The sequence below is a fragment of the Flavobacterium sp. CR10 genome (genome assembly GCF_055814415.1).
In genome coordinates this window covers 288076-345746 of record NZ_CP185985.1, presented here as the reverse complement: position 1 = coordinate 345746, position 57671 = coordinate 288076, and the positions used below count along the sequence as shown (strand labels likewise).

Annotated in this window: 55 protein-coding genes (1 of these 55 running past the window's edge); 51 read left to right on the top strand and 4 right to left on the bottom strand. The window is 29.4% G+C overall.

Annotated elements, in window-relative coordinates; translation table 11 throughout:
* From ACNRYB_RS01625 to ACNRYB_RS01385, 49 genes are all read left to right on the top strand, one after another.
* Positions 1–2360, top strand: partial view of an SLBB domain-containing protein gene (locus ACNRYB_RS01625; RefSeq protein WP_473729063.1) — the 3' portion only. The gene continues 64 nt to the left of window position 1, outside the view; the window shows 2360 of its 2424 coding nt (coding positions 65–2424); its start codon lies beyond the left edge, outside the window; the stop codon is at positions 2358–2360.
* 7 nt (positions 2361–2367) lie between these two features.
* On the top strand, positions 2368–3429 hold the full coding sequence (locus tag ACNRYB_RS01620) for a Wzz/FepE/Etk N-terminal domain-containing protein (RefSeq protein WP_129747946.1): 1062 nt from the start codon (positions 2368–2370) through the stop codon (positions 3427–3429).
* A 24-nt stretch (positions 3430–3453) separates the two neighbouring features.
* Positions 3454–4224, top strand: coding sequence for a cytidylyltransferase domain-containing protein (locus ACNRYB_RS01615; protein WP_129747945.1), 771 nt, complete (start codon positions 3454–3456; stop codon positions 4222–4224).
* Positions 4221–5255 carry an N-acetylneuraminate synthase family protein gene (locus ACNRYB_RS01610; RefSeq protein ID WP_129747944.1) on the top strand — a complete coding sequence of 345 codons (1035 nt, stop codon included), beginning with the start codon at positions 4221–4223 and terminating at the stop codon, positions 5253–5255. Before ACNRYB_RS01615 ends, ACNRYB_RS01610 begins: the two co-directional genes overlap by 4 nt.
* Positions 5256–5259: 4 nt before the next feature.
* Positions 5260–5787, top strand: coding sequence for a KdsC family phosphatase (locus ACNRYB_RS01605; protein ID WP_129747943.1), 528 nt, complete (start codon positions 5260–5262; stop codon positions 5785–5787).
* A 284-nt stretch (positions 5788–6071) separates the two neighbouring features.
* Positions 6072–7103 carry a hypothetical protein gene (locus ACNRYB_RS01600; RefSeq protein WP_129747942.1) on the top strand — a complete coding sequence of 344 codons (1032 nt, stop codon included), beginning with the start codon at positions 6072–6074 and terminating at the stop codon, positions 7101–7103.
* Positions 7104–7270: 167 nt separating this feature from the next.
* Complete coding sequence (locus tag ACNRYB_RS01595; protein WP_473729062.1) at positions 7271–8704, top strand: lipopolysaccharide biosynthesis protein; 1434 nt, start codon at positions 7271–7273, stop codon at positions 8702–8704.
* Positions 8705–8779: 75 nt separating this feature from the next.
* A complete protein-coding gene (locus tag ACNRYB_RS01590; protein ID WP_129747940.1) occupies positions 8780–10096 on the top strand; it encodes a hypothetical protein in 1317 nt (438 codons plus the stop codon).
* Positions 10097–10139: 43 nt separating this feature from the next.
* Positions 10140–11129 carry a WaaS/CpsH family glycosyltransferase gene (locus ACNRYB_RS01585; RefSeq protein ID WP_473729061.1) on the top strand — a complete coding sequence of 330 codons (990 nt, stop codon included), beginning with the start codon at positions 10140–10142 and terminating at the stop codon, positions 11127–11129.
* Positions 11119–12303, top strand: coding sequence for a hypothetical protein (locus ACNRYB_RS01580; RefSeq protein WP_129747938.1), 1185 nt, complete (start codon positions 11119–11121; stop codon positions 12301–12303). Before ACNRYB_RS01585 ends, ACNRYB_RS01580 begins: the two co-directional genes overlap by 11 nt.
* Before the next feature lie 80 nt (positions 12304–12383).
* A complete protein-coding gene (locus tag ACNRYB_RS01575; RefSeq protein ID WP_473729060.1) occupies positions 12384–13190 on the top strand; it encodes a glycosyltransferase family 2 protein in 807 nt (268 codons plus the stop codon).
* Positions 13180–13758, top strand: coding sequence for an acyltransferase (locus ACNRYB_RS01570; protein WP_129747936.1), 579 nt, complete (start codon positions 13180–13182; stop codon positions 13756–13758). Before ACNRYB_RS01575 ends, ACNRYB_RS01570 begins: the two co-directional genes overlap by 11 nt.
* Positions 13759–13769: 11 nt before the next feature.
* Positions 13770–14903 (top strand): NAD-dependent epimerase/dehydratase family protein, encoded by a 1134-nt coding sequence (locus ACNRYB_RS01565; protein WP_129747935.1) that lies wholly within the window; start codon positions 13770–13772, stop codon positions 14901–14903.
* Entirely contained in the window at positions 14900–15940 is a 1041-nt protein-coding gene (locus tag ACNRYB_RS01560; protein ID WP_129747934.1) for a WaaS/CpsH family glycosyltransferase, read from the top strand. Before ACNRYB_RS01565 ends, ACNRYB_RS01560 begins: the two co-directional genes overlap by 4 nt.
* A 5-nt stretch (positions 15941–15945) precedes the next feature.
* The gene (locus tag ACNRYB_RS01555) at positions 15946–16911 is read left to right on the top strand and encodes an MraY family glycosyltransferase (RefSeq protein WP_129747933.1); all 966 of its coding nucleotides are present in this window, start codon (positions 15946–15948) and stop codon (positions 16909–16911) included.
* Positions 16908–17333: a cupin domain-containing protein gene (locus ACNRYB_RS01550; protein WP_129747932.1), complete on the top strand. Its 426-nt coding sequence runs from the start codon at positions 16908–16910 to the stop codon at positions 17331–17333. Before ACNRYB_RS01555 ends, ACNRYB_RS01550 begins: the two co-directional genes overlap by 4 nt.
* Positions 17326–18447, top strand: coding sequence for a DegT/DnrJ/EryC1/StrS family aminotransferase (locus tag ACNRYB_RS01545; protein ID WP_129747931.1), 1122 nt, complete (start codon positions 17326–17328; stop codon positions 18445–18447). Before ACNRYB_RS01550 ends, ACNRYB_RS01545 begins: the two co-directional genes overlap by 8 nt.
* Positions 18448–18475: 28 nt before the next feature.
* Positions 18476–19024, top strand: coding sequence for a dTDP-4-dehydrorhamnose 3,5-epimerase (gene rfbC, locus ACNRYB_RS01540; protein WP_129747930.1), 549 nt, complete (start codon positions 18476–18478; stop codon positions 19022–19024).
* A complete protein-coding gene (gene rfbD, locus ACNRYB_RS01535; protein WP_129747929.1) occupies positions 19024–19869 on the top strand; it encodes a dTDP-4-dehydrorhamnose reductase in 846 nt (281 codons plus the stop codon). Before rfbC ends, rfbD begins: the two co-directional genes overlap by 1 nt.
* 61 nt (positions 19870–19930) lie before the next feature.
* Complete coding sequence (rfbA, locus tag ACNRYB_RS01530) at positions 19931–20815, top strand: glucose-1-phosphate thymidylyltransferase RfbA (RefSeq protein ID WP_129747928.1); 885 nt, start codon at positions 19931–19933, stop codon at positions 20813–20815.
* A 107-nt stretch (positions 20816–20922) separates the two neighbouring features.
* On the top strand, positions 20923–22866 hold the full coding sequence (locus tag ACNRYB_RS01525; protein ID WP_410501068.1) for a polysaccharide biosynthesis protein: 1944 nt from the start codon (positions 20923–20925) through the stop codon (positions 22864–22866).
* Between the two features lie 133 nt (positions 22867–22999).
* Positions 23000–23863 carry an ABC transporter permease gene (locus ACNRYB_RS01520; RefSeq protein ID WP_473729059.1) on the top strand — a complete coding sequence of 288 codons (864 nt, stop codon included), beginning with the start codon at positions 23000–23002 and terminating at the stop codon, positions 23861–23863.
* The gene (locus tag ACNRYB_RS01515) at positions 23864–25144 is read left to right on the top strand and encodes an ABC transporter ATP-binding protein (RefSeq protein WP_473729058.1); all 1281 of its coding nucleotides are present in this window, start codon (positions 23864–23866) and stop codon (positions 25142–25144) included.
* Positions 25145–25172: 28 nt separating this feature from the next.
* On the top strand, positions 25173–26039 hold the full coding sequence (locus ACNRYB_RS01510) for a glycosyltransferase family protein (RefSeq protein WP_473729057.1): 867 nt from the start codon (positions 25173–25175) through the stop codon (positions 26037–26039).
* Entirely contained in the window at positions 26036–26875 is an 840-nt protein-coding gene (locus ACNRYB_RS01505; protein WP_473729056.1) for a polysaccharide pyruvyl transferase family protein, read from the top strand. Before ACNRYB_RS01510 ends, ACNRYB_RS01505 begins: the two co-directional genes overlap by 4 nt.
* Positions 26872–27909 carry a glycosyltransferase family protein gene (locus ACNRYB_RS01500; RefSeq protein ID WP_473729055.1) on the top strand — a complete coding sequence of 346 codons (1038 nt, stop codon included), beginning with the start codon at positions 26872–26874 and terminating at the stop codon, positions 27907–27909. Before ACNRYB_RS01505 ends, ACNRYB_RS01500 begins: the two co-directional genes overlap by 4 nt.
* Positions 27910–28026: 117 nt before the next feature.
* A complete protein-coding gene (locus ACNRYB_RS01495; RefSeq protein ID WP_473729054.1) occupies positions 28027–28590 on the top strand; it encodes a beta-1,6-N-acetylglucosaminyltransferase in 564 nt (187 codons plus the stop codon).
* Positions 28535–28891 carry a beta-1,6-N-acetylglucosaminyltransferase gene (locus tag ACNRYB_RS01490; RefSeq protein ID WP_473729053.1) on the top strand — a complete coding sequence of 119 codons (357 nt, stop codon included), beginning with the start codon at positions 28535–28537 and terminating at the stop codon, positions 28889–28891. Before ACNRYB_RS01495 ends, ACNRYB_RS01490 begins: the two co-directional genes overlap by 56 nt.
* A gap of 11 nt (positions 28892–28902) precedes the next feature.
* Positions 28903–29979, top strand: coding sequence for a glycosyltransferase family 2 protein (locus tag ACNRYB_RS01485; protein WP_473729052.1), 1077 nt, complete (start codon positions 28903–28905; stop codon positions 29977–29979).
* Between the two features lie 59 nt (positions 29980–30038).
* Positions 30039–31028: a glycosyltransferase family 2 protein gene (locus ACNRYB_RS01480; protein ID WP_473729051.1), complete on the top strand. Its 990-nt coding sequence runs from the start codon at positions 30039–30041 to the stop codon at positions 31026–31028.
* Positions 31029–31035: 7 nt separating this feature from the next.
* Entirely contained in the window at positions 31036–31851 is an 816-nt protein-coding gene (locus ACNRYB_RS01475) for a glycosyltransferase family 2 protein (RefSeq protein WP_473729050.1), read from the top strand.
* Positions 31848–32633 (top strand): glycosyltransferase family 2 protein, encoded by a 786-nt coding sequence (locus tag ACNRYB_RS01470; RefSeq protein ID WP_473729049.1) that lies wholly within the window; start codon positions 31848–31850, stop codon positions 32631–32633. Before ACNRYB_RS01475 ends, ACNRYB_RS01470 begins: the two co-directional genes overlap by 4 nt.
* The gene (locus ACNRYB_RS01465) at positions 32633–33442 is read left to right on the top strand and encodes a polysaccharide pyruvyl transferase family protein (RefSeq protein WP_473729048.1); all 810 of its coding nucleotides are present in this window, start codon (positions 32633–32635) and stop codon (positions 33440–33442) included. The genes ACNRYB_RS01470 and ACNRYB_RS01465 overlap by 1 nt, the downstream gene beginning before the upstream one ends.
* Positions 33443–34474, top strand: coding sequence for a glycosyltransferase family 2 protein (locus tag ACNRYB_RS01460; RefSeq protein ID WP_473729047.1), 1032 nt, complete (start codon positions 33443–33445; stop codon positions 34472–34474). It begins immediately after the preceding gene.
* Between the two features lie 66 nt (positions 34475–34540).
* A complete protein-coding gene (locus ACNRYB_RS01455) occupies positions 34541–35707 on the top strand; it encodes a cytidylyltransferase domain-containing protein (RefSeq protein ID WP_473729046.1) in 1167 nt (388 codons plus the stop codon).
* On the top strand, positions 35694–36575 hold the full coding sequence (locus ACNRYB_RS01450) for an N-acetylneuraminate synthase family protein (protein ID WP_473729045.1): 882 nt from the start codon (positions 35694–35696) through the stop codon (positions 36573–36575). Before ACNRYB_RS01455 ends, ACNRYB_RS01450 begins: the two co-directional genes overlap by 14 nt.
* A 96-nt stretch (positions 36576–36671) precedes the next feature.
* Complete coding sequence (locus tag ACNRYB_RS01445) at positions 36672–38069, top strand: glycosyltransferase family protein (RefSeq protein ID WP_473729044.1); 1398 nt, start codon at positions 36672–36674, stop codon at positions 38067–38069.
* A gap of 6 nt (positions 38070–38075) precedes the next feature.
* Complete coding sequence (locus ACNRYB_RS01440; RefSeq protein WP_473729043.1) at positions 38076–39509, top strand: MBOAT family O-acyltransferase; 1434 nt, start codon at positions 38076–38078, stop codon at positions 39507–39509.
* Positions 39509–40390, top strand: a complete 882-nt coding sequence (locus ACNRYB_RS01435; RefSeq protein ID WP_473729042.1) for a hypothetical protein — start codon at positions 39509–39511, stop codon at positions 40388–40390. Before ACNRYB_RS01440 ends, ACNRYB_RS01435 begins: the two co-directional genes overlap by 1 nt.
* A gap of 22 nt (positions 40391–40412) precedes the next feature.
* Complete coding sequence (locus ACNRYB_RS01430) at positions 40413–41729, top strand: alpha-1,2-fucosyltransferase (RefSeq protein ID WP_473729041.1); 1317 nt, start codon at positions 40413–40415, stop codon at positions 41727–41729.
* Entirely contained in the window at positions 41726–42892 is a 1167-nt protein-coding gene (locus ACNRYB_RS01425; protein WP_473729040.1) for a glycosyltransferase family 4 protein, read from the top strand. Before ACNRYB_RS01430 ends, ACNRYB_RS01425 begins: the two co-directional genes overlap by 4 nt.
* The gene (locus ACNRYB_RS01420; RefSeq protein ID WP_473729039.1) at positions 42889–44433 is read left to right on the top strand and encodes a glycosyltransferase family 2 protein; all 1545 of its coding nucleotides are present in this window, start codon (positions 42889–42891) and stop codon (positions 44431–44433) included. Before ACNRYB_RS01425 ends, ACNRYB_RS01420 begins: the two co-directional genes overlap by 4 nt.
* On the top strand, positions 44430–45434 hold the full coding sequence (locus tag ACNRYB_RS01415) for a glycosyltransferase family 2 protein (protein WP_473729038.1): 1005 nt from the start codon (positions 44430–44432) through the stop codon (positions 45432–45434). The genes ACNRYB_RS01420 and ACNRYB_RS01415 overlap by 4 nt, the downstream gene beginning before the upstream one ends.
* On the top strand, positions 45431–46519 hold the full coding sequence (locus ACNRYB_RS01410) for a glycosyltransferase family 4 protein (protein ID WP_473729037.1): 1089 nt from the start codon (positions 45431–45433) through the stop codon (positions 46517–46519). The genes ACNRYB_RS01415 and ACNRYB_RS01410 overlap by 4 nt, the downstream gene beginning before the upstream one ends.
* On the top strand, positions 46512–47438 hold the full coding sequence (locus ACNRYB_RS01405; RefSeq protein ID WP_473729036.1) for an FkbM family methyltransferase: 927 nt from the start codon (positions 46512–46514) through the stop codon (positions 47436–47438). The genes ACNRYB_RS01410 and ACNRYB_RS01405 overlap by 8 nt, the downstream gene beginning before the upstream one ends.
* Positions 47438–48553 carry a glycosyltransferase gene (locus ACNRYB_RS01400; RefSeq protein ID WP_473729035.1) on the top strand — a complete coding sequence of 372 codons (1116 nt, stop codon included), beginning with the start codon at positions 47438–47440 and terminating at the stop codon, positions 48551–48553. Before ACNRYB_RS01405 ends, ACNRYB_RS01400 begins: the two co-directional genes overlap by 1 nt.
* A complete protein-coding gene (locus ACNRYB_RS01395; RefSeq protein WP_473729034.1) occupies positions 48550–49635 on the top strand; it encodes a glycosyltransferase in 1086 nt (361 codons plus the stop codon). The genes ACNRYB_RS01400 and ACNRYB_RS01395 overlap by 4 nt, the downstream gene beginning before the upstream one ends.
* Positions 49625–50965, top strand: coding sequence for an O-antigen ligase family protein (locus tag ACNRYB_RS01390; RefSeq protein WP_473729033.1), 1341 nt, complete (start codon positions 49625–49627; stop codon positions 50963–50965). The genes ACNRYB_RS01395 and ACNRYB_RS01390 overlap by 11 nt, the downstream gene beginning before the upstream one ends.
* A gap of 64 nt (positions 50966–51029) precedes the next feature.
* The gene (locus ACNRYB_RS01385) at positions 51030–52424 is read left to right on the top strand and encodes a sugar transferase (RefSeq protein ID WP_473729032.1); all 1395 of its coding nucleotides are present in this window, start codon (positions 51030–51032) and stop codon (positions 52422–52424) included.
* Positions 52425–52427: 3 nt separating this feature from the next.
* Here the strand turns inward: ACNRYB_RS01385 and ACNRYB_RS01380 are convergent, their stop codons facing one another.
* Both ACNRYB_RS01380 and ACNRYB_RS01375 read right to left on the bottom strand, forming a co-directional pair.
* A complete protein-coding gene (locus ACNRYB_RS01380; RefSeq protein WP_473729031.1) occupies positions 52428–53564 on the bottom strand; it encodes a lipoprotein N-acyltransferase Lnb domain-containing protein in 1137 nt (378 codons plus the stop codon).
* A 34-nt stretch (positions 53565–53598) separates the two neighbouring features.
* Entirely contained in the window at positions 53599–54666 is a 1068-nt protein-coding gene (locus ACNRYB_RS01375; protein ID WP_473729030.1) for a putative type IX sorting system protein PorV2, read from the bottom strand.
* Between the two features lie 191 nt (positions 54667–54857).
* Between ACNRYB_RS01375 and ACNRYB_RS01370 the strand changes: the two genes are divergently transcribed.
* Complete coding sequence (locus ACNRYB_RS01370) at positions 54858–55574, top strand: CDP-alcohol phosphatidyltransferase family protein (RefSeq protein WP_473729029.1); 717 nt, start codon at positions 54858–54860, stop codon at positions 55572–55574.
* Between the two features lie 9 nt (positions 55575–55583).
* On the top strand, positions 55584–56438 hold the full coding sequence (locus tag ACNRYB_RS01365; RefSeq protein ID WP_473729028.1) for a glycoside hydrolase family 25 protein: 855 nt from the start codon (positions 55584–55586) through the stop codon (positions 56436–56438).
* Positions 56439–56553: 115 nt separating this feature from the next.
* Here the strand turns inward: ACNRYB_RS01365 and ACNRYB_RS01360 are convergent, their stop codons facing one another.
* Together ACNRYB_RS01360 and lptB are read right to left on the bottom strand one after the other, a co-directional pair.
* Positions 56554–56775: a DUF5808 domain-containing protein gene (locus ACNRYB_RS01360; protein ID WP_129747897.1), complete on the bottom strand. Its 222-nt coding sequence runs from the start codon at positions 56773–56775 to the stop codon at positions 56554–56556.
* A gap of 81 nt (positions 56776–56856) precedes the next feature.
* Positions 56857–57597 carry an LPS export ABC transporter ATP-binding protein gene (gene lptB, locus ACNRYB_RS01355; protein WP_008464443.1) on the bottom strand — a complete coding sequence of 247 codons (741 nt, stop codon included), beginning with the start codon at positions 57595–57597 and terminating at the stop codon, positions 56857–56859.
* Positions 57598–57671 lie beyond the last annotated feature (74 nt).

Sequence of the window (57671 nt, the reverse complement as noted above, 5' to 3'; positions counted from 1 at the left end):
CACAAGATATTCTAAAAGGAAAAGACTTAAGTACTGTCAAGGTAGATTATTTATCTGATGATGACATAGCTAAAATTAGTGCACAACTAAAAAGTAATAATACTACAATTGAACAAGTTGAGCCAATGGCATTATCAAAAGGAATGAGTCAGACGGAATATGATAAATTAAAGACAAGACTTAATGAATATTCAACAAGATTAAATAAAGGCATTGAAGATAAATCCCAAAAACAAGAAGACAAAAGTGGTTTTGGTAGAAAACAAGACAAAATTAAAAATGACAAAGTTAAAGACTCTACTAATGTCTTGATTTTTGGTTCTGAATTGTTTGACAATCCAACTTTAAATTTTGAACCAGATTTAAAGATGGCAACTCCAGTGAATTATGTTTTAGGCCCAGGTGATGAGTTGCAAGTAAGTGTTTATGGTGTTCAAGAGTATAATGCATCAATACCAGTCTCGGTTGAGGGCAAAGTAGCTATTCAATATGTGGGACAAATTTCAGTATCTGGAATGTCTATTGAAGCTGCAACTCAAAAAATAAAAGCTGCTATCGCAAAAGTTTATAGTACTGTTCGTTCGGGACAATCACAGGTAAGCGTTAGTTTAAGCCAAATAAGAACAATAAAAATAACGATTGTAGGTGGTAAACAGCCCGGGAACTATTCAATTTCTTCTTTAGCAACTGTATATAACGCTCTACATTTAGCTGGAGGTCCAGGAAAAAATGGAAGTTATAGAAATATTGAATTAATTAGAAATAATAAAGTCTATAAGAATATTGATATATATAGATTCTTAGTAAAGGGAGATCAATCTGACAATGTTGCTTTAAAAGAAAATGATGTTATAAGAATTCCAGCGTATAGTCAACGTGTTACTGTAGAAGGAGAAGTTAAACGTCCAGGTATTTTTGAAATGAAAAAAGGAGAAACCTTTTCAGACTTATTAAATTTTGCTTCAGGTTTTAATGAATTTGCTTATACAGCTTCAGTAAATGTATTACAGAAAACAGGTAAAGAATTTAAAGTTCATGACATAAATGAAAGTGAATACAATTCTTACCTTCCTCAATCAGGAGATGTTTTTAGAATTACAAAAATATTAAATCGTTTTGAAAATAGAATTAAAATAGAAGGAGCCGTTTTTAGACCTGATTATTACTCATTTACTGAAGGTATGCGCGTATCTGATCTTATAACTAGAGCTGAAGGACTAAAAGAAGATGCATACAGTAAAAGAGCACGAATAATACGTCTAAAAACTGATTTGACAACAGAAATTATGAATGTCGATTTAAATGCTGCATTGTCAGGTGATTTAAATGCTGATATTGAATTAAAAAGAGAAGATATAGTTACGGTTTATTCTATCCTTGATTTTAGAGAAGAATATAAAGTCACTATTGATGGAGAAGTAAAGAATCCTGGGGTATATGATTATTTAGAGAATTTGACTCTTAACGATTTAATTGTTCAAGTTGGAGGTTTGACAGGATCAGCATCTAAAAGAGTTGAAATTGCTAGAATGATAAAATCTGATATTATAGATGATTCCGATCCAAAACGTATCGAATTAGTTCAATTCGAAATTGCTGCAGATAGTAATGAACAAGCCAAGAATTTTATTTTAAAACCTTTTGATGTAGTTAATATTCGAAGAATTGCAGTTTATGAAAAACCACAGATGGTAGTTATAAAAGGTGCTGTTGCCTATCCAGGGAAATATGTTTTAGCAAATAAAAAAGAAACGGTTTATAATGTTGTAATGAGAGCTGGTGGATTGACATCTGTAGCTAATTTGGAAGGGATGAAAATTCTTAGACCCATTAAGGAAGATCAGATTGAAAAGTTAAAAAGTGTAGATTTGAATTTGAAAACGGATACGCTAAATAATAAGTTAATAAATAAGCTAGAAAACGATTTAAAGTTTTCGACGATTCCAATTAATTGGGAAAAAATAGTAAAGGACAAAAACCATTATTCTAATGTGACTTTGTTTCCTGGTGATGAAATAGAAGTCGCGACCTATAATGAAGGTGTAAAAGTAACAGGAAATGTATTATTGACATCTGAAATTCCATATAGATCAGGGAAAGGATTTAAATATTATATTAATGCGGTTGGAGGAGTTGATAGTAAGGGCTGGAAGAAAAAAGCATATATTATTTATCCTAATGGAAAAGCAGATGTAACTAAATCATTTTTATTTTTTAGGTTTTATCCAAACGTTGAACCAGATTCACAGATAGTTGTACCTGAAAAACCTGAGACAAAAAAGATGAGTACGGGAGAATGGGTAAGTATAGGAAGCGTACTGACTAGTTTGGCATTGTTGATTGTAACTGCTTTTAAATAATTTTATAATGAATAATACTATAGACAACGACGAAATTTCACTAAAAGAATTATTGTCTAAAGCATCAGAATGGTATGCATATTTGCTTTCTAAATGGAGGATAATTTTAATCGCTGGAATTATTGGAGCTTCTTTAGGTGTAGTGTACTCTATAATTAAAAAACCTATATATAAAGCGACATTGTCTTTTGCTTTAGAAGATGAAAAGGGAGGGGGAGGATTAGGTGGAGCATTAGGGCTTGCAAGTACATTAGGACTTGATTTAGGCGGTAATGCTGGAGGAATATTTACAGGTGCTAATTTAACTGAGCTTTTTAAATCAAGAGCAATGGTTGAAAAAACATTGTTAAGTCCCGTTATAGTAAATGGTAAAACAATTTCTTTGGCTGAAATGTATATTCAGAACAATGAATGGCGAGAAAGCTGGAATGAAAAACCTAACTTGAAAAATATTAAATTTTTACCTGATGAGAAACGACAAGAATTTACTAGGATCCAAGATAGTATTTTAGGAGAAATCTATAAAAAGCTTTCAAATTCAGGTTTAAACGTCGCTACTAAAGATAAAAAAGCGTCAATTATTACTATGGAAGTCTCTTCAACAGATGAATTGTTTTCTAAATATTTCTGTGAGGCTCTGGCTAAACAAGTAGGTAAATTTTATATTGATACAAAAAGCAAAAAGGCGAGGTTAAACATGGATATTTTGGAGTATCAAACGGATTCAATCCGAAATGAACTTAATGGTGCAATAACAGGGGTTGCTGTAGCTAATGATAATACTTTTAATTTAAATCCCGCCTTAAATGTACGAAGAGCTCCTTCAGTTAGGAGACAAGTAGATGTACAAGCAAACACAGCTATTTTAACTGAATTAGTAAAACAAACTGAACTGGCTAAAGTTACTTTAAGAAGAGAAACTCCTTTAATTCAAGTTATAGACAGACCAATTTTGCCATTAGAAAAAGAAAAATTTGGTAAGTTAAAGGGGCTTATTCTTGGAGGATTCCTTACTAGTTTTTTAACAATTTTATTTTTGATTTTTAAAAGATTTGTAAAAACATTTTAGTATGGTTTTGTAATTATTCTCTGAATGGAAAAGCATAAAGATATTAAGCTTGGTATTGTAATTCAAGCAAGAACAGGCTCAAGTAGGCTTCCTAATAAAGTTCTAATGAGATTTTATGAAAATAAATCTATATTAGATATTTTAATCGAAAAATTAAAATTAAGGTTTTCTATATATCCAATTATTCTCGCTAGTTCAACAAATTTTAATGATGATATTTTGAGTGAATTTGCAGTAAAGCATGATATTGATTTTTATCAAGGCAGTGAAGAAAATGTATTGAGCCGATTTGTTGAGGTAGGGTTAGAAAAAAATCTTACACACTTAGTGCGTATCTGTTCAGATAATCCCTTTCTGAACATGGACTCCATAGCTTATTTAATTAAAGAACTTGAGGAACAACCGAAACTGGATTATATAAGTTATTGTAACTATTTAAAAATTCCTGTTATAAAAACGCATATTGGTTTGTTTGCTGAAATTGTATCATTAAGAGCTTTAATAAAAGTTTCAGAGCTTCAAAATGAATCAGTTTTTCAAGAGCACGTTACAAATTTCATTTATTCAAATTCAGAAATTTTTAATGTTAAATTAGTAAATAGCCCCTCAGAGGTTTACTTAAGGGAAGACATAAGATTGACATTGGATGATAAAGAAGATTTTGATAATTTAGCATCTCTTTATTTGGAAACTAATGAAAATCATAATAGAATTAGTTTCTTAATTGATTTTATAGATTCTAATGAAAAATATAAATATAAAATGATTAATAACATAAAAAAATATTCAAAATGACATATATTATTGGTGAAATCGGTCAGAATCATAATGGTTCAGTTGATATTGCAAAATTAATTATTGATGTAGTATCAAGGCCTGTTGTTGATAAACTTTTTGGCAAAAAGTTAAATGGAATGGATGCAGTTAAGCTAACTAAACGTGATTTGAAACAGGAACTATCTGCTTCTCAAATGGCTAAACCTTATGATACACCCCATTCTTTTGGTAAGACCTATGGGGAACATAGGGAATTTTTAGAATTGGATGACCAAGAGCATTTGGAAATTTATAATTATGCTAAAAGTTATGGACTAGATTTCGTGGAAACACTTTGCGCTGTTGGTTGTTTAAGTTTGTTAAAATTATTTACACCTGATAAGTTAAAAGTTGCTTCGCGAGATTTAACAAATTTGCCACTATTGAATGCAATGGCAGAAACAAAAATCCCAATAATCTTATCTACAGGAATGGGGGGTGTAAAAGAGATAGATAATGCTTTGGAAGTAATAACAAAACATCATAGCAATATTGGTATTCTGCATTGTGTATCAGAATACCCTACAAGATATGAAAATGTAAACTTGAATACAATCAAATATCTTCAGAATAATTATTCTGATTTTGTAATTGGTTACTCAGATCACACAATTGGTATTGCGACACCAATTGCAGCAGTCGCAATGGGATCCAAAATAATTGAAAAGCATATTACACTAGATAGATTAATGAAAGGAACTGATCAGGCAGGATCTTTAGCAGTTGAAGGAATCGAAAGAATGGTAAGAGATATTAGAAATCTAGAACTTTCTATGGGAGTTGAAGATATATTTATTGCGGATTCAGTACAATCAGCGAGAGTTAAATTAGAAAGATCTATTGCAACTCTGAAGGATTTGAAAAAAGGGCATATTATTTCTGAATCTGATTTGCACTTATTGAGTCCAGGAGATGGCCTAAAATGGGATGAAAGAAAGCAACTTATTGGTCAGGTATTAAGTGAAGACGTGGATGCTAATGAGATAATTTACCCTCATTTTATAAATTAATATTATGATTCTAACTCTCCCGAAACTTATCCTTACTGATATTGATGGTGTGTGGACTGATGGTGGAATGTATTATGATAATACAGGAAACGAATTTAAAAAGTATAACACATCAGATAGTGCTGGAATTCTTTTTTGTAGGTTACTAGAAATACCCGTAGGAATTATTACGGGAGAGAAAAATAATATTGTTAAAAATAGAGCAAATAAATTAGGTATAGATATTTTATTTATGGGTGTCAAGAATAAACTTCAAATAGTTGAGGATTTATGTCAACAATATAACATATCTATTTTAGAAGTTGCTTATATAGGAGACGATATTAATGATATTCTAGTTCTAAAAAATGTGGGTATAAGCGCTTGTCCTGCTAATGCCCCGAGTTATGTTAAAAAGCATTGTAATCTTATATTAGATAAAGAGAGTGGAAATGGTGTATTTAGAGAGTTTGTAGAGAGAATACTAGGAGAAGAATATTTAGAAAAGGCATTAAATTTTTACTTACATTCTTTAGAAGGATTTAAACAGTAGATATACTTAATGTAATATGCAGTTTAAAAAAAGAAAGCTATGATTTTTCCGCAAGAATTTAAAATAGTTATATATCGAAATGGCATTAAAAGCTTATAGAAATAATGAGAAATTAAGATATTAATTTTAGTTATAATGACTTTAAAGTTATCCTTCTTTAACTATAAAAATGTGAGGGATATATAATAATTAATGGCTTATTTGTTTATAAGATTACAATGATGTTATAAATCCGGAAAATGGAAATGTATTAAAGTGGAATTATATTGTTAAATAAAAATTATATGAAAATAAAAATACTTAATTTTTTACTTTGTGCAGTGTTTTGTTTTTCCTGTACAGCTCAGGATGAGAATGATTCAGTTAAAATAGTAACCCAAAGAATAACCTTTAATGGGGTAGAGTTGTATAATGCATTTACGGACTTGGTTTTTTTTGAAAACCAATTTTTTTTAGTATATAGAGAGTCAGATAAGCATGCTTATGGGCGTGATGGAATTATTAAGATTTTTAATAGTTTAGATGGCAAAGAATGGAAATTTATAAAAGAGTTTAGTGTTGATGGAACCGATTTGCGCGATCCTAAATTTTCTGTAAATGGTAATAGGTTATCAGTTTATCTTCATGGTTCAGTTTGGCTGAATGGTGGAGTTGTCGAATTTAAAGATTTTGTTTCTGAATGGAATAAGGTGGGATGGAACAATCTACAGCCAGTATTACTCGATAATAAAAAAAAGGAAACAGCAAGAATTAAGGGGAATGAAGCTTGGCCTTGGCGTGTGACATGGTATAAAGATGTTGCTTATTCTTTTGGTTACAATACAAAGGGAATATTTGACCTATATAGTAGTCAAGATGGAATGAATTTTATAAATAAGGGAGGATATTTTGAAAAAATTGGAGCAATACCATCAGAGGCAACCATTCGTGTTGACAAAAACGGAGATTTTTATAGCTTGGTAAGAAGAAACGAAGGACCTTCTGTTTTATTAAAGTCAACAAATAAAGGTGAAAAATGGGAAACAATAGGTGAGATCCCAATTGTTAGTATTGGAGGGCCTAATTTCGTGTTTTTTAAAAATGGTTTAATTTTATCTGGAAGAGATAATGGAAAAGCAATCCTTGGTTATTTTAATTTCAGTGATAATTTATACACTAAATTAGCGACTTTACCAAGTAGCGGTGATTGTGGCTATCCTGGAATGGTTATTAAAGATGGTTATCTATGGATAAGCTATTATTCTGCGCATGAAAATAAGATAAGTACTGCCATTTATCTTTCTAAAATTGATCTAACACATATTAAAGTGCCCTAGTTTTAATAATAAACATTGTATAAATGTCTTTACTATAATATATGTTCCATAATATATAAGCTAACGCAATTTTTGTTATAGTTCATTTTCTGTAACTTTTCAGTCATATTAATTTTAATTTTTTATTTAAATGTTTTAAAAAAAAAAGCAAATCCTTCAAATATTTAATGTCTCAGAAACTCGTAAAAAACACTATATATTATTCAATAGGAGAAATTGTTCCAAGAATTGTTTCATTTCTTTTATTACCCATTTTAACAAAATACCTAACAGCAAATGAATATGGTATTGTAAGCTATACCAATTCAGTAATGACATTTGTATTTGTGATTGCAGCTTTATCTTTAAATACCTTTGTTTTACGTCATTATTACAGTGTAAAAGATGAAAATTCCAAAAAAGAATTAATTGGCAGTATTTTTCTGTTTATTTTTGGATTCAATTGCTTTTTGATAGTTCTTCAAATGGTCTTTTTTCCAATATTAATAGATGTTTTTAGTATTAATATTCCATTTAAACCCTATTTCCAATTAGCAATTTTAAACAATTTTTTTGATGTAATTTCCATTATCCCTTTAGTATTATATCGAGTTAAAGAAAATGCAAAAGGATTTTTAATGTTAAGTTTGTCAAGGACTTTACTTCAATTTTTGATGGTTTATGTTTTTGTGGTTATTTGTAATCAAGGTTTGTTGGGAAGCTATTATGCAAGATTAGTTATTAATGTTCCTTATATGTTTGTTTATTTTTATATGATTTATAAAAATAGTATTTTCAAGATAAATTTTAAATTAATAAAGGAAGCGTTACATTTTACTTTGCCCATTTTGCCAGGAAGTCTGGCTTTTTTATTTGTTTCTTTAAGTGATCGGGTAATTTTAGAAAGATATATTTCACTAGATCAATTAGGTGTTTTTTCTGTTGCAATAACTTTAGCGACTGTTTTAAATATTGTAATTCAAGCCCTGTATAAAACATTTGAGCCTATTTTATTCAAGGAATATTTTAATGAAAATTTTCAGGAAACGAATTTAAGATTATACAAATTCTATTTACTTGCTCTTTTTGCAGGAGCTTTTGGTACTTCTATTTTTAGTAAAGAATTCTTTGCAATCGCAACATCAGGTGCTTTTAAAGAGGGATATAAGTTAGTGCCATTCTTTATCGTTTCTGTAGTTATTGCGGGTATTAATACTTATTTAAATATCTTAATGATAGCAAATAAAAAACAAAAAATGGTTTCTTTCATTTCTATTATTTCAGCTGTCATTTCAGTTGTTCTAAATCTTATTTTAATTCCGCATTATGGTTGCTATGGTGCTATAATTGCCTCTGCGGCTTCTTTTTTATTTTCAAATATTATCTTTCAATGCCATACGATTATTACTAAAAAGTATATCATTACTCAAGGCATATTAATTTTACAAATTGTATTGGTACCACTACTTTATGATGAATTATTTAATTTTAGCATATTAGCAAATTTAATATTCAAGATTATTATTTTTATATCTTTTGTATTTCTATGTTTTAAATTTTTTAATATTGATTTGAACTTCTTCAAAGTGATATTTGCTAAAGACAGAGTTAATTTTAAGTAGTTAAAGAGGAGATTGGTTCGATCGTTGAAGAGACTTTTTTGAGAATGTAGTTATTAAATAATTCAAAAAAAATTAATGAAAAATAATTTGACTTTAATAGTTGAAAATGTTCTAAAATCTATATCCATAGATAAAAAATATAAAGAGTATGCCTTAGAAGAATCTTTGATAACCTTTAAGTATTTAAAAGAGGTAGGTTTACGTAATACGATTTGGTGGAAAAGTCTTGTTAAATTATTTGTAGGGTTATTAAAAAAAATAATATTTTCTAAAAAGATACTTTTAGAGAATAATTTCAAGAAAGATAAGTACAAAATATTAGTTGCAATTAATTTTTCAATTGCTGATACAAGGCATTCTAAAATTTTACTAGATTTTATCAATGAGTATCCTAACAAGTTAGATTTGCTTATTGTTACAAATCATAAATGTGTTGAAGAATACTGTGTAAAAAATAATTTTTCTTACATATTTTTTAAAACCTCTGATTATAATTTTAATTTTGGTGATTTATGTAGTGGTTACACTATTAATGAGAGTTTTATTTTTACAGAATATAGAGAATATATTGATTTTTTAACTGCTCTCTATAGCAAAGTAACGCCGAAAGTGGTAATTACGACACAGGATTTTTTATTGCCTGATTTTTATTTCGCCAAGGTTGCAAATTTTAACAATATCCAAACAATTACTCATCAACACGGTGAAATACCAAATTCGGAAAAATCTCTTTATAGTGTGCTCTTTTCAGATTATTTTATGTGTTGGGGAGAAATCTCAAAAGAAAGATTGAAGTTTAGTTTAGCTGAAGATAGGATCAAAATAGTGGGAACAACTAAATTTAATAAAATTAGAGAGAAAGGCAATTCTACTGAAGGAGCTATTTTAATCACTCCGACTGTTTTTCCATTAAATAAATTCAAATCTATTTTAAAAAGTATTTTAATTGAAATTAAAGAATTTAACGGAATAATAATAAAAATACATCCAACTCAAGATATAAAGAAAATTAAAGATGTGATTAGCGAAATATGTAGATTAAATGAGATCAAAACTGACATAAAAGTTGTTGGAAATGAACAAGGGCTAATAGATTTATTAGATAAAGCTTTTGTTTTAATCAATATTAATTCGGGCGCATATTTGGAAGGAGTCTTATCTGGGACATCTTTAATTGAACTTGATATTGATGGAGTTAGTAGCCCATTATTTGAAAATACGGATGCATTTATGAAAGCCAGTGATTTGAAAAATGAAATACTTAAACGAAAGTTGGATTTAGAATATAATGAAACTATAATTAGAAACCAAAATCTATTACTAAAAAAGAATATTTTTTCATCTAATTTGGAAACTGAATTTGAGTTTGTCAAAAGTTTATTAGGAAGTTAATTCTACTAAATGATTAATTTTATTAAAACAAGCAAAATACGATATGCCTAATAATTTTCAAAATAAAAAAATTTTATTTATTGGTCCAATTTTTCATAATTACCATACTTTAATTAAGGAAAAACTGGAATTGCTAGGTGCTACGGTTGATTTTTACGCTGAAAGAAACTATGGCTGGAAATTTAAAATTATAAATAATTTTTTTAAAAATCATTTGAATAAGTTTCAAAATAAACATTATGATTCGATTTTAGTAAATTCTAAAGATGTCGATTATGATTTTTTATTTGTGATTAGAGGTTATATGCTACCATACGATTTTGTCCATAAGTTCGAGAAATTGAATCCAAAAGCAAAAACAATAATGTATCAGTGGGATTCTAATGAGGCAAATTCATTTTCAAATGTAGCCACTTTATTTCATGAAGTTTATTCATTTGACTTTAAAGATTGCAATGATATGCCCTTTATAAAATATCTTCCGTTATTTTATACAGATGACCTTATTCCTTACAGAGAAGCTAAGCAAAAAAAAGAATATGATTTTTTCTTTATGGGGTGGTGTTTTCCAGAAAGGTACGATGCGGTTATTTCTTTTAGAGAGTTTACAATTGCCAATAATTATAAATTAAAGGCCTTTTTATACATGCCATTTTCATCATATTTAAAAGAAATTTTAAAGGGTAATTTTCTTGATAGGTCTATTGTTTCTTTTGTTCCAATGAATAGGGCTAACTATTTAAATATTTTGTCCAAATCAAAAGTTATGGTAGACGTTAGTAATCCGAGACAAACAGGTTTAGCAATGAGAGTAATTGAAGCTATTGCCATGAATGTTAAAGTTTTAACCAATAATGAGAATCTCAAACATGATCAACTTGTTAAAAATACAGCAATTTTTTCTTTTTTTAATGAAAAGAATGTATTCGTTCAACATGACTTTATAAAAGAATATTTGTCAGTAAATTCAGATAATTCAATGTTGTCTATAGAACTTTGGTTAGAAAACATATTTGGAAATAATGAAAACTAAGTGGTTTACCAATCCTTTTTACTTATATATATTTAGTTTTGTTTTAATTTTCTTTATATATAATTTAAAGTGGTCCAATGCTTATCCAGATTTAACAATTTCTGTTGGTCTTTTTTTAACCTTTACATTTTTGATTTCCTTTTTTTTGGGAAGAATGATCAGAAATACGAATATATTTGTTTTAAAGAAGATTAACTCTGATGCAAAAAATAAGTTTGTCCTTTTATTAGTAACTATATCTTATGCGATAGAATTTATAGACAATAGAGGTATTCCTTTTGTTTTATTGTTTACTCATGGTGGAAGTTATGGCGATTTTGAAGGTATACCTGTTTTTCATGTTTTTCTGGCATCTTTCACAATTTATTATACAATTTATATCTTTCATCAATTTTTATGTAATCGCAATAAAAGACTGTTGTTTTATTTTTTATATTTTTTATTATTTCAATTATGGGTTGTTAGTAGAGGAACCATATTTTTTATTCTATTAGCATGCTTATTTTTGTATTTATTTAATATTAAGATTATTAAATTAAGGGCATTACTTTATTTATTATTATTTATTTTAAGTGTTTTTTATTTATTTGGTGTTCTTGGTAATTTAAGATCAGTAAGTAGTAGAGAAAATGAGGAAATGATTTTGGACATAACAAGTGCTGATGATACGTTTAAAAGTAGTAACATACCAAAAGAATTTTATTGGTCTTATTTATATTTGGCCTCCCCTCTAGGTAATCTGCAAAGCGTTGTTAATAGTGCACATTCACAGAAGGAAGTTGATGTGACATCATTTAATCGTTTTATGGTTAATTGTATTTTTCCCGATTTTTTGGGGAAGAGACTTGCAAAATTACAAACAAATGAAACAGAAAATTTAAGTGATTACTTTGTTTTTGAAATTATTAATGCACCAACAGTCTATTCATTACCATTTATGTACTTAGGTTGGTTAGGACCTATTCTAATGTTCTTTTTTATGACTTTTAATGTTTTTTTATTCATGATTATAAAGAATTCTTCATATTTTCATTCAGGTTTTGCTATTTTACTATCCATGATTTTTTTCCAAGTTTTTAATAATTTTTGGATTTATTCAGGAATAAGTATTGATTTGATTTATCCTTTTATCTTATCTGTTTTACACAATTTATTAATAAAAAAACAATTATAATGAGCTTCTTTAGTATTAGAATTTCTTTAATACAATATAGATTAAGTTAACTTTTTAGCTATTTAAATATATTTAGGTCAATGGATAAAATATCAATAATAATTCCAATGTTTAATTCAGAGAAGACAATACATAAATGTATGACTTCAATATTAGAACAAACTTATGATGGGATTATGGAAGTGATTGTTGTTAATGATGGTTCAACAGATAAATCAAAAGAAATAGTAGAGGATTTTATAATAAATAATAAGAGTAAGATAAGTTTTAATTTAATTAACAAATCTAATGGAGGTGTTTCATCTGCTAGAAATGTTGGATTGATGGCTTCTTCAGGGGGGTGGATTGCATTGTTGGATTCTGATGATAGATGGCTTCCTAATAAAATAGAAAATCAAATAAAAATACTTAAAGAAAATTTAAATATTGATTTTCTTGGGTGTAGCAGGAATAATGAAACACTGAAAATACTAGGTAAAAAAATTAATACTTTGCATAAAGTAAATGTAAAGGAGTTATTGATAAAAATGTATCCGCAGACTTCTACAGTAATTTTTAAGAGAATACTTTTTGAACTTTATGGAGGCTATAATGAAAAAATGACTCATGCTGAAGATGGTGAATTGTGGGTTCGTTATTGTGCCAATTCTAGTTTTTATTACTCTCCACAATCTTTAGTAGTTACGGGTGAGGGTAAGCCTAGTTTTGGGCATAGTGGATTATCTGCAAATTTAAAAAAAATGCATATGGGAAATATGTATATTTTAAAGCAAGCCCTAATTAATAAATTAATAAATGTTTGGAGCTTTTTATTGTTTTGGTTTTATTATCAAATAAAATATTTTAGAAGAATAATATTAACTAAAATTAAGTTTTATGATTTTTAAGATTTTTTGGTTTTTGAGAGGCATTTTGTATATGCCTTTTTTAGGGAAGTATGGATTTCCTTCCTATATTGGAAAACCTATCTATATTGGTAATTTCCATAGAATTTTCCTTGCTAAAAGAGTAAGAATTTTTCCAGGTTCTCGTATAGAAGTTGTTAATAACGAATCATCAATATTTTTTAAAGAAAATATTTCAATTGGTCAGAATTTTCATGTTACATCTGCTGGCCAATTAATTATTGGGAAAGACACTACAATCGCAGAAAACGTTATGATAACAAATATAGATCATGAGTATAAAGAAATTGGGGTACATATTTTAAAGCAACCTCTCATTTTTAAGGAAACAAAGATTGGAGAAAACTGTTTTATAGGGTTTGGTTCAGTAATACAGGCAGGTACTATTTTAGGAAATCATTGTATAGTTGGTTCCAATTCTGTTGTTAGAGGTTCTTTTCCTGATCACTGTGTTATAGTAGGAGTTCCAGCAAGAATAGTTAAAAGATATAATTTAAGTAAAAAAGTTTGGGACAGAACAAATCCTGATGGAACATTTATAGAAAATTAGAAATAATAAATATGAAAAACATTTTAATTACTGGAGGTGCAGGTTTCATAGGAAGCAATTTAGCCCTTAAGCTTATAGAAAAGGGACATATAGTTACTGTTTTGGATAATCTTTCAAAACAAATACACGGAGAAAATCCTCAAGAAACTTCTCCTCTTTATAAAAGTATAAAAGATAAAGTTACTTTTATTGAAGGTACAGTAACTTCAAGAAGTGATTGGGAAAAAGCACTTCAAAATCAGAATGTAGTAGTTCATTTTGCTGCAGAAACAGGAACGGGGCAATCTATGTATTGTATAGAAAAATACACAGAAGTTAATATCCAGGGAACAGCAATAATGCTTGATATATTAGCAAATAATGAGAATTCAGTTGAGAAAATTGTAATTGCCTCTTCTCGTTCAATTTATGGAGAAGGAAAATATAAACATCCAAAGTTGGGAATTGTTTATCCGACACATAGAAATGAAAATGATATGTTAGCAGGAAATTTTGAGCTTACTTTTTCAGATAAAGAAGAGCTTGAATTGTTGGCAACTGATGAGGATTCAAAAATTCATCCTTCTTCTGTTTACGGAATTACAAAACAAAACCAAGAGCAAATGATAATGACCGTTTGCCCAACAATAGGAATCGCTCCGGTAGGATTTAGATACCAAAATGTTTATGGACCAGGGCAATCTTTGTCAAATCCTTATACAGGTATTTTATCTATTTTTTCTACACAGATTAGAAATAATAATCCAATCCAGATTTTTGAAGATGGTAAAGAAACAAGAGATTTTGTTTTTATAGATGATGTTGTTGCTGCAACAATTCTTGGAATTGAAAAAGAAGAAGCAAATGGACATGTTTTTAATGTTGGTACTGGTGTTGCAACAGATGTACTTGAAGTTGCAAATTCATTGATAAAAGCTTATGAAATTGAGGTGCCTGTTACTGTTACGGGAAGATTTAGGTTAGGTGATATTCGTCATAATTTTGCAGATTTAGCGAAAATTAAAGAACGTTTAGGTTTTGAGCCAAAAGTATATTTCAAAGAAGGAATACAAAAATTTTCTGCTTGGGTACTACAGCAAGAAATCCAAGAAGATAAATTAAGTAAGTCTCTTGAGGAAATGAAGAAGAAAGGTCTTTTAAAATGATAATTGACGAAGTTCTTAAAAATAAAAACATTTTGTTTTTCTCTGTTCAGACTTTTAATCTTGAGAAAGAAATTTTAAGTAAATTACAGCAGTTAGGAGCAAATGTTGATTACTATGATGAGAGACCTTCAAACAATAACTTTACAAAGGGAATTATCAGACTTAAGAGAGATTTACTTCAAATAAAAATAAATAAGTACTATAATAAAATTTTACACGATACAGGTGTTAAAAAATATGATTACTTGTTTGTAAATAAAGGAGAAGTTGTTCCTGAATTTTTTTTAAGCGAGTTTCAAAAACAACAACCTCAGTGCCAATGCATTTTTTATACTTGGGATTCTTTTTCAAATAACAAAAATGCACTGGCAATTTTGAAATATTTCCATAAGAAATTTTCATTTGATTCAGATGATGCTGTTAAATTTGGACTTAAATTTAGACCGCTTTTTTATTTAGACTTTTATCAAGATGTAGATATAAGTTCAAAAGCAGAAATACAAAATGATTTACTTTTCTTAGGAACAGCACATTCAGATAGATATCGTATAAGCAACAATATAGTTGATTGGTGCAATAAAAATAGTATTCGAGCGTATTGTTATTATTATATGCAGGGTAGATTGGTTTATTTTTATAAAAAACTTTTTGATAAAACATTTAAAGAGTTTGATTATAAAAAATTGAGTTTTGAAAGTTTAAAAGCGAAAGATTTATTTCATTTATATCAGAGTTCAAAAGTTATTTTGGACATAAATCACCCTGGACAAAAAGGGCTGACAATGCGAACTTTTGAAACAGTGGGAGCAAGAAGGAAAATGATAACGACAAATAGCGAAATTCGAAAATATAAATTCTACGATCCTAATAATATATTTATTATCGATAGAGAAAATATAGTCTTGAATAAGGAGTTTTTTGAGTCTGAATACAAAGATATTGATGTTGCTTTATATGAAAGGATGTCACTAAAAGGATGGCTAACTTGCTTATTTGTTGAAAGTGAACCAAATATTTGGATCGAAGGAATAAATTAGATAATATGGAATATATAATAATAGGATTTATTTTAATGATATTAATGCTTCTTTATTTCAAAGTCGCTGATCGTTTTAATATTATCGACAAACCAAATCAAAGAAGTTCACATACTGAAGTAACTTTACGAGGAGGAGGAATTATTTTTTGGTTTTCTTCTTTGCTATATTTTGTACAAAATATAGAGACTAATTACTTTTTCTTTACAGGAATTACATTGGTAAGTGTAGTAAGCTTTTGGGATGATATTCAAAGTCTTTCCAGTAAAATTAGAATTTCAATTCATTTTCTCGCTATCACATTTATTTTCTTAGATCTTAATTTGTTTACACTTATGCCTATTTGGGGTGTTGTTATATCTTATGTGCTTGCCATTGGATTAATAAACGCTTACAATTTCATGGACGGTATTAATGGTATAACAGGACTTTATACTTTAGCAGTACTTGGGTCTTTATTATATGTCAATACCAAAATTCAACTGTTTACAGATGGCAGTTTCATAAAATATGGAATGATTGCGAGTCTTGTATTTTTATTTTTTAATTATAGAAAAAAGGCTAAATGTTTTGCAGGTGATGTTGGTAGTATTGCAATTGCATTTTGGATTATTTATTTAGTTTTAAAATTAATTTTAAGTACAAACTCAGTTATTTGGCTTTTGTTTTTAGCTGTTTACGGTGTTGATGCAGTTTGTACCATTTTACATAGGCTTTATTTAAAACAAAATATATTCGAAGCGCATCGTTTACATTTGTATCAAATTCTGAGCAATGAATATAAAATACAGCATAGATTAGTTTCGCTGTATTATGCATTGGCACAAATTGGGGTTTCTATTTTAGTAATATCACTTTATCAAAAAATAAACGATTATATATTATTTCCGATTATAATTGTTCCATTGCTTTTAGTGTATTCATTAAAATTTTACTTAATAAATAAAAGCAACTTAAAATTACAAGTATGAGTCCAGAAGTAATTCAGGGAGGAAATTTTTCTGATCACCGAGGAACTATTTCATATGTTAATGATTTTAGTTTTAGTGGTATTGAAAGATTTTATATCATTACTAATTCAGAAGAAAACCCAATCCGTGCTTGGCAGGGACATAAATTAGATTCAAAGAATTTTTATTGTGTAAGTGGATCTTTTAAAATCCATTTTGTCAAAATTGACAATTGGGAAAATCCTTCTAAAGATTTAACTATTGAAACAGTAGAAGTATCTGAATTTGACAGTAAAATTGTTCATATTCCTGCGGGTTATGCAAATGCAGTAGAATCATTAGAAAAAGACTCAAAATTAATATCATTTTCTACTTTGCCATTGTCCAATGTAAAAGAAGATGATGCACGATATCCTTCTGATTATTGGAATTTAAATGGGTAGAATTTATTTATCCTTATCGCAGCAAAGTGGTTTTGAAATAGAATATATTGAGAAAGCATTACAATCTAATTGGATTACTTCTGGTGGGCCAAATGTAAATGATTTTGAAGTTGAACTTCAGAATTATTTCGGAGAAGACTCATTCGTTGCAGCGTTAAACTCTGGAACATCAGCGATTCATTTGTCACTCATTTTATTGGGAGTGAAACAAGGAGATGAGGTTATTTGCCAAAGTTTGACATTTTCAGCATCTGCTAATCCGATATCATATCAAGGTGCAACTCCTATTTTTGTTGATAGTGAACCTGAAACCTGGAATATATGCCCTGAAAATCTTGAAATAGCGATTAAGGATCGGATTAAAAAAGGCAATAAACCAAAGGCAATAATTGCAGTTCATTTGTATGGGATGCCATATAAAATAGATGAAATTCATGCCATCGCTGATCGTTATGGAATTCCAATTATTGAAGATAGTGCCGAAGCACTAGGAAGTTGTTATAAAGGGAAACATTGTGGTACTTTTGGCGAATTTGGAATATTGTCATTTAACGGAAATAAAATAATTACGACCTCAAGTGGCGGTGCATTAATATCAAATTCAAAAGAAGTAAAGGAAAAAGCCATTTTTTATGCCACTCAGTCAAAAGATGATGCTATTCATTATCAGCATAGTGAAATTGGATATAATTATAGAATGAGTAATATTTGTGCTGGTATTGGATTAGGACAAATAAAGACGCTTCAAGAGAAAATAGATTCCAGAAGAAATAATCATTTATTTTATCGAGAACTTTTTTCAACTATAGAAGAAGTCGAACTTTTTGAGGCAAAAAATGAAGATTATTTTTCAAACTATTGGTTGAATACAATTTTGCTAAAATCAAGCAAAGTTAAGAATGATTTGTTGCAAGCTTTTGAAAAAGCAGACATTGAGACACGTCCTATTTGGAAACCAATGCATAGGCAGCCAATTTTTGAAAGCTATCCTTATTATGGTAATAAAATATCAGAAAAGCTATTTGAAAATGGATTATGTCTGCCTTCTGGAACAAATCTTACAAATGAAGATAAAAAAAGAATAGAAAAAGTAATTAACACTTTTTTTAATTAATTAAAATAAAAACACTTACCTAATTTATATGAAAGTTGAAGAAACGTACATTAAAGATTTAGTTATTATTGAGCCAACAGTTTTTGGAGATGAAAGAGGTTATTTTTTTGAATCTTATAGTAAAACGAAATTCGAAGATCTGGGAATTAGTATTGATTTTGTTCAAGACAATCAATCATTTTCCAAATATGGAACTTTAAGAGGATTACATTATCAAAATCCTCCTTTTGCACAAACTAAATTAGTACGTGTTTTAGAAGGTGAAATTATTGATGTTGCTGTAGATTTAAGAAAAGATTCTCCTACTTATGGAAAATCATTTAGTATTTTACTTTCAGCAGAAAATAAAAAGCAATTGTTAGTTCCTCAAGGCTTTGCACACGGATTTTCAGTGATCAGTGAAACAGCATCAGTAATGTATAAGTGTGATCAATTTTATAATAAAGCTTCAGAAGGAGGAATCAAATATGATGATCCATCTTTAAATATTGATTGGGGAATGGATTTGAATGATGCAATTGTTTCTGATAAAGATCAGATTCTGCCTTTTATTGAAAACTGTAATAGTCTATTTTAATGAAAAAAATTCTTGTAACGGGCGCAAATGGTCAATTAGGATCAGAACTTTCAGTTTTATCATCAAAATACCCAGAATATGAATGGATTTTTGCAGATAGAACAAAAATCACATTAGACAATTTAGATCTTTTGCCTATTCAGTTAAATGAAATTAAGGCAGATGTGATTTTGAATTGCGGTGCTTATACTGCGGTTGATAAAGCTGAAACAGAAAAGGAATTGGCTTTTACAGTAAATTCTTCGGCGGTAGAAATAATTGCAAAATATGCTGCGGAAAATAAAATGAAGTTAATCCATATTTCTACAGATTACGTTTTTGATGGCACTTCTTCTGTCGCATTAGATGAAGAAGCATTAACAAATCCTATAAATGTGTATGGCGAAAGTAAATTGGCGGGAGAAACTGCATGCTTGAAACAAAATCCTGATTCGATTATTATAAGAACTTCTTGGGTTTATAGTAAATTTGGAAACAATTTTGTTAAAACAATGCAACGCTTAATGCAAGAAAGACAGGAAATTAGTGTCGTAAATGATCAAGTTGGTTCGCCAACTTATGCAGCTGATCTAGCACAGGCAATGATCGATATTGTTAATTCAACAAATTGGATTTCAGGAATATATAATTTTTCTAATGAAGGGGAAATAAGTTGGTATGAATTTGCTTTGAGTATTAAAGAGTTAGGAAGTTATAATTGTAAGGTAAACGGCATTCCATCTTCTTCTTATCCAACTCCAGCAAAAAGGCCAAATTTTTCATTGTTAGATAAAAAGAAAATAAAGTCAATTTATAATTTGGAAGTTCCATATTATAAAGAAAGTTTAAAAAAAATATTTGTATAATAGAATTTGAGTTTTATCTTCTTGTTAAAATTCTGATTTTTAGAAACTAAAATTAAAATTTATGAAAGGTATTATATTAGCAGGAGGTTCTGGCACAAGATTACATCCATTAACTTTAGCGGTAAGTAAACAGTTAATGCCAGTATATGATAAACCTATGATATACTATCCGCTGTCAACACTTATGATGGCTGGTATTAATGAAATTTTGATTATTTCAACACCTCATGATTTACCTCATTTCAAGAAGCTTTTAGGAGATGGAAGTACAATAGGATGTAAATTTAGTTATGCAGAACAACCAGATCCAAATGGTTTGGCTCAGGCTTTCGTAATTGGAGAAGATTTTATAGGAAAAGATAAAGTAGCCCTAGTATTAGGAGACAATATCTTTTTCGGAACAAATATGCAGCAACTTTTAAAAGATAATGCTAATCCAGATGGAGGAGTTGTATTTGCTTATCACGTTGCAGATCCTGAAAGATATGGAGTTGTAGAATTTGACGAAAACAAAAATGCAATTTCAATAGAAGAAAAACCTGTGGAGCCAAAATCTAATTATGCTGTTCCTGGCCTTTATTTCTATGATAATTCTGTAGTAGAAATTGCTAAAAATATTAAACCAAGTGCTCGTGGTGAATATGAAATAACAGATGTTAATAAAGTTTATCTGGAAAAAGGACAGTTAAAAGTTGGGATATTAAGTAGAGGAACTGCATGGCTAGACACAGGAACATTTAATAGCTTAATGCAAGCCGGACAATTTGTTCAGGTTATTGAAGAAAGGCAAGGTCTAAAGGTTGGCTGTATCGAAGAAATTGCATGGAGACAAGGTTTTATTAATGATGAACAGCTTGAAAAATTGGCCCAGCCATTGTTGAAATCTGGTTACGGATTATATCTGATTGATTTTTTAAAACAAAAGAGAAAAAGTGTTAAAATTTAATTTGTATCTTTAACTAATTGTTTAAAACGTTTAATTTGTATTTTTGTATAAAAGTCAGAATACAGGCATTAAAAAAAGTTCAATTGAATACAGATAAACCAAATAGCATAACCTCATTGTTGTATAATACTTTTTCACCAAGAAATCTTCGGGCTAACATAAATAATCTTAGCTACCTGCCTAGATGGATTATTGTTGGAATAGATGTAATGGTTTTGGTTTTTTCTTTTTGTCTTACCTATTTGCTTTTTGAAGGGACAGCAATAGGATATCTCATAACATCGCATAATTTTTACTTTGTTGCAGGATTAATTATTGTGAATGTGTTCTTTTTCTGGCTTTTCAGAACTTATTCAGGGATTATTAGACACTCTTCCTATATAGATGCAATAAAATTGTTGTTTTCACAGATGTCTGTGCTCGTATTTTTCTTATTTATAAATTTAGTATTTGAATTATACACGGGACATAAAGCCTTTTTGAATACTGCACTTTTTATCAACTTAGTTTTGTCATTCTGCGGACTATTCTTATATCGTGTGGTGGTAAAACAAACTTTTGAAATGTATTTTTCAGAAAAAGCTACCAGCAAGTTAATAAGAACTGTAATTTATGGTACAGATGCAAATGCGATTTCTGTCGCAAATGCTTTAAAATTCGAAACACCGTCTCGATTTAAAATTGTTGGCTTTGTTGATAAGAATAATCAGAATGCATCTAAACGCATGTTAGATCTGCCAATATTAATTTTAAGAAAAAAACTTCCCGCTTTAATGCGTTCGGTTGCTGCTGAAGGTGTAATTATTGCAGATAAAAGCTTAACAAAAGACGAACAGCTTATTATTGTTGATCAATGTTTAGAATTTAATTATAGAGTATATACTGTTCCACTTATATCAGATTGGGAAAATCAAAAAGAAATCTCCCAAAAAGTAAAAAATATTCAAATTGAAGATTTACTTGAGAGAAAACCGATAGTTCTAGATAGTAAATCAATTTCTAAACAATTAAAGGACAAAACGATTTTAATTACTGGAGCGGCGGGATCAATTGGAAGTGAAATTGTAAGGCAGGTTTTGAATTTCAATCCAAGAAATGTAATAATTTTGGACCATGCAGAGACGCCATTACACAATTTGTGTCTAGAAACTCAGGCAATGAATTTCAGTACAAAGATTGTAGCAGTAATTGCGGATGTAAGGAGCAAGAAAGCTTTGGAAAAAGTTTTTAAAAATTACAATCCACATGTTGTTTTTCATGCAGCGGCTTATAAGCATGTGCCTTTGATGGAGGAAAATCCTTCTCAGGCAATTCAAACTAATATTAAAGGGACTAAAAACCTTGCCGATTTATCTTGTAAATACAAGGTTAAGAAATTTGTAATGGTTTCTACAGATAAAGCTGTTAACCCAAGTAATGTAATGGGGGCTAGTAAACGTATTGCAGAAAAATATGTACAGTCTTTATTCTTAAAAAATCAAACAGAAAATGTTGAAGGGGGTACAAAATTTATTACTACTCGTTTCGGAAATGTTTTAGGTTCAAATGGATCTGTTGTTCCATTATTTACGAAACAAATTTCAGAAGGTGGGCCAGTAACAATTACACATCAGGATATTATACGTTATTTTATGACAATTCCTGAAGCTTGCCAGCTTGTATTGGAAGCTGGAGCTATGGGTAATGGTGGTGAAATTTATATTTTTGACATGGGAAAACCAGTTAGAATTATTGATTTAGCTAGAAAAATGATCAAATTAGCCGGTTTCATTCCTGACAAAGAAATTAAAATTAAAATTGTTGGTTTAAGACCCGGAGAAAAACTTTACGAAGAATTATTAAATGATACCTCTAAAACTCTTCCAACATATCATAATAAGATTATGATTGCACAAGAAATTCAAGACGAATATGAAACTCTCCATAATGACGTTGATGAATTAATAGGAATTGCTGATTTTTACGAAAATGATGATATTGTTGCAAAGATGAAAAAGATAGTTCCAGAATTCAAAAGTATGAATTCAACCTTTGAAGTTCTAGATAAATAAGATCAAACGAAAATAAATTCAAATATAGTCAAGAGGTGTTTTTTTTAAACGCCTTTTGACATTTTTAAACAAATTTTAAAATGTTAAAAATCTTGTTAAAATTTTTAAATTAAGATTTTTATGCCCCTTTTAAATGGATTCTAAAAATACAAATGACTGGTTGTTTGAGATAACGCCCAAGAATAAATTTTTCTCGCTCAATTTTAAAGAAATTTGGCAGTATCGAGATTTACTAATGCTTTTTGTTAAGAGAGATATTATTACAGTTTATAAGCAAACTGTTTTAGGTCCCCTATGGTATTTAATACAGCCTTTATTTACTTCTATTACTTTTACGATTATTTTTAATAATGTTGCAGGGATCAAGACAGGATCTATTCCTCCATTCTTATTTAATCTTGCAGGGATAATGGTCTGGAATTATTTTACCGCTTGTTTGAATGGGACTTCAGATACTTTTAAATCGAACGCTAGCATATTCGGAAAAGTATATTTTCCTAGAATTATTACTCCTTTATCAATAGTGATTTCGAATTTAATAAAATTTGGAATTCAATTTGGCATATTTATTTTCTTTTACATTTTCTTTTATTTCCAAGGAGCAGATCTAAATCTAAATTTATCAATCTTGTTTTTTCCAATCTTAATTGCATTTATGGGGATTTTGGGACTAGGTTTAGGTATGATGATTTCTTCAATGGTCACAAAATATAGAGATTTAAATAATTTAGTTGGTTTTGGAGTACAACTATTAATGTATATATCCGCAGTAATGTATCCGATGGAATTAATAAAAGAAAAACTTCCAAAATTTGGTTGGATTGTAGAATACAACCCATTGGCTTATGTTATAGAAACTTCTCGTTATATGCTTTTAAACATTGGAAGCATATCAACTTTAGGTTTAATATATTCAATAACAGTTACAATTGCAGTTTTCTTTATTGGATTATTGGTTTTTAATAGAACAGAAAAAAGCTTTATAGATACTGTATAAATGAAAGACATCATATTAAAAGCTGAAAATATTTCTAAACAATATCGTTTAGGTCAAGTTGGGACAGGTACTTTAAGTCACGATTTAAATAGATGGTGGCATAAAATTCGAGGAAAAGAAAATCCATATTTAAAAATTGGTGATACAAACGATCGCTCTACAAAAGGAACTTCTGATTATGTTTGGGCTTTACAACATATTAACTTTGAAGTTGAAAGAGGCGAAGTTTTAGGAATTATTGGAAAGAATGGAGCTGGAAAGTCTACGCTTTTAAAAATTCTTTCAAAAGTTACCGCACCAACTACAGGTAGTATAAAATCTCGAGGACGTATCGCTTCTCTATTAGAAGTTGGCACGGGGTTTAATGGAGAAATGACTGGTCGAGAAAATATATTTCTAAATGGAGCCATTTTAGGAATGACCAAAAAAGAAATTACTTCAAAACTTGATGAAATTATTGAATTCTCAGGATGTGAACGTTATATTGACACTCCGGTAAAAAGATATAGTTCTGGAATGACAGTTCGATTAGCGTTTGCTGTTGCTGCTTTTTTGGAACCTGAAATTCTAATTGTAGATGAAGTTCTCGCTGTTGGTGATGCAGAATTTCAAAAGAAAGCAGTTGGAAAAATGCAGGAAATTGCAAAAGGAGAGGGAAGAACTGTTTTGTTTGTTAGTCATAACATGGCAGCTGTGCAAGAATTATGTACTAAAATTATAGTAATGAATCGAGGAGGGATTGAATTTGAAGGAAATGTTGAGAAAGGAATTAATTTTTATTTGTCTTCTAAAGTTCAACTTACTCCGTTTAAAGAATTTACATTACCTGAATTGTATAAAGCTAAAATAAACTATTTTGAAATTTTAAATGATAAACGAGAATTAATGACTCAGTTTTCTTCAGGGGAACAAATCATTTTTAGAATTTCAATAAATATAAAATCAGAAATAAGAAATCCCATATTTAGCTTGAGATTAAGCGATTTATCAAATGTAAATATTATAACTTGGAGAAGTAATGACTACATAGAAGAATCTTTGCCTAAAAATAAGGGTGATAATATGATCATAGAAATTAAAACTCATAATTTGTATTTATTAGATGGAGTTTACACCATTTCAATGAGTGTACTTGATGGTAAAGAATCACTTGATTTTCATGAAAAATTTTTGGAATTTGAAATTTTTCCTTCCAAACCAAATCCAGATTTTAATTTTATTACAAAAGAAAAATCATCGAAAAGTTTAATATTTTATCCTGCTGAATGGAATGTTAGTTAAAGAGAAGATTCTTCAATTTATTCAAAAAATGAAAATTCAGAAGAGGATTAGAAATTATCAGATAAAAAAAATTTCTACATTAGCTGTTATTTATTATATTCCGAAGACCAATACAGAAAAGTATAATAATTGGAGTGATGGTTTTACAAGTGCGGTAAAACTGCTTGAAGATGAATTTAATGTTACTTGGATTAATCTTGCAGATCAAAGCCCAACAGCAAGGGATTTAAATGTCTTTGATTTTTTAATTGTCAAAAGTTGTTGGAATTGGATTGTTGATCGTTACATTCGATCGCTTGAAGGTTTAAATACACCAAGAGGTATTATGATATCATGCTCAAAAAATAATATACAAAGAGATTGGATGCTTTTTTATGATATTTTGTGGTATGAAACAAATTGGTATAAAAAATTTATTAGTACGCATCCATATGTTTACCACGCTTTTGGAATCAATTCTGAAGTGTTTCATAATAAAAATTTGGATAAAATATATGATGTAGTAAGTATAGGGGCTTTAACAGCATATAAAAGACATAATGAAATTCTAAAAATACCAGGGCATAATAAATTAGTAATAGGAAATACGAATGAACAAGATTCCCGACAGATTATTGATGAGTTAGAAAAAGAATCGGTTACGGTCTTAGATTATGTCTCCCAAGAAAAACTATCAATGATTTTAAATCAAACGAAATTGGTCTACATTCCAGCAGAAATAAATGGTGGAGGTGAAAGAGCCGTTCTTGAAGCACGAGAGTGTGGAGCAGAAGTTCTCGTTCAAAAAGATAATCCTAAGCTAGAAGAACTTTTAAAGACGGAAATTTGGGATCAGTTTTATTATTCAAATCAATTGAAAAAAGGCATTTTTGTTGTCCAAAATAAACTCTCATGAATTTAATCTACTTTAAGGCACAAACTGGAAATTTTGGCGACGATTTAAATCCATGGATTTGGGAAAAGCTTTTAGGGAATTTTGAATCTTACGATAATAATGTAGATTTTGTTGGAATTGGTTCTATATTAGATGAAAGATTAAATAACGGAAATCAAAAAAAGGTAATTTTTGGATCAGGTATTCGGGGTTTTCAGTTTGTTTGTAATGAAAATATTGATATAAGATTTGTTAGAGGCCCAATCTCTTCTAAATGCATAAACAATGTGCCTTATATTACAGATAGTGCTTATTGTTTAGCTCTACTAGAAAGAAATGATAGTAATCAGAAAAAAAAATATAATTGTTCAATTGTTCCTTACTTTAGACATATTAAAATTATAAATTGGAAATTGTTTGAAAAGTTAACAGGTATACATGTTATTTTACCTAACGATACAATTGAAAATATACTTGAAGAAATAGGTGCTAGCAAAAAAATTATTGCTGGTGCTATGCATGGAGCAATAATTGCAGATATCTTAAGAGTTCCTTGGAAAAGATTAAAATTAGGGAAACATGGATATGAAAGTCTTCTAATATCTGAAATTAAATGGTGTGATTGGCTTTATTCAATGGAAATTTTTGAAGAAATGGAAACATTAGAAGTTAATGATAAGCTATTTAAAAATTCAAGAATTGCAAGTTTTGTTTCTGGAATAATTCAGTTTTTGGAATTACTAAAAAAAGTTAATTCCAAAGGAAAATTTTATTTATCTTCAAATGATGTTTTTAAAGAGAAGGTTAATCAATTGAAGAAAGAAGTTGAAAGATTTATTTTTGATTATAAAAAATGAAAATTTTTTTACCATTTCCAAAAGATGCAAACAATTATTTTGATGAGATAATTAAATACAGCAAATCAGAATTTGTATTTGATCACTATAAAAATTATAATTCTTCATTTAAGATTGTTAATATTCATTGGCCTGAGAGCATTTTTAACTGGAAATTATTTTCAGTTGAAGATTTAAATAATTTCGAGATAGCTCTTTTAGATTGGAAAAAGCATTCGAAAATTATTTATACAGTTCACAATCTTAAGCCCCACGTAGAGTACAATTTAAATCATAAAAGATTGTATAAACTGATTGCCGAGAATGCAGATGTTTTTATTCATTTAGGGGAGTATAGTAAACAAATGTTTCAAAAACAATTTAAAAGTGCCTCTCATTGTGTTATAAGGCATCCTTTATACAGCAATTCATTTTCAATATTCAATAAAAACGAAGCAAGAAACTTATTAAAGATTAAAAGTGATGCTTTAGTAATTATCGCTCCAGGAAAAATTAGAAATAAAGCTGAAAAAAAAATGATTTTGAAAGCTTTTGGAGCAATTAGAAAGAGAAAAAAAATCTTAATAGTTCCAAATATGTACAAGAAAAATATTTGGGGTAAACTTCCAGGGTATTATAAATTAAAAAAAATATTTAATAGACCATTTTTTTTTAAAAAACCTAATCCAAGATATTTTTTTGATTATCGTTTTAAGAGTCATGAAGAATTAGCATTAATGATGTCAGCGTCAGATATCGTATTTATTCCCAGAATAGAGATTTTAAATTCAGGAAATGTTTTTTTGGGACTTACTTATGACAAAATAATTATTGGACCAGATCAAGGAAATATAAAAGAGCACTTAGAAATATTTGACTTTCCAATATTCAATCCTTACTCAACTAAGTCAGTAAAAAAAGCTTTAAGGGATGGAATTGATCGGTTAGAGAAAAAGAATCATAAAATTAATGCGATAAATTTAGAACCTTTTTTTCCGGTTAATGTAGCTGCTAAATTTGATGATTTAGTAAATAAAACTGCTTCAGAAATATAATTTTATCAAATTGAGAGAAATTAAAAATTTGATAAGATCAAAAAAGCACATCCTGATAATTCTATTTTTAAATTTAAAGACGATTTTCAGATTATGGCCTTTATAACATCAGAATTAATGCAAAATAAAATTAAAGTAGCTTATCTCATAACAGCCTATCATGATTATGAACATTTAAAAAGATTAATAACAGCTTTAAATGATGCCAAGGTTTATTTTTTTGTTCATATTGATAAGAAATCTGTAATGCCAGTAGATTTGGATGAATTTAAAAATATTAAGTTTATCAAAAGACACAAAGTTTGGTGGGGAGGCTGGTCGCATCAAAAAACAATTCTTAATTTAATGATAGAGGCACTTAAATACAGTTGCGATTATTATGCTTTAATTAGTGGAAGTGATTACCCAATAAAGAAAAATGATTTTCTGTATTCATTATTAAGTGAGGGCGGAGAATTTATAAGCATAAAAGAAGGATTTCCTGCTGAATTTAAAAAAAAATGGATAACCAATTTTTATTTTGATCTGTTTTATCGTAGAAAGCCCAATAAACCAATTTTGATTAAAATCTTGTTGCGTTTGGAGAAAAAAATTAGTTTTTATTTTCCTAAAAAGGAATACCCATTTGAGAGGATTTTTTTTTGGTCCAACTTGTTGGATTCTAACACATTCAACAGTTAACTATATTCTCGATTTTTTAAAATCAAATCCAGAGTATGAGAGATTTTTTAAAAACTCTTTTTGCAGTGAAGAAATTTTAATACCAACAATTATTGGAAATTCGAATATTAAAAATTTAAAGGGAAACTTAACCTATGTTGATTGGTCAGTAACTCCAGGACCAGCTTTTATTTCAGATAAACATCGTAAAGTTTTTGAGGAAAGTATTGTTCAAAATGAATATGGAGATAATTGTGCGTTTTTTGCAAGAAATTTAAAAATGAAAGCACGGGAATTATACATTACATTGACAATAATTTGAGAGTATAATTTATGATAACAATAATTTATCCATATAGAGATAGAGAGCCTGAGCGAGTTAAACGTTCTGTAGATTCGCTGAAAAGCCAGACAAATTCTAACTTTGAAGTTGTTTTTGTAGACTATGGCTCAAATTCAGTATCAGCATCCAATATTAAAGACTTAGTAGCTAATTATAAATTTGTAAAATACATTTATAATTATTCAGAATTTCAGCCTTGGTCAAGAGCTAAAGCAATTAACATCGGACTAAAAAATGCTACCACAGAGTACATATTTACAGCTGATGTTGATATGATTTTTAGTCCAAATTTTGTTTGCAAACTCCATGAATTAAAAAATCCACTTAAAGGCTATTATTTTAAAGTTGGTTTTTTGAATGAAAAAGAATCAGAATCTGATAAGAAATTTCAAGATTTTGAAATTGATTTTAGCAGTGGAGTTGGCGCGCAAGGATTATCATTGTTTCATCTTAATAGTTTGAAAGAAGTAAGAGGATATGATGAGTTTTTGCATTTTTGGGGAGCTGAAGATATCGATATTCATAATCGATTAGAAAAAAATGGGGTTGAAAGTATTTTTTATTCACAAGATATTTTAATGCTCCATCAATGGCATACCAGCTATAGAAAAGAAGAAAAAAAAGTGCTTACAAAAGATCTGCAACTGACAGATATTATAAAAATAAATCATCAAAAACTGTTAGCAAATACCAAAAATAAGGGAGCACAAATTAATAATATAAACTGGGGAGCTGGTATTTGTAAAAATGATTTTGAGATTTTAAAAAAGGACAAGCAAGAAAAAATAATGCTTAATAAAAAAGAGGTTGTCAGCCACTTTCTGTTTTGTGAATTACCGAATTTTGAAGACGATATTTTAAACATTAGTTTTATGGAAGATCCTTTTCAGAATTCTCTGAAATATAAACTAAAGAAAATTCTAGGCAAAAAAGTTCCTAAATATTATACTTTAAAAGAAATTAATGATTTACTGTTGCTTCATATTATTTCTTTTTATCATACTTTTCCTTACTTGTACGAGGTCAGTGAAGAATTAAATAGTATCAGATTCAAAATAAAAAAATAAGTTATTAGAAAAGCAGTCTCAAAAGAATTGACCAGTTTCGAAAAGAAAATATAAATCTCATGAATGAGCCTAAAGTTTCTGTAATAATTCCAACCTATAATCGTGCACACATTATTAGTGAGACGCTAGATAGTATGCTAAACCAAACTTATCAAAATTGGGAATGCATTATTGTCGATGATGGTTCAAATGACGATACAGAAAACATAATAAATAAATATTTAAAAGACGATAATCGTTTCAAGTTTTACCGCCGTCCAGATGATCGTTTAAAGGGAGCAAATGCTTGCAGGAATTTTGGACTTGAGAGGAGTAAAGGAGAATATATAATGTTTTTAGATTCAGATGATATTTGTGAATCTTTTTGTTTAGAAGAAAGATTAAATACAATAAAAGCACATCCGTCTATAGATTTGTTAATAAGAGATGCCTCCTTGCTTATAGAAAATATTAAACATACTTTTTCAATTAATAAAGATCCTGAAAATAATAGTAGCGAAAACTATTTAAAAATGTTTTTAAGCTATACAATTCCATGGCCAATTATGGCATGCTTATATAAAAAAAGTAGTATTAGGAATTGTAAGTTTGATGAAAATTTAAAACGATTTCAAGATTTAAGTTTTAATATCAAAGTGCTTTCGCAGACAGATCAAATAAAAGTACATAGATATTATGGGATTGATACTTACTATAGAGATGATAAACAGAAGGTTATTAGCCCGAATTTTATAAAAAATGTCATAAATTCTTTATTTCTTTTTTCTCAGATACATTTTGACTTGATTGAAGAGCAGAGTTATAAAGTTGATTTTAATAAGTTTCGTTCTAAAATTTTAATTCAACTTATAGTGCCAAATTTTGATCAAAATAAAAAAGAATCAAACCAATTTTTCAGATCGTTTTTAAGAAATAAAGATTATACAATAAAACAAAGGGTCTTAATTTTTATAATACAGTTTTCTTTAAATACAGGGTTATTTAATCTAAAAAGAGTTGGAATGTATAGTCTGACAAACAAATTAAAAATATCACTAAATATAAAATAGTTTAATAGTGGCAAATCCGACTATTTCGATAATTGTGCCTTGTTATAAGCAAGCTCATTTCTTGGCAGAAACTCTAGAGACAGTTTTATGGCAAACTTATACAGATTGGGAATGTATAATTGTTAATGACGGTAGCCCTGATGAAACCGAAAAAATAGCACAGGAATGGTGTGAAAAAGATAGTCGATTTAAATATTTGAAAAAAGAAAATGGCGGATTGTCTAGTGCCAGAAATGCAGGTATTTCTATTAGTAGAGGCACTTATATTTTACCACTAGATTCAGATGATAAAATTCATAAAACATATCTAGAAAAAATAATAAATTCTTTTGGTAAAAATCAAAATTTAAAGTTGGTTTATTCTAAAGTTCAATTTTTTGGAGCTAGTAAAAATCAAATGTCTCTTCCTAATTATTTTTATAAAAAGTTGTTAGTTAGAAATTGTTTTGTTTGCTGTTCGTGCTTTAAAAAAGAATCTTGGGAGAAAGTAGAAGGTTATGATGAAAACATGAAATCTTTTGAAGATTGGGATTTTTGGATAAGAATTTTGGATGAAGAAAGTGAAGTATATAAAATTCCTGAATATATGTTTTTTTATAGAAAACATAATTCAGGAAGTATGAGTAATTTTTTTTGGAAGGATAATGAATTTTATTGTGGCCTTTATGAATATGTATTTGAGAAACATAAGGATTTGTACAAAAAATACTTTCCTCATCCGCTCATGGCTTATAATGAAAATTTAATTTTAAAAGAATTCAACGAAAAAATCAAAAGAAATTTTTTCTTCAAATTGTATGTTAAAATAAAAAAAAGAGGATGATCAGTGTAGTAATTAGAAATAAAAATCAAGAAAAGGCATTAGGGTTTTTATTAAGAAATTTAAAAGAACGCTATTCTCAAGATATAGATGAGATTATTGTTTTAGATAATTTATCTGCAGATAGAAGTAAAGATATAACAGCTCAATTTAATGCAAAATTTATTTCCATAGAAAAATTTAGTTATGGCGGAAGCGCAAATTTGGCAGCCATGTCTGCGTCGAATAATATTGTGGTTATCTTTAGTGCTCATTCTTATCCAGTTAGTCCAGATTTTTTTAAAGTAATTAAAGAAAAGTTTGAAAATAATAAAAATCTAGCAGGCTTACGTTGTTTGCATTCTTCAAACGATTTTAAAAATTATATACTTGGAATTGATGCTAGAACAGATCCTAATAAATCAGGGGTAATTTTTTCTGGGTCAGCTTTTAGCCGTAAAGTATGGGAAGTTATTCCTTTTAACGAGCAAGTTCCAACCTTTGAGGATAAAGATTGGACTTTGAGAGTTTTAAAAGCGGGTTACGATATAGAATTTGCACCAGTTGTTTTTAATTATGAAATAAAGAGAACTTTGGCACAAGAGTACTTTAGATTTAAGAATGATATATTAGGAAATTATCAAATTTGGCATGTCGAGCCCAATATGATTTCTGTTGTTAAAGGTTTTGTTATGTCATTGTTTAACGTTATTAAAAATTCGTTTATTCAAATTTATTATATAGTTAAGAGATTCTTTTTTATGATAAAATTTAAAATTACCAAACCTCAAAAGTTTAATTATTAATGAGAATTATTTTTTTATACTGGTGTTCATTAGAGAGAAAAGATGGGAAGGATAATTATGGAGATTTATTATCAAAATATATTGTAAAGAAAATTTCAAAGGGAATTGTTCTTAAAGTTAAATATCCATCTTCTAGATTTTACAATTTTTGGATTAAAAACTATAGTGTAATAGGAAGTATTATTACCGCAGCAAGTAGGAACACAATTGTTTGGGGAAGTGGTATCATAAAAAAAAATGAAAACATTAGAAAGGCAAAATTCTTAGCAGTTAGAGGCCCATACACCCGCAAGAGAATTATGGAGTTAAATCATGAATGTCCAGAAATTTATGGGGATCCAGCTATTTTACTGCCACTTTTTTTTGATAAAAAAACAGAGAAAAAATTTGAAGTCGGAATAATTCCTCATTATGTTGATTTTGATGAAGTAAATGAATTTTATAAAAATGATTCAAGAATTAAAGTAATAGATTTGCTAACTAACGATCTCGAAGCAACAACATTAGAAATATTGGAATGTGAACAAATAATATCATCATCTTTACACGGAATAATTGTTTCTCAAGCTTATGAAATACCTGCAATTTGGGTTAAGTTTTCAGATAAATTATCAGGAGATAATATAAAGTTTTATGATTATTTTGAGTCTTTAGGCATTCAATATAAGAATGAGTTTGTTTATAACGTAAATGATTTAAACTATGTAGAAATAAAGAATTTACTAATGTCTGAAAAAGAAGTTTTACTTCCCAAGAAAGAAGTAGTTAGCTTAAGAAGAAAAGAATTGTTAGATAGTTGTCCTTTTTAAATGAGAATTAGTGAAAACCCTACAAGAGATAGATTAATAAATAAAAGTGATTCTTCGCATCGAATCATCATTCCTCTGTATATACCACATGAAAAGGAATATTATAAAGATGCATTTAAAATTTTTAAATTATGTATCTCATCTATAAAAAAGACTAGTAGTTCAATAATAAAAATCTCAGTAGTAAGCAATGGATGCATCAGTTCTATTAACGATAAGTTATTAGATATGGCTACAGAAGGTTTAATAGATGAGCTTATTATTGAAAAAGAGTCTATAGGAAAGATAAATAGTATCTTAAAAGCATTAAGAACCGCGCAAGAACGTTTAATTACTGTTACTGATGCGGATGTATTATTTGTTAATGGATGGGAAGAGGGGATTTTAGAAGTTTTTAATGCTTTTCCTAAAGCTGGATCGGTCAGTCCTGTACCTGTTTTTAGAACACATTTAAGGCTTACAAGTAATATATGGTTACGAAATTTTTTTTCAAATAAATTATATTTTAGAGCAGTCAAAAATCCAGAGGGGCTAACTGCATTTGCAAAAAGTATCGGTTGGCCAGGATTAGATTTGAAATTCAAAGATGTTATAGGAACAATTCAAGCTAAAAATAATACGATTGCTGTTCTAGGATGTTCACATTTTGTAGTTACATATAAACGAGAAGTTTTTGATCAGTCCCCAAAAACTAATAGTATTTACCAGTTGGGTGGTAATAGTGAGCATCTTTATCTTGATGAACCAGTTCTGAAGATGGGGGGATATCGTTTGGCCACCTATGATAATTATGCCTTTCATATGGGAAATGTTTTTGAACCTTGGATGGAAGATGTTTATGACAATCTACAAATAACAAACAAAATGTCGATGGACTATAATACTATTCCATTTTTAAAAAAAGGAAATTTAGAATGTTTTTTTTCTGAAAAAATTTTTAAAAAGATTTTTGTAAATAAAAAAATACGTAGTCTGATTTTTAAATATAAAGGATTAAATCAAGACCAGATTAAAAATTTCCTAGGCTTATAACTGACCTTTAGGTGATCAAAAACTTTAAATTCTCATTAAAAGAGATTAACTAAAAAAGTAAATTTTATGAAAAAAACTGCAATAATTCCACTTCGTAAAAACTCAAAAGGGATTCCTGGAAAAAATAAAAAGAAAATGCTTGGAAGACCTCTTTTTTCATGGGTTTTAACAGAAGCTGTTTTCTCAGAATTAGATGAGGTTTATGTTTTTACAGATGATCAGGATATTATAGATTATATCAAGAGAGAATATTTTTGGACCCCAAAAGTGAAGACACTTTTGAGAAATGATAAAAATGCTTCTGATACATCATCAACAGAAAGTGCTATGCTTGAGTTTTCAGCAATGGTGAAAAATGACTTTGATTTGTTATGTTTATTGCAGGCAACTTCTCCAATGACAAAAGCTCAGGATATTAATGTAACATTAAACGAAATTCTTATCAATAAAAAAGAATCGGCTTTGACTGTTGTCAATACACATCGTTTTATCTGGAATTCAGATGGGACTCCAAGTAATTATGATGTTTTTAATAGACCAAGACGTCAAGATTTTGATGGATTGTTGATTGAAAATGGGGCAGTGTATGTTACCACGAAAGACGCTTTCTTAAATTCAAAAAATAGAGTAAGCGGTTCTATTGGTTTGGTAAAAATGCCAGAAGAATCTCTTGTGGAAATTGACAGTTTATCTGATTGGGATATTATTGAAAAACTTTTAGCAGATCGTCAGAAAAAACAAAAAGTGCATCAACGCATTGATTATTTAGTCTTGGATGTAGATGGCGTTTTTACAGATGGATGCGTTTATTATGATGCCAATGGCGAAATGGCTAAAAAGTTTGATATGCGAGACGGAATGGGCTTAGAAATTTTAAGGCAAAATAATGTCGAGGTTGTTGTCATGACTTCAGAAAATTCTGAGTTAGTAGCACAGAGAATGAAGAAATTGCAGATTAAACACACTTTTTTGGGAATAAAAGATAAATTTTCCTTTTTATCGCATTTTCTTTCAGAGAGAAATAGTAGTTTTGGCGCCGTTTCATACGTAGGCGATGACGTAAATGATTTGACTAATATTTGTAGTGTTGGATGGTCTTTTGCGCCAGCTGACGCAACAGATATTGTAAAAGCAAATGTAGATTATGTTTTAACACACCAATCAGGAGCAGGAGCAATACGAGAAACCTGTGAAATTTTATTAAAGTACAATAAACGTTATGAAAGAATTTAAAAAACCTTATGTGATAGCCGAAATAGGTTGCAACCATAAAGGAGAAATGCAAATAGCAAAGGAGTTAATTAAAATTGCAAAAATTTTTGGAAATGCTGATGCAGTTAAATTCCAGAAACGTAATAATAAGGAACTTTTAACAGAAGAACAATATTATGCTCCGCATCCAAATGCTTCTAATTCGTATGGAGAGACTTATGGCGCGCACAGAGAGTTTTTAGAATTTGATGTTGAACAGCATAGAGAGCTAAAATCATATTGTGAAGAAATCGGAATTATATATTCTACATCGGTTTGGGATACAACTTCGGCCAAAGAAATTGCATCATTAAATCCAGATTTTATTAAAATACCTTCTGCTTGCAACAATAATTTTGAAATGTTGGAATGGCTAAGCGAAAATTATTCAGGAGAAATTCATATTTCAACAGGAATGACAACTAAAGATGAAACAGATGTTTTGGTTGAATTTTTTACTAAAAAAGGAAGAAACCAAGATTTAGTTTTATACAACTGTACATCGGGTTATCCAGTTCCTTTTGAAGATGTTTGCCTATTAGATATTAATATCTTACAGCAAAAGTATGGTCATTTGGTAAAGCATATAGGCTTTTCGGGTCATCATTTAGGAATTGCTGTAGATATAGCTGCATATACTTTAGGAGCTAATATTATAGAAAGACATTATACCCTAGACAGAACTTGGAAAGGTACAGATCATGCTGCTTCATTAGAACCAATGGGCTTACGCAAACTTACTCGTGATCTTCAGGCGGTCTATCAAGCGTTGACTTTTAAGTCTGCCGATATTTTGCCAATTGAACAAATTCAAAGGGACAAACTAAAAAACAAAAAAGTACAAGTTTAAAGGATCTCAATTCAAGCCATTGAATATCTTAACTTATAACAGAGGCTAAAAATGAAGATATAAAAATTTTCTTGTTAGATTCTATTTAAATTATAAATGAAAAAAAACATATTTATTTTTTTGCCTGATGGTGCTGGACTTCGAAATTTTGCTTTGACTTCTTTTAAAGAAATAGGAGAAAAAAATAATTTCGATATTACTTATTGGAACAACACTCCATTTTCTATTAAGGAGAAATTAGGGTTTGAAGAATTAAAAATTCAAGAAAAAACATTACATCCGTTAACGACAGTTTATAGCCGTGCGCGTAAAAGAATGGAATTAAATTTCTTTGATAAGAAGTTTAAAGAAGTAGTTTACAATACCTATAATTTTCCGCAATCGTATAAAGGAGCCAGTAATTTTGCTAAAAGTTTAATGGTTGATGTTTTAACAACTTTTGGTTCTAATGAAAAAGGAATCCATTATGTTAGAAATCAGATAAAGAAAGGAGAGCGTGCTACGAGTAAATATAAAGAAAGTAGAAAACAATTAGAAGAGCATAAGCCAGACTTTGTTTTTTGTACCAACCAACGCCCTACTCAAGCTATTGCTTCTATTTTGGCAGCACAGGATTTGGGAATTCCAACAGGAACTTTTATTTTTTCTTGGGATAATCTCCCTAAAGCTACAACTCTGGTAGAAACAGATTACTATTTTGTGTGGAGCGAACACATGAAAAAAGAGGTTCTAATGTATTGCCCTTATGTAAAAGAAAACCAGGTTTTTGTAACGGGAACACCTCAGTTTGAAAGTCATTTTGACAAGACGCTTTTAAAATCTAAAGAAGAATTTTATAATTCACATAATCTAGACTTTAACAAAAAATACATTTGTTACTCTGGTGATGACATAGTTACATCTCCTTTAGATCAATGCTATTTAGAAGATTTAGCATTATCAGTTAGAGAATTAAACCAAAACGGATATTCTTTAGGAATCATTTACCGAAAGTGCCCAGTAGATTTTACAGATCGTTATGATGAGGTCTTAAGAAAATATCAAGATGTGATTGTAAACATAGATCCGCTTTGGAGCCCAGTAGGACAAAGTTGGAACGAAATTATGCCGACAAAAGAAGATTTTGCATTGCAGGCAAATATTTGTGAATATACAGAATTTGTTGGTAATATTGCTTCTTCTATGGTATTTGATTTTTCTGCACACGATAAATCTTGTCTCTTTTTTGATTATGAACAACCGCAATTAAAAAAAGGAATACGAGATATTGGGCAAAATTATAAATATATTCATTTTAGATCAAAACCTTCTGAAGAAGCTGCTTTGTGGGTGAAGGATAAGAAAGATTTGACATCTATTATTAAAGACATTATTGACGGAAAAAAATCAAGTGTGGAAGAGAGTAAAAAATGGTTCGAGATTATTGTTGGACCAAATCCTACTAAAGCATCTGAAAAAATCTGGGAAAGTTTAAATAGTATTTTAAAAAAGTAAACATTTATGTTTTTTAACTCTTTGGCTTTTGCTATATTTTTGCCAATTGTTTTTTTTCTGTACTGGTTTGTCTTCAATAGAACGAAAAGCACACAAAATGCTTTGTTGATTGTTGCCAGTTATTATTTTTATTCTTGCTGGGATTGGAGATTTTTATTTCTGTTAGTTTTTTCTACATTTTTAGATTATTTCACAGGAATTCAAATTGAGAAAAGCAATTCAGAAAAGGGACGAAAATTTTGGTTTTGGCTTAGTATCTTGGTGAATTTAGGATTTTTAGGAATTTTTAAATACTATAACTTCTTTGCAGCTTCATTTGCAGAAATGTTTACTTCTTTTGGCTTTAAGGTAAGTCCAATGCTATTGAATGTAATTTTACCGGTAGGGATTTCATTTTACACTTTCCACGGATTATCGTATGTAATTGATATTTACTATAAAAGAATAAAAGCAGAATATAATTTTATAGATTATTCTTTATTTGTAAGCTACTTTCCACTTTTAGTTGCGGGACCAATAGAAAGAGCAACACATTTATTGCCTGAGTTAAAAGAAAAACGCGAATTTAATCTAGAAAAAGCAAAAGAAGGAGTTTATCAAATTGTTTGGGGCTTAGTTAAAAAAGTAGTTATTGCCGATACCTGTGCCGTTTATGCAAACGCTATTTTTGATCATTATCCTTCAATGAATTCTTTTTCATTGATTCTAGGGGCAATTTATTTTGCGTTTCAGATTTATGGAGATTTCTCAGGATATTCAGACATCGCACTTGGCGTTTCTAAATTATTTGGTTTAGAGTTATTAAGAAACTTTAATTATCCGTACTTTTCAAGAGACATTGCAGAGTTTTGGCGTCGTTGGCATATCTCACTTTCTTCTTGGTTTCGAGATTATTTATATATTCCATTAGGAGGAAGCAAAGGAGGACTTTGGATGAAAATCAGAAATACTTTTATCATCTTTATTGTTAGCGGATTTTGGCATGGTGCCAACTGGACATATATTGTTTGGGGATTTATAAATGCTGTTTATTTCCTTCCTTTATTATTGTCCAATAGCAATAGAAACAATATGGATTCTATTACTTTAAAATGGAATTTAGATTCCGTAAAAGTGCTTTTTAATGTTTTGACCACTTTTTTGCTGACTTGTGTGGCTTGGGTATTTTTCAGAGCAAAAACAATCACTGATGCTTTTTTATATCTAAAAAAAATATTTACTAATGGAGAGTTTAGCGCTCAGTATTTAGATAACGAACGGTACAATTATGAATTATTATTGATGATTGGCGTATTTGTTTTAGTGGAATGGAATAATAAAACCAAAGTTGAACCAATTTCCGGAAAAAGAAGCATGCTAAAAATGGCTTTAGCTATTATGGCTATTATTGCTTTCGGAACTTACTCAGATTATAAAGAGTTTATTTATTTTCAATTTTAATGAAAAGGTTTTTATTATATATATTAGGAATTTTTATTTTAACAGTTTCGATTGCTGTTATCTTAGACGGATTGTATACTTATGTTTTTATGCAGTCAAGAAACCGTGGCAAAATTGAAACCGTTTTTAATTCTAAAGCAAAAAAGTATGATGTGGTAATTTTAGGTTCATCAAGAGCTAATAATCATTTTGTATCCCAAATGTTTGAAGACAAAGGGTTAAAAACATTCAATTATGGAATGAGTGGCGGACATTTGTTTGAAGCTTCATTAATGTTGAAATTAATGATTGAAAGAAAATACGAAATCAAAAATATTATTTTAGAAGCAGATTTAAATCTTTCGAACGATCAAGAATCTGAAGGGGTGGCGACAAAGTTTTTACCCTATATTCATCGTTCAGAAGTTATAAAAGATCATTTTTCGACAGAAGAAAATTTTAATCAATTGTATTATATCCCTTTTTATAGGTATTTGAAATTTGATTCTAAAATTGGTTTTCGAGAAATTTATAAAATAGTTTCAAAAGAAAAAAACAATGCCTTAGATAATTTAGGATATTATCCGTTAGAAAAACATAAAAAAGGCAATATGAAAAATAATATTGTCAATTTAAACCCACTGGCACACAATAGATACTACGAAGAGATTAAAAGTATCTGTAAAAAGAACAATATTAATTTTATTGCTGTTATGACACCAATGTGTGAAAACGTAGTAGGCATGAATTATTTTGATAAAGTAAAAAAAGCATATCCAGAAATTCACAATTACGAAAATACAGTTATTGAAAATAGATACTTTTCTTCATGTGGGCATATGACGGATGAAGGAGCAAGATTGTTTACAGAAAGAATTATTAAAGATTTTTTTAAGAGATAAAAAGAGTTTTAAATTTTAATAAATGATAACATTTAGTAAAATAGGAAAGAAGGGAAATTTAGGGAATCAGCTTTTTCAGATAGCGGCTACAATTGGATTAGCTACTAAAAATGGATGTGAATTCTCTTTCTTACCTTGGAAATATCAAAGTTCTTTTAAAAATAAATTACCTCTTTTATCATCCGATTTATCCAATTTTGTAAATAGTGAAGAAAAAGAATACCATCATTATGAATGGAATTTTGGAAATGAAAATTATGACGTAACTGGTTGGCTTCAAACAGAAAAATATTTTGACACAGAGTTAACCAAACACTATTTTGAGTTTTCAGATTCTTTGAAAGAAAAAGTAAGAAAGTTATACAATAAAGCCTTTCAAAAGCATACTATTTTAATTTCCATCAGAAGGGGGGACTTTGTGGATCACAAAGATTATTTTCAGCTTCCAATTAACTATTATTTGAATAGTTTAGCTGAGTTTTTTCCAAATTGGGATTCTTGTAACCTGATTATTTTGAGTGATGATATAAAGTATTGCAAATATCATTTCTCATTTCTAGAAAATGTCTTTTTTGGGGATAGTTTAAGTGATATGGAACAACTTTGTTTAGGAACAATGTGTGATGATTTTATAATAAGTAATTCTACTTTTTCTTGGTGGACGGCTTGGCTTGGGGAAAAAAGTGATTCAAAAGTTATAAGGCCATTCAAAAATTTTGATGGACAAAAAAGTAAAGAACTAAATGATAAAGATTATTATCCAGAACGCTGGATGAAATACAATCATTTGAATCAAAAAATCACTCTGACAAATTTGGTGTTTTCTATTAATTCTTCTAAAAATCAAGAATTATTAAAAATATATTTGTCTAATTATTTTGATGCAGAATTTGTTTTAAACGAGAATGATTTTCAGTCTCAAAAAAACATTTATACTGTAAATAAGGATTATTTTATACCTCCTCTTTTAATTTATTTTTCTTGGTTGAAACTTGAAAAATCAAATCTAAGTTTGGTGATTAATAGTGTAATTAAAATATTTAAAATATCAAAATCATTAAATTTTCAAGAGTTTTTAAAACAAAAGGATTTTGGTTTTTTCTCCAAAATTTTTTCATTTCCAAAACAGACTAATAGAAACGAAAATTATACTAAGGAGATTTATTTAAAAAAAAGCATTTTATCAGAATCAAATGAAAATGAACTTCTAATACAATTTTCAGCAGGCAAATTTCTGAATTTTGGAGGCTATAAATTCAGTTTTAAAAGATTTTTAAAGAGAAACGAAAATCAATTGAAAAAAAGTATTAAGAAAAAATTGAATCTAACAAAAAAATGAAAGAAGATTTACACATTGGCTATTTACTATCACATTATCCTCATAAAGCTTTTGGACATGACGGAGGAATTGGAACTAGTGTTTTTACTTTAGTCGAAGAACTAAGAAAATCCAATGTGCAAGTTTCTGTTTTTGTTTATGGGCAAAAAGAAGAATTTGTTGTTGAAGAAGAAAATGCCACAATTTATAGTTTAAGCAACAGTAAAGGAAAATATTTTAATTTTTACTGGAATAGAAAAAAAATAGAAAAATTTATCAATAAGACTATTTTAGAAAAAAAAATTGACATTATTGAAGCTCCAGATTGGACTGGAATTACAGCTTTGATGCATTTTAATATTCCTTTGATAATTCGTTTTCATGGAAGTGATGCTTATTTCTGTCATTTGGACAATAGAAAACAAAAACTTAAAAATTTTTGGTTCGAAAAGCTCGCCCTTAATGGAGCAAAAGCATTTATAGCTCCGACCAAATTTGCGGGAGAAGTTTCCAAGAATCTTTTTAATATAAAAGGAAAAGAAATCAAGACCATTCATTATGGTTTGGATCTTAGGAACTTTGAAAACGAAACATCTCAAATATTTGAAAAAGATCTGATTCTATATGCTGGTACTTTAATTAGAAAAAAAGGAGTTTTAGAACTGCCAGAAATTTTTAATAAAGTACGAAAGGTTTTTCCGAATGCTAAATTACTTTTAATAGGGGGCGATGCTCCTGATTTGAAAACAAATTCAAAATCAACTTGGGAATTAATGAAAACCCTATTTACAGAAGATGATTTGAAAAACGTCAAATATTTAGGTAAAATTCCATACAGCGAAATACAGAATTATATCAAGAAAGCTAATGTGTGTGTGTTTCCAACTTTTGCAGAAACTTTAGGAATGGTAACAATAGAATCTATGGCGATGCAAAAAGCAGTTGTAAATAGTAATATTGGCTGGTCTAAAGAACTTATCATAGATAAAGAAAATGGTTTTTTAGTTCATCCCTCGGATCATGACCTATATGCTGAAAGAATAAAAGAGGTTTTGAGGGATAACTTATTAGCTAAAAAAATTGGTAGATCTGCGAGAGTACATGTTGAAGAAAAATTTGACATCAATAAACTGGCGCTTGAAAATATCAAATTTTACCAAAAAATTATAAATTTAAAAAAATGATAATTGTTTATCATCAAAATAATAAAATAGTAAAGGCTGGGGTGAAAGAAAAAGATGTTTTCTATGAAGACAAAAGTATCTCTGAAGGCCTAATAGAAATTGCAAAAAAATTTCCGCAAGATTTAATTATTTGGGCACATATCTCACTAGACTCTTATATAAATATTAAGGAATTAAAGGGAATTTTTCATCAAGATAAGATAATGGCTTCGTATAACTTATCTCCCAATAATTTTATTTCTGATAATATTGGCTATGTAGAATTGTCACCTTTTTTAAAAATAAACAAAAAAGTAAGTTATCCAACTTGGATGATGAGTAGTCATGTTGGCGGAATCCACGCATCTGTTTTATTAACTTTAAAAAATCAAATAAAGGTAGATGCAAATTTTGACTATTTTTTAAATTCAATAGCAAAATTAGGAATGCCTCTTGGACTCTTATGCTATTCTGATCCAAAGTTACTAAAAGATTATCCTAAAATTTTTCCAGAGCATAAGAATAACAAAAACCTTCTTTTTAGATTTGTAAAACAACATTATAAAACACGTTGGATTTTTTTACTTTTTTTAGATCTGTTTGTTTATAAAAGAACATTAGTTATTTTTCCTTTTTTAATGTGTTTTTTTTACAAGAAAAGATATCTCAAAAAAAATACATTCCATCAAATTAAAACAGAATCTAAAAATAAAGTAATTGAAAAAGGAACGATAGATGTAATTATCCCAACAATTGGACGAAAAAAATATTTATATGATACTCTAAAAGATCTTTCCTTGCAAACATTTCTGCCAGTGAATATTGTTATTGTAGAGCAAAATCCTATTCAAGATAGCATCACAGAACTTGACTATATTTTAAATGAAGATTGGCCATTTCAAATTAAACATATTTTTACGCATCAAACTGGAGCATGTAATGCAAGAAATTTGGCCTTGAAAGAAGTCAAAAGCGAATGGATATTTATGGCAGATGATGATATTCGAATAAAATCTGATTTTCTGGAAAAAACATTTGAGATAATTAAAAAAGAAGGGTTCGAACAAATCACATTAGGTTGCTATCATCCTGATTACCCTCTGGAAAAAAAAATAAAACAGAAATTTCAATGGGGTAGTTTTGGTTCAGGCTGTAGTATTGTAAAGAAGGAAAATATAAAAACACTTTCTTATAACATGAGTTTTGAATTTGGTTATGGAGAAGACAGTGATTTTGGAATGCAATTAAGAAATTTAGGGCATGATATTCTTTATTCCCCAAAACCAGAAATTTTTCATCTAAAGGCTCCAATAGGCGGTTTTAGAACAAAACATACTTTAGCTTGGGCAGATGAGAAAATTCAGCCAAAACCTTCTCCGACAGTAATGCTAAATAAAATTTTAAACTTTACTCAAGAACAGATTGAGGGTTATCGAACTGTTTTATTCTTTAAATACTATAAAGTTCAAAAAATTAAAAACCCATTACGATACTATTCGAGTTACAAGAAACAATGGTCGAAAAGCCAATATTGGGCTAATAAATTAAATGCTAAAAAATGAAATTTTCGCTGATTATTTGTACATATATGCGTCCAGAGCCATTAGTTAAACTACTGAACTCAGTAAACATTCAAAGTAAATATCCAGATGAAATTTTAATCATTGATGGGTCATTAAATGAAGAAACAAAAATAGCTCTAAACAAAAATAATTTTAAGAATTTAAAGTATTTTTTAGTTTCTAAGGAAGATCGGGGGTTAACAAGACAACGCAATTTTGGAATCTCGAAAGTGAACATTGATACAAACGTGGTTTGTTTTTTGGATGATGATACGGTTTTGGAGTCAGATTATTTTTACGAAACAATTAAAACATTTCAAGATAGATCTGATGTAATAGGGGTAGGAGGTGTATCTTTAAATCAAAATAAATGGAAGTTTCAGGAAGTTAATAGAGAGTATAACAAAAATAAATATTATTTATTTGAAGGATATTTTTATCCTGAAGGATTGAGAAATGTTGTAAGAAATTATCTTGGACTTGCTTCTGACGTAGATCCAGGAAGAATGCCAGCATATTCTCATGGAAGAACGTGTGGATTTCCTTTAACCGGTAGGGTCTATGAGGTAGATTTATTGATAGGAATGTCAATGTCATTTAGGAAGGATATTTTTGATAGAATTAAGTTCTCAAAATTTTTTGAAGGTTATGGTTTGTATGAAGATGCTGATTTTAGCTTAAGAGCTTTACAATTTGGCAAAAATGTAATTAATACTAAGGCAAAATTATATCATTTTCATGATCCCTCTGGAAGGCCTAATAGATTTAGATATGGTAAAATGGTAGTACAAAATGGTTGGTATGTTTGGCGCATTAAGAACCCAAATCCTAATTTTAAAGATCGCCTTAAATGGAATAGTATTACAATTTTATTAATTCTAATTAGATTTAGCAACGTAATTACAAGTCATAATGAAAGAATTGAGGCTTTTACTGAAGCATTAGGAAGGCTTAACGGCTATTTTACCCTTATATTTAATAAACCACGTCATATCAAATGAAAAAAACAATTTTTATCTCATTTAGCTTAGGAACAGGTTCTGTATCGGATTATTTTTTGGTGTTGGTCGAAAATCTAAATAAAAAATATCAGGTAATTATTTTTTCTGACACTAAAATTAACGAAGCAATTACTGTACCGAAAGATGTTGTCATAAAATATTGGCCGTCAACACGTCCAACGAAATGGATAGATGGTGTTTTTCTTTACCGAAACATCAAAGAATATCGTCCTTTAATGACAATATCTATTTTTGGATCGGTAAATATTTTTTTGATTGTTGGATTTTTATGCAGAGTAAAAACTAGGATCGCTTGGATCAGGACTTTAAGCACTCAGTTCAAACAGAAAAACATACTAGTTTTTAGAAAGAGATTGTTGTACAAGTTAGCAACTAATTTTGTAACAAACTCTAATGCAACAAAAGACGATGTTAATAAAAAATTTCATGTTCCTATTTCTAAAATAATGGTTTTGCCAAACTCAATTAGAGATTTTTATTCAGATATTCAATCTGTTAATGATGCGCATATAAAAGTAATAACATATGCCGGCAGGTTGCATAAGTCCAAAGGGGTTGAAGTTCTCATAAAAGCATTTTCCAAAATCTGCGATCAATTTGCAGATGTAAAATTAACAATCATTGGATCTGGAGAAGAAGAAAGTAATTTAAAGAAACTGGTTAAGGATTTAAAGTTGGAGGAATTTGTAGATTTTAAAGGGAATTTGTCAAGAAACAAAGTTTTAGAAATGTTTAAAAGCTCTTATTTAGCGGTTGTTCCCAGTCATTCTGAAGCATTTGGTTATACTGTTATAGAAGCGATGAGTATGAAAACATTAATAATTGGAGCAAATAATACAGGTATTAAGGAAATAATTCGAGATAATAATACAGGTTTACTTTTTGAAACAAATCAAGTTAATGATTTACATGAAAAAATTAGTAGTGCTTTATTAAATCCTGAAGTAAGAAATAAATTAGCAATAGAAGGTTATAATCATTTTAAAAATAATTATGAGACATCAGGCGCAATAAAAAGAGACTTATATTATTTTGATAATTTAATGACAAATATTGATGAATAATTTTGCTAAAGCACAAATAGTTTGCAAATTTCTCCCTCCAATAATTTCGCAATATGTTAGAAATAAGATTTTGACATTTAAGGAAGGTGAGGTTCTATCTATTAATTTTAGAAAAAAAGCTATAACGGGAAGTCAATTTATAGGTAATACTAATGATTTCCATGCTTTAAAATTTGGAGTGCATGGATATTTTGATTGGAGAAACGTTATACTTGTCAATGAAATTTTAAAATCTTACAAAGGAACTATTGTAGAAGTAGGAGCGAATATAGGTACTGAGACAATTTGTTTTGCGGATATTGCAAAAAAACAAAATGTTGATGTAATTGCTTTTGAACCTGTTCCCGCAAATTACGATGCAGTTTATGTGATAAAAAAAGAAAATAATTTAAATGAGTTAACAATTATAAATAAATTGGTTTCTCATGAAATTGGTTATTCTTTTTTTAAAATGCCTAATGGAAATGAATCCGGATCAGGTTTTATTGCAAATCCTATATCCAAAGAAGGCTTTCAGGAATTTGAAGTTACAACCTTAAATTTTGAATTGTTAAACAAAAAAAAGAGTGCTGTTTTTGCAATTGATGTAGAAGGATTCGAATATAATGTGCTTTTAGGTAGTATTGATATTATCAAAAGAGATAGGCCATTTCTCATTTTGGAAGTAAACAAGAATTACTTAGAAAAACGAGGAAATACTACAATAAAAGAGTTAAGTGCGTTTTTGGGTGAATTAGAATATAAGCCATTTTATATTGATAAATTAGGATTGAAAGAAGTTGATATATCTAATTTTAAAGTAAAATCTAATAAGAATTGGATTTGTATGCCAAAAGAAAAAATGGCAATAAAAGATAAATTATCAAATAGTATCTTTTACAATGCATTAAATCCTTTTATAAATTATAGAATTCTATAATGAAATTTGCTATTATTACTCATGTGAATCACATTCAGGTTAAGGATCAATATTTTGGTTATGCACCTTATGTTCATGAAATGAATATTTGGCTAAAACATAGTAATCAAATAATAGTTGTTGCTCCTATTATAAAAGAAAATCTAACGCCTATTGATCTGCCATACAATCATTCTAATGTAAAATTTAAAACTATTCCCTCTATAAATTTTACAAATTTAAGAAGCTGTATAAAATCGATATTAAAGTTACCTTTAATATCTTGGAAATTGTTTTGGGCAATGAAAGAAGCAGATCATATACATTTGCGTTGCCCGGGGAATGTCGGATTAATAGCATGTTTTATCCAGATTTTATTTCCTGCAAAAAATAAAACGGCTAAGTATGCAGGGAACTGGGATCCTAAAAGCAAACAGCCAGTAACATATAATTTGCAAAAATGGATTCTGAAAAACACCTTTTTAACTCATAATATGAAGGTCTTAGTATATGGCAGGTGGAAAAATCAAACTAGAAATATACTGCCTTTTTTTACTGCAAGTTATTCAGTTGTTGAAAAAGAAATTTTTGTAAAAGAAGACATTTCAGCTACTGTTAAAGTCATATTTACAGGAACTTTAGTTGAAGGAAAAAATCCCCTGTACGCTATTAAATTAGTAGAAGAACTTAATAAAAGAGGCATTGATACGACACTGGATTTATATGGAGAAGGTGTTGAAAGAAAATGTCTGGAGAAATATATTTTACAGAATGGGCTAAATAAATTTGTGTTTTTACACGGTAATCAAGCGAAAGAAGTTCTTAAGAAAGCTTATCAAAAAAGTCATTTGGTTATTTTACCATCTAAAAGCGAAGGCTGGCCTAAAACGATTGCTGAAGGAATGTTTTGGGGATGCGTTCCCTTGGCAACAAATGTTTCCTGTGTTCCTTATATGATAGATTACGGAAAAAGAGGATTATTATTAAAAATGAACATTAAAGAGGATGTCGATCAATTGCAAATGTTACTTTTAGATAGAGCAGTATTTTTAGAAAAAAGTAGATTAGCTTCTGATTGGTCTCAGAATTATACAACAGAATTTTTCGAATCTCAAATAAAAGAACTGCTTCAATGAGAGTATTACAGTTAATAGATTCATTAGAAGCGGGAGGTGCAGAACGAATGGCAGTTAATTATGCCAATTCTTTATCAAATGAAATTGAATTTTCGGGTTTAATAGCAACTAGAAAAGAAGGGCAGTTAGTTTCTCAATTAGATAAAAAAGTTTCATATTTATTTTTAAATAGAAAAAAGTTAATGGATTTGTCTGCTATATTTAGGCTGAGGAATTACATTAAAGAAAATAAAATCGAGATTATACATGCTCATAGTTCTTCATTTTTTATTGCCACTTTAGTCAAAATCACCTTTTTGCGGGTAAAAATTGTATGGCATGACCATTATGGGGCACGTGCTAAAGAATCTGTAAAACAGAATAGAGTTTTAGTATTTTGTTCTGCCTTTTTTTCTTCTGTTTTTGTTGTTAATCTCCAATTGAAGAAATGGAGTAAAAATAATATGTTTTGTAAAAAAATATTATTTATGCCAAATTTCAGTTTGAGCCTTAATGAGTTATGTGAGATTACAAAGTTGAGAGGAACAGACGGTAAAAGAATAGTGTTTTTAGCTAACTTAAAAAATCCGAAAAATCATATATTAATCTTGAGGGCTTTTGCAAAGCTAAAACTCAAGGAGTTTGGGTGGAGCTTACATTTGATTGGAAAAGATTATATGGATTTATATTCAGATAAATTAAAAAACTTTATAGTAGCAAATTCTTTAGAGAATCACATACATTTGTATGGAGAAAAAAATGATATTAAATATATTTTATCTCAATCTTCAATTGGAGTTTTAGCCTCAACTGAAGAAGGATTTCCAGTTACACTTTTAGAGTATGCATTGTCAAATTTGGCTGTTATATCTACAAATGTAGGTTACTGTTCCGAAATTATTAAAGATAGTGTAGACGGATTTGTTTTTGACCCTTTATCTGAATTTGAATTGATTGAGAAATTAAAAAAAATAACTGAAGACGAACGGCTTAGGCAATCCTTTGCAAACAGATTTAATAACTCAGTTAGAAAAAACTATTCTGAAAAAGTCATTATTCAAAAATTAATTTCGGCATATAAAACTGTTTGTGATGAAAATTAGAACACTTTCATATAGTTTTTTGATCTTTATTCATGTAATAATTGCTCTGGCAGTCTTTGTAATGCCATTTTTGTCAAAACTATATGCTTTATTAATTATTTTAATTGGGGCTATTATAATTTTTAAAAATAAAAACAAAAACAATGAAGTACTTTTTGTTAGTGCTTATTTAGTAGGCGCTGAAGTTTTTCTTCGGATGACGGGAGGGAATTTTAATAATGAGTATGCTAAGTTTTGTGTTGTTTTTTTTATGCTTTGTGGCATTGTGTATAGTAATTTTTCAAAAAATGCATTTATTTATTGTTTTTTTTTGATTCTCCTGATTCCCTCTATCTTTATCACCACAAGTTATGAAAGTATAGGGACAGATATAAAAAAAGTTTTATTCTTTAATTTATCAGGACCAGTTTGTTTGGCAATTTGCGCACTATATGCGTTTGGTAGGAAAATTAGTTACGATGATCTTCAGAAGCTATTATTGGTTATGGGATTTCCTATTATTACTACAACTACATATTTGTTTTTATATACCCCCAATATACAAGATGTAGTAACTGGAACACAATCAAATTTTGAAACTTCGGGAGGTTTTGGACCAAATCAGGTTTCTACAATATTAGGACTAGGAATGTTTATTTTCTTTACGCAAATAATCTTGTTTTCAAAATCTAAGCTAGAATTGCTAATAAATTTAGGGTTGTTAATTTTTATAAGCTATCGAGGAATTGTTACCTTTTCTAGAGGAGGGATTATTACAGGTGTAGTAATGATTCTTTGCCTTTTGTTTTTATTGTATTATTTTTCAAATGCGAAAGGCAAAAGAAAATTTATCATAGTTTTTATTTTAACAACAGCATTAGGAATTGGTGTTTGGGTATATAGCTCTTTTCAAACTCGAGGTCTTATAGAGAAAAGATATGCAAATAAAGACGCGTTGGGTAGGGAAAAGAAAGATAGATTAGGAGGTAGGGAGCAAATAATGGATGCAGATATTGAACTTTTTTTTGATAATCCTATTTTAGGTGTTGGTGCTGGACTTAGTAAAGAGAAAAGAACAGATCAACTGGGAGTAGCAATTGCTTCTCATAATGAAATAACCAGACTTTTTTCTGAACATGGATTAATGGGAATCCTTGCATTTTTAATATTGTTTATTACTCCATTTATCCTATATATTAATAATAGGCAGCATTTATATTTTTTTTCATTTTATTTTTTCTGGCTCTTAACTATTAACCACGCAGCAATGAGAACAGCTGCCCCTGCATTTGTATATGCATTATGCCTTCTTTCAGTTCAAATAAAAATTCCCGAAGAAACAGAAAATTAATAGATTAGTTATATTTTTTTGCGATACATTTGCCTTGCCCTAACCAAATTAAAACCTACAAGAGATGTTATCAAAAAAGAAAATGCATTTCGAAATCTCGGAGAGGAGGATATTGCTCCTTACTTTCGATGCTGTTTTTATTTTATTTGCTTTATATCTATTAAGCGCAATCTTTGATTACCATTATTTCACCTTTGATTTAAGTAGCTCGCTGAGTATACTATTATTAGTCAGCTATCTTTATGCTTTTGGTGTAATATTTGAAATCTATAATTTACAAGTAGCAAGCAATCATCTTCAGATTCTGCAGAACGTCGTTTTTACAGCTACTGCAACTGTTTTGGCTTATTTACTTACGCCATTTCTTTCCCCAGTTCTACCTAAACAAAGATTAGTAATAGTAATATTTTATTTTACAATACTGATTACATTACTGCTTTGGCGTTTGTTTTATTGCTATTTTTTAGCCTCTCATCGATTTTCGCAAAATGTTGTTTTGATTTGCGATCAAAGTGAAGTTGGAGAATTAGTTTTAGGATTAGAAAATGTAGATCCGCATTACAAAATTGTTGGTTTTGTTAATTCCGATTCTGTTGCAGATGAAAATTTAGATTTTCATTATGTAAGCGAAATAAAGAAAGAAGATTTAGAACGTTTCGTATCTACACACAATGTCTCAGAAATTGTAATTGCTTCTCAGAAAACAGATGGTATCACTTCCGATCTATATCAGCAGCTGCTTCATTTATTAGAAAAAGGATATATCATACGCGAATACACACAAGTTTACGAAAGCAAAACACAGCGAATTCCTGTTCACCATATAGAAAGAGATTTTTATAGATTTTTCCCTTTTAGCAGAAGTAATAGTAATAAACTGTACTTGTCTTTGGTTCGTCTTATCGAACTCATGTTTTCTATTCTGGGGCTTTTAATCAGTCTGTTTTTTATTCCGATAATCTTTCTCTGTAATCTATTTGCCAATAAAGGAAGCCTTTTTTACACTCAAGAAAGAGTGGGGAAAAATGGAGTAGTTTTCAAGATTTATAAGTTTAGAACTATGACCGAGAATTCAGAAGCAAATGGAGCTGTTTTTGCAACTCATAATGACAAAAGAGTCACTCCGTTTGGTAAATTTATGCGAAAGTCTAGAATAGACGAACTTCCACAATTTATTAATGTTTTAAAAGGAGATATGGGCGTAATTGGCCCTAGGCCAGAGCGACCATTTTTTGTTGAAGAAATTGCCGCTGTAATGCCTTTTTATGAAACGCGTCACGTAATTAAACCTGGACTTACTGGATGGGCGCAGGTTAATTATTCTTATGGAGAATCAATCGACGAAAGTTTGGTTAAACTTCAGTACGATTTATATTACATCAAACATAGAGGTATATTCCTAGATTTGAGTATTACTTTTAAAACCATTACGACGGTTTTATTCTACAGGGGTCAATAAATTTTAGATTATAATCGGAATTGGTTTTTTGTTGCGAATTGCGGTTCGCACTAAAACCACTCCGCTTGTAATGATCAACGGTAAAGTGATAAAGAAATGTGCTTTGTTTATTAAAAACAAAAAGTAAATCACTAAAAGCACAAAGTTGATTAACGAAAATCTATAAGTCCATAGTTTGTTTTTGAAAATTGAAAACAAAACTAAAATCAATAAAAGCGGACTAAAAAGCAATACGTTATAATTCATCGCTAGTTCTTGGTGGAATGAATAAAATCCCATTATAACGAAGAATATTCCAATTAAAGATAGAATCAGAAAATAGATTTTATCGACTGTTTTGCTTCTGGCAAAGATTACAAAAAGCAAAATAAAGAGATACGTATAGATATTATTCCACCATGATTTCGGTGTTTCTTTTGTAAACTCTAATAAAGTTTTGCTTTTGGCTACAAGAGGTTTATTCTGGAAAGTAGTTTTGTCTAAACTGTTTTTCAACTCAAAAGGAAGAAAAATTCTAGTTCCCATTTGATCAACTTTGGTTCCGAAAATAATGCTGGTGCCCAATTGATCGTAAAAATGGCCATCAAAATAAGGAAATAGGATAGAACGATAGGTTTTGTCTGTATTTTCTTTTTTGACAATTACATTTCCGCCTAAAGTTTTATTCACTACATCAACAACCATCGAAGTGCAGTTCTTGTCAATAAATTTATAAGTATAATAGCGCTCTTCAGAATCTAAAACAGCATTTAACTGATTGAAAAGTTTTTGCTTTAAGTCTTGAGAAATCAATAATTCTTGCTCATAAATGCTTCTTTTCTCGTAAGTATATTCATTGAAAAAATCGGCATACGAATGCACGGTTGCAAAATACTGCAAATCTCCTTTTGCGAATTTTAAAACAAAATTTGGGGTTCTAAAATCAAAAGTTCCATAATTGTAAACAACATCAAAATTGTTTCCTGGATCAGAAACTCTAATTCCCGTATGTCCAAAGTAGGAATACGTTTCATTTCCAAGACCGCAAGTCAAAATGCTTATTTTGGCGTCTTTAGATAAAGCTAAACTTTGGCTGAAACCAATAAAACTGGATAAGAATAATAAAATAAAAAGTGTTTTTTTGAACATGACAGTTTTCATGATTTAAAATTTTAAATGTTTTATGGTTTCTAAATTATCTAAAGATACCTAAATCTACTTTCAGCGAAAAAATATTAGAATACAAAGCAGTACTTTGATTTCCTAAATCGGTCAAAGAGTAATCAATTTGTATGCCTTTATATCTAAATCCTAAACCAATGTTAGGTTGAAAATTTACTTTTTCGGTATTATCCAGCTGCATCACATTTTGAAAGTTTCCTGCACCAGCGCGTACGAAAACCAAATCTGTATAACCAAACTCAAACCCTAGAGCTGGGTCTATACTTATGGCTTTTGATGAAATAATATCGTTTGTCTGCTCAAATCGCATATTTAAATTGGCAGAAGTTACAAGACTGCAGTCGTTATGGAAATCAAATCTTTTAGAAACTCCCAATTGTGCTTTAGGCAATGTTATCTCTGTACTTTCAGGCAAAGTATTATTTTCTCCTGGAATTGCATCGGCGATTTTTTTATATTCTTCCTCATCAATATTCCAGACGTTGTAAGTTGTAGTGATGTCACGAAGCATTAAACCAAACTTCCAATCATTTCTTTCAAATTGAAGACCAATATCAAATCCAAAACCCCAAGAATTGGCAAATTTTCCAATCACTCTTCGAATTACTTTTGCGTTTACACCATATTGAAATCCGTCAACAGGCAGTTTTCTGGCATAAGAAAAAGTAAAACCATAATCTGCCGTAGAAAATAGGCTAATTCTATTGTAATCTATATTTCCTTGATTATCGATTAATTGCGTTGTGTCCATGATATCGTCAACTCCAAAACGAATCATCGAAATTCCCCACGCGCTTCTGTCGTCAATTGGACTTGCGTAACCTATGTAATCGTATTGGGCAATATTTGCAAAATAGCTGGCGTGCATCAGAGCAATTTGATGATCTTCGAGATGCGTCAAACCTGCGGGATTCCAGTAAACGGCATTTACATCATTTGAAGAAGCAGTTACGGCGCTCGCCATTCCAAGAGCAGCGGCATCGACCCCAATATTCATAAATTCATTCGAATATTTACGAACGGTTTGCGCATACTGAAAAGTACAACTCCAAAAGAATAAAAACACTAAATATTTCTTCAACGTATATGTTTTTGCAGATCGAGGCCTGTTTTAAATTTTTATCAAAAATATAATATTTTACTCATCTAATAAGTTCCTTTGCTTAAATATTCCCAAAGTCGCGCTTCGAAATAAAAAACTCTCGAAAAAACTCGTTTTGCATCGAGTTATTATACTAAATTTGTTCTCTGCCATTATCAAAATTTTAAGCTATGAATATTAAAAAGCATATCCCAAATCTAATTACATTAATTAATCTTTTCTGCGGCTGTGTCGCAATTGTTTATGTTTCCCAGAATAATTATTTAATGGCTTTTTATATGGTTTGCTTAGGAATCTTTTTTGATTTCTTCGATGGTTTTTTTGCCAGATTATTTAAAGTTTCAAGTCCGCTTGGGTTACAATTAGATTCTTTGGCCGATATGGTAACAAGCGGCGTTGTACCAGGTTACGTCATGTACAGTATGTTTGCTAGAGGCGGTGACCAACTAGGAAATCAAGCAATTGTTCCTTTTTTAGGATTTATTATAACTTTGGGTGCCTGCTATAGATTAGCCAACTTTAATATCGATACTCGTCAGACAGATTCGTTTATTGGTTTGCCAACTCCTGCAAATGCCATTTTTATTATTAGTTTGCAAATAGTTCTGGATATGTATGCAGATTCGTCTCTTGTAATTCTTGAATTATTGACAAATCAATGGGTTTTATTATTTGTCACTTTGGGCAGCGCTTACATTATGAATGCTGAAATTCCATTGTTTTCTTTAAAAATTAAAAAATTCAGCTTAAAAGACAATGCACTTCAAATCGTGTTTTTGATTGTTTCAGTATTGTTAGGGATATTACTTCACTACATCGCAATTCCGCTGATTATTGTTTGCTACGTTTTACTGTCTATTATCAATAATCTTTTTTTGAAAAAGTAATTCTGTTTAATGGCAAGAAAAACGACTTATCGTAAAACTTATTCAAGAAAACCAGCTGGAAGATCTTTTCTAAGCAGACTTTTTCGAGGGCTTTTATTGATTTTTTTCGGACTTTTGTTCATTGCATTAATTTATCATTATCGCAAAGGACTTGCTTATTATTTAGGTTTTAGAACAGAAAAAGTTTTAGATGAAGATGAGGTAGATAAACATCTTTCTGATGTGCGAAATATTCGAGTTCTTGAAAATCATAAAGGAAAAGTAATAGGAATAGACGTTTCTGAATTTCAAGGAAAAGTAGATTGGGAAGAAGTTGAAATTTTGGACGAAAAATATCCAGTACAATTTGTTTTTATTCGTGCAACAGCAGGAAATGATCGTGTAGACAGACAATTTAAAAGAAATTGGGAAGGCGCAAAAGAGAATAAAATCATGCGTGGTGCTTATCACTATTATCGTCCAAACGAAAACTCTATTGAGCAAGCTGATCTTTTCATTAAAACAGTAAAACTGCAAAAAGGGGATCTTCCGCCTGTTTTAGATATTGAAAAATTACCTAAAAACCAGCCTTTAGACAGTTTGAAAAAAGGTTTGAAGCGTTGGTTGAATAAAGTCGAAAAACATTATCAAGTTCGCCCGATAATTTATTCAGGAGAAAGATATTATTCTGATTTTTTAAAAGAAGAATTCGGAGATTATTTGTTCTGGATTGCGAACTACAATTTCTACAGAGAAAAAATTGAAGATGACTGGCTATTTTGGCAGTTTACAGAAAAAGCTTCTTTGCCAGGAATTAAACATCGTGTTGATGTTAATATTTACAATGGTGACTTAGAACAATTACACTTTATTACGGTTGAATAATAGTGTTCAGTGTTCAGATTTTTAGTGTTCAGTTTTAAAAAAAAAGAAAAAATCAGTTTTTAGTCTCAGTTCAAAACTGGTTACTAAAAATCTGAACACTGAATACTTTTTTAAGTTATTTCAATAAAACTAAAATAACAATTATTACAAAAGGCAAGAGAAGCATTACAGAATACGGATTGGCAAAATTTATTGTATAACCCATCCATTGAATCTTTTTAGGAGGAAGTAATCTTTTGTCTTTTGGATTATAATAACAGGTATTGAAGAAATACCAATTCTTTGGGTCTTTATGCCAATTATCGTAATCTTCCTGAGTTGGTTTTTCTGATTTCATTTTAAATTAGTTTGCAGTGACGGTCACAGTTTTCAGTTTCTATTGAGACTGTAAACTGAGACTGCGACTGAATACTTTTTTCTAAAATTCCAATTTCTTTTTACGAAGCTCGAAGTTTTGTCCAAGATAAACGCGACGAACCATTTCGTCTTCTACCAATTCTTCTGGAACTCCAGCTTTTAGAATTCCTCCTTCAAACATTAGATAAGTTTTATCTGTAATGGCTAATGTTTCTTGAACGTTGTGATCGGTAATTAAGATTCCGATGTTTTTATTTTTCAATTGCGCCACAATTCGCTGAATATCTTCAACCGCAACTGGGTCAACTCCGGCAAAAGGTTCGTCTAATAAAATAAATTTAGGATCGGTTGCTAATGCGCGGGCAATTTCGGTACGACGACGCTCACCTCCAGAAAGTAAATCGCCTCGGTTGGTGCGAATATGTTCTAAACTGAATTCTTCAATTAGACTTTCCATTTTAGCAATTTGAGCTTCTTTAGAAAGTTTTGTCAATTGTAAAACGCTCAAGATATTGTCTTCAATACTTAATTTTCTAAAAACAGAAGCTTCTTGTGCCAAATAACCAATTCCCTGCTGAGCACGTTTGTACATCGGATAGTCGGTAATATTTAAATCATCAAGAAAAATATTCCCTTGATTTGGTTTTACCAATCCTACAATCATATAGAATGATGTTGTTTTTCCAGCTCCATTTGGCCCCAAAAGCCCTACAATTTCTCCTTGATTTACTTCAACAGAAATTCCTTTTACAACGCTTCGTCCTTTATAGGTTTTGATTAAATTATCGGCTCTTAATTTCATTTTTTAAGTTTAATCGTTTAATCGATAAATCGTTTATTCGTTGCAAATTAACAAATAAACGATTCAACAGTTAA

What these genes read in the sequence shown, in the direction of transcription:
- ACNRYB_RS01620 (WP_129747946.1), top strand. Translation starts at nt 2,368, where the DNA reads ATGAATAATACTATAGACAACGACGAAATTTCACTAAAAGAATTATTG.
- ACNRYB_RS01615 (WP_129747945.1), top strand. Translation starts at nt 3,454, where the DNA reads ATGGAAAAGCATAAAGATATTAAGCTTGGTATTGTAATTCAAGCAAGA.
- ACNRYB_RS01610 (WP_129747944.1), top strand. Translation starts at nt 4,221, where the DNA reads ATGACATATATTATTGGTGAAATCGGTCAGAATCATAATGGTTCAGTT.
- ACNRYB_RS01605 (WP_129747943.1), top strand. Translation starts at nt 5,260, where the DNA reads ATGATTCTAACTCTCCCGAAACTTATCCTTACTGATATTGATGGTGTG.
- ACNRYB_RS01600 (WP_129747942.1), top strand. Translation starts at nt 6,072, where the DNA reads ATGAAAATAAAAATACTTAATTTTTTACTTTGTGCAGTGTTTTGTTTT.
- ACNRYB_RS01595 (WP_473729062.1), top strand. Translation starts at nt 7,271, where the DNA reads ATGTCTCAGAAACTCGTAAAAAACACTATATATTATTCAATAGGAGAA.
- ACNRYB_RS01590 (WP_129747940.1), top strand. Translation starts at nt 8,780, where the DNA reads ATGAAAAATAATTTGACTTTAATAGTTGAAAATGTTCTAAAATCTATA.
- ACNRYB_RS01585 (WP_473729061.1), top strand. Translation starts at nt 10,140, where the DNA reads ATGCCTAATAATTTTCAAAATAAAAAAATTTTATTTATTGGTCCAATT.
- ACNRYB_RS01580 (WP_129747938.1), top strand. Translation starts at nt 11,119, where the DNA reads ATGAAAACTAAGTGGTTTACCAATCCTTTTTACTTATATATATTTAGT.
- ACNRYB_RS01575 (WP_473729060.1), top strand. Translation starts at nt 12,384, where the DNA reads ATGGATAAAATATCAATAATAATTCCAATGTTTAATTCAGAGAAGACA.
- ACNRYB_RS01570 (WP_129747936.1), top strand. Translation starts at nt 13,180, where the DNA reads ATGATTTTTAAGATTTTTTGGTTTTTGAGAGGCATTTTGTATATGCCT.
- ACNRYB_RS01565 (WP_129747935.1), top strand. Translation starts at nt 13,770, where the DNA reads ATGAAAAACATTTTAATTACTGGAGGTGCAGGTTTCATAGGAAGCAAT.
- ACNRYB_RS01560 (WP_129747934.1), top strand. Translation starts at nt 14,900, where the DNA reads ATGATAATTGACGAAGTTCTTAAAAATAAAAACATTTTGTTTTTCTCT.
- ACNRYB_RS01555 (WP_129747933.1), top strand. Translation starts at nt 15,946, where the DNA reads ATGGAATATATAATAATAGGATTTATTTTAATGATATTAATGCTTCTT.
- ACNRYB_RS01550 (WP_129747932.1), top strand. Translation starts at nt 16,908, where the DNA reads ATGAGTCCAGAAGTAATTCAGGGAGGAAATTTTTCTGATCACCGAGGA.
- ACNRYB_RS01545 (WP_129747931.1), top strand. Translation starts at nt 17,326, where the DNA reads ATGGGTAGAATTTATTTATCCTTATCGCAGCAAAGTGGTTTTGAAATA.
- rfbC (WP_129747930.1), top strand. Translation starts at nt 18,476, where the DNA reads ATGAAAGTTGAAGAAACGTACATTAAAGATTTAGTTATTATTGAGCCA.
- rfbD (WP_129747929.1), top strand. Translation starts at nt 19,024, where the DNA reads ATGAAAAAAATTCTTGTAACGGGCGCAAATGGTCAATTAGGATCAGAA.
- rfbA (WP_129747928.1), top strand. Translation starts at nt 19,931, where the DNA reads ATGAAAGGTATTATATTAGCAGGAGGTTCTGGCACAAGATTACATCCA.
- ACNRYB_RS01520 (WP_473729059.1), top strand. Translation starts at nt 23,000, where the DNA reads ATGGATTCTAAAAATACAAATGACTGGTTGTTTGAGATAACGCCCAAG.
- ACNRYB_RS01515 (WP_473729058.1), top strand. Translation starts at nt 23,864, where the DNA reads ATGAAAGACATCATATTAAAAGCTGAAAATATTTCTAAACAATATCGT.
- ACNRYB_RS01510 (WP_473729057.1), top strand. Translation starts at nt 25,173, where the DNA reads ATGAAAATTCAGAAGAGGATTAGAAATTATCAGATAAAAAAAATTTCT.
- ACNRYB_RS01505 (WP_473729056.1), top strand. Translation starts at nt 26,036, where the DNA reads ATGAATTTAATCTACTTTAAGGCACAAACTGGAAATTTTGGCGACGAT.
- ACNRYB_RS01500 (WP_473729055.1), top strand. Translation starts at nt 26,872, where the DNA reads ATGAAAATTTTTTTACCATTTCCAAAAGATGCAAACAATTATTTTGAT.
- ACNRYB_RS01495 (WP_473729054.1), top strand. Translation starts at nt 28,027, where the DNA reads ATGCAAAATAAAATTAAAGTAGCTTATCTCATAACAGCCTATCATGAT.
- ACNRYB_RS01485 (WP_473729052.1), top strand. Translation starts at nt 28,903, where the DNA reads ATGATAACAATAATTTATCCATATAGAGATAGAGAGCCTGAGCGAGTT.
- ACNRYB_RS01480 (WP_473729051.1), top strand. Translation starts at nt 30,039, where the DNA reads ATGAATGAGCCTAAAGTTTCTGTAATAATTCCAACCTATAATCGTGCA.
- ACNRYB_RS01470 (WP_473729049.1), top strand. Translation starts at nt 31,848, where the DNA reads ATGATCAGTGTAGTAATTAGAAATAAAAATCAAGAAAAGGCATTAGGG.
- ACNRYB_RS01465 (WP_473729048.1), top strand. Translation starts at nt 32,633, where the DNA reads ATGAGAATTATTTTTTTATACTGGTGTTCATTAGAGAGAAAAGATGGG.
- ACNRYB_RS01460 (WP_473729047.1), top strand. Translation starts at nt 33,443, where the DNA reads ATGAGAATTAGTGAAAACCCTACAAGAGATAGATTAATAAATAAAAGT.
- ACNRYB_RS01455 (WP_473729046.1), top strand. Translation starts at nt 34,541, where the DNA reads ATGAAAAAAACTGCAATAATTCCACTTCGTAAAAACTCAAAAGGGATT.
- ACNRYB_RS01450 (WP_473729045.1), top strand. Translation starts at nt 35,694, where the DNA reads ATGAAAGAATTTAAAAAACCTTATGTGATAGCCGAAATAGGTTGCAAC.
- ACNRYB_RS01445 (WP_473729044.1), top strand. Translation starts at nt 36,672, where the DNA reads ATGAAAAAAAACATATTTATTTTTTTGCCTGATGGTGCTGGACTTCGA.
- ACNRYB_RS01440 (WP_473729043.1), top strand. Translation starts at nt 38,076, where the DNA reads ATGTTTTTTAACTCTTTGGCTTTTGCTATATTTTTGCCAATTGTTTTT.
- ACNRYB_RS01435 (WP_473729042.1), top strand. Translation starts at nt 39,509, where the DNA reads ATGAAAAGGTTTTTATTATATATATTAGGAATTTTTATTTTAACAGTT.
- ACNRYB_RS01430 (WP_473729041.1), top strand. Translation starts at nt 40,413, where the DNA reads ATGATAACATTTAGTAAAATAGGAAAGAAGGGAAATTTAGGGAATCAG.
- ACNRYB_RS01425 (WP_473729040.1), top strand. Translation starts at nt 41,726, where the DNA reads ATGAAAGAAGATTTACACATTGGCTATTTACTATCACATTATCCTCAT.
- ACNRYB_RS01420 (WP_473729039.1), top strand. Translation starts at nt 42,889, where the DNA reads ATGATAATTGTTTATCATCAAAATAATAAAATAGTAAAGGCTGGGGTG.
- ACNRYB_RS01415 (WP_473729038.1), top strand. Translation starts at nt 44,430, where the DNA reads ATGAAATTTTCGCTGATTATTTGTACATATATGCGTCCAGAGCCATTA.
- ACNRYB_RS01410 (WP_473729037.1), top strand. Translation starts at nt 45,431, where the DNA reads ATGAAAAAAACAATTTTTATCTCATTTAGCTTAGGAACAGGTTCTGTA.
- ACNRYB_RS01405 (WP_473729036.1), top strand. Translation starts at nt 46,512, where the DNA reads ATGAATAATTTTGCTAAAGCACAAATAGTTTGCAAATTTCTCCCTCCA.
- ACNRYB_RS01400 (WP_473729035.1), top strand. Translation starts at nt 47,438, where the DNA reads ATGAAATTTGCTATTATTACTCATGTGAATCACATTCAGGTTAAGGAT.
- ACNRYB_RS01395 (WP_473729034.1), top strand. Translation starts at nt 48,550, where the DNA reads ATGAGAGTATTACAGTTAATAGATTCATTAGAAGCGGGAGGTGCAGAA.
- ACNRYB_RS01390 (WP_473729033.1), top strand. Translation starts at nt 49,625, where the DNA reads ATGAAAATTAGAACACTTTCATATAGTTTTTTGATCTTTATTCATGTA.
- ACNRYB_RS01385 (WP_473729032.1), top strand. Translation starts at nt 51,030, where the DNA reads ATGTTATCAAAAAAGAAAATGCATTTCGAAATCTCGGAGAGGAGGATA.
- ACNRYB_RS01380 (WP_473729031.1), bottom strand. Translation starts at nt 53,564, where the DNA reads ATGAAAACTGTCATGTTCAAAAAAACACTTTTTATTTTATTATTCTTA.
- ACNRYB_RS01370 (WP_473729029.1), top strand. Translation starts at nt 54,858, where the DNA reads ATGAATATTAAAAAGCATATCCCAAATCTAATTACATTAATTAATCTT.
- ACNRYB_RS01365 (WP_473729028.1), top strand. Translation starts at nt 55,584, where the DNA reads ATGGCAAGAAAAACGACTTATCGTAAAACTTATTCAAGAAAACCAGCT.
- ACNRYB_RS01360 (WP_129747897.1), bottom strand. Translation starts at nt 56,775, where the DNA reads ATGAAATCAGAAAAACCAACTCAGGAAGATTACGATAATTGGCATAAA.
- lptB (WP_008464443.1), bottom strand. Translation starts at nt 57,597, where the DNA reads ATGAAATTAAGAGCCGATAATTTAATCAAAACCTATAAAGGACGAAGC.